General features: G+C 64.3%; 55 protein-coding genes and 1 pseudogene (1 of these 56 only partly in view). 28 read left to right on the plus strand and 28 right to left on the minus strand.

The genetic code is table 11. The features are described from left to right. Nucleotides 1–96 precede the first annotated feature (96 nt). The 3 genes from CT676_RS22065 to CT676_RS22075 form a co-directional block, all read right to left on the minus strand. Nucleotides 97–276 carry a hypothetical protein gene (locus CT676_RS22065; protein ID WP_085401708.1) on the minus strand — a complete coding sequence of 60 codons (180 nt, stop codon included), beginning with the start codon at nucleotides 274–276 and terminating at the stop codon, nucleotides 97–99. Between the two features lie 147 nt (nucleotides 277–423). Next, entirely contained in the window at nucleotides 424–729 is a 306-nt protein-coding gene (locus CT676_RS22070; protein WP_085401772.1) for a hypothetical protein, read from the minus strand. Between the two features lie 144 nt (nucleotides 730–873). Beyond that, the gene (locus tag CT676_RS22075) at nucleotides 874–1089 is read right to left on the minus strand and encodes a dodecin domain-containing protein (protein ID WP_063986511.1); all 216 of its coding nucleotides are present in this window, start codon (nucleotides 1087–1089) and stop codon (nucleotides 874–876) included. A 271-nt stretch (nucleotides 1090–1360) separates the two neighbouring features. Here CT676_RS22075 and CT676_RS22080 point away from each other — a divergent pair, with 271 nt between their 5' ends. Then, nucleotides 1361–1753 carry a hypothetical protein gene (locus CT676_RS22080; RefSeq protein WP_063984238.1) on the plus strand — a complete coding sequence of 131 codons (393 nt, stop codon included), beginning with the start codon at nucleotides 1361–1363 and terminating at the stop codon, nucleotides 1751–1753. Between the two features lie 886 nt (nucleotides 1754–2639). Here the strand turns inward: CT676_RS22080 and CT676_RS22085 are convergent. From CT676_RS22085 to CT676_RS22105, 5 genes are read right to left on the minus strand one after another with little or no spacing between them, the layout of a single operon-like run. After that, nucleotides 2640–3347, minus strand: coding sequence for a hypothetical protein (locus CT676_RS22085; protein ID WP_135215361.1), 708 nt, complete (start codon nucleotides 3345–3347; stop codon nucleotides 2640–2642). Then, nucleotides 3344–3781, minus strand: coding sequence for a thioesterase family protein (locus CT676_RS22090; protein ID WP_085401710.1), 438 nt, complete (start codon nucleotides 3779–3781; stop codon nucleotides 3344–3346). Before CT676_RS22090 ends, CT676_RS22085 begins: the two co-directional genes overlap by 4 nt. Next, complete coding sequence (locus CT676_RS22095) at nucleotides 3781–4689, minus strand: fumarylacetoacetate hydrolase family protein (RefSeq protein ID WP_085401711.1); 909 nt, start codon at nucleotides 4687–4689, stop codon at nucleotides 3781–3783. Before CT676_RS22095 ends, CT676_RS22090 begins: the two co-directional genes overlap by 1 nt. Nucleotides 4690–4732: 43 nt before the next feature. Beyond that, on the minus strand, nucleotides 4733–5839 hold the full coding sequence (locus CT676_RS22100) for a cupin domain-containing protein (RefSeq protein WP_085401712.1): 1107 nt from the start codon (nucleotides 5837–5839) through the stop codon (nucleotides 4733–4735). A 52-nt stretch (nucleotides 5840–5891) separates the two neighbouring features. Beyond that, nucleotides 5892–6908 (minus strand): carbon-nitrogen hydrolase family protein, encoded by a 1017-nt coding sequence (locus CT676_RS22105; protein WP_085401713.1) that lies wholly within the window; start codon nucleotides 6906–6908, stop codon nucleotides 5892–5894. 127 nt (nucleotides 6909–7035) lie between these two features. Between CT676_RS22105 and CT676_RS22110 the strand changes: the two genes are divergently transcribed. From CT676_RS22110 to CT676_RS22125, 4 genes are all read left to right on the plus strand, one after another. Then, complete coding sequence (locus tag CT676_RS22110; protein WP_135215362.1) at nucleotides 7036–9195, plus strand: indolepyruvate ferredoxin oxidoreductase subunit alpha; 2160 nt, start codon at nucleotides 7036–7038, stop codon at nucleotides 9193–9195. Further along, nucleotides 9192–10757, plus strand: coding sequence for an indolepyruvate oxidoreductase subunit beta family protein (locus CT676_RS22115; RefSeq protein WP_085401715.1), 1566 nt, complete (start codon nucleotides 9192–9194; stop codon nucleotides 10755–10757). The genes CT676_RS22110 and CT676_RS22115 overlap by 4 nt, the downstream gene beginning before the upstream one ends. A gap of 155 nt (nucleotides 10758–10912) precedes the next feature. Next, the gene (locus CT676_RS22120) at nucleotides 10913–11407 is read left to right on the plus strand and encodes a MarR family transcriptional regulator (RefSeq protein ID WP_085401716.1); all 495 of its coding nucleotides are present in this window, start codon (nucleotides 10913–10915) and stop codon (nucleotides 11405–11407) included. Further along, nucleotides 11407–11889 carry a MarR family winged helix-turn-helix transcriptional regulator gene (locus CT676_RS22125; protein WP_063984247.1) on the plus strand — a complete coding sequence of 161 codons (483 nt, stop codon included), beginning with the start codon at nucleotides 11407–11409 and terminating at the stop codon, nucleotides 11887–11889. The genes CT676_RS22120 and CT676_RS22125 overlap by 1 nt, the downstream gene beginning before the upstream one ends. A 79-nt stretch (nucleotides 11890–11968) precedes the next feature. On the opposite strand, the pseudogene CT676_RS22130 reads toward CT676_RS22125, so the two are convergent. From CT676_RS22130 to CT676_RS22150, 5 genes and pseudogenes are all read right to left on the minus strand, one after another. After that, nucleotides 11969–12697: pseudogene (locus tag CT676_RS22130) on the minus strand (SDR family oxidoreductase). Between the two features lie 2 nt (nucleotides 12698–12699). After that, the gene (locus tag CT676_RS22135) at nucleotides 12700–14316 is read right to left on the minus strand and encodes an ATP-dependent acyl-CoA ligase (RefSeq protein WP_167768111.1); all 1617 of its coding nucleotides are present in this window, start codon (nucleotides 14314–14316) and stop codon (nucleotides 12700–12702) included. A gap of 7 nt (nucleotides 14317–14323) precedes the next feature. Then, nucleotides 14324–14800, minus strand: coding sequence for an aromatic-ring-hydroxylating dioxygenase subunit beta (locus tag CT676_RS22140; protein WP_085401719.1), 477 nt, complete (start codon nucleotides 14798–14800; stop codon nucleotides 14324–14326). Further along, nucleotides 14797–16137, minus strand: coding sequence for a Rieske 2Fe-2S domain-containing protein (locus CT676_RS22145; protein ID WP_135215363.1), 1341 nt, complete (start codon nucleotides 16135–16137; stop codon nucleotides 14797–14799). The genes CT676_RS22140 and CT676_RS22145 overlap by 4 nt, the downstream gene beginning before the upstream one ends. Nucleotides 16138–16154: 17 nt before the next feature. Further along, nucleotides 16155–17105, minus strand: coding sequence for a PDR/VanB family oxidoreductase (locus CT676_RS22150; RefSeq protein WP_085401721.1), 951 nt, complete (start codon nucleotides 17103–17105; stop codon nucleotides 16155–16157). A gap of 445 nt (nucleotides 17106–17550) precedes the next feature. Between CT676_RS22150 and CT676_RS22155 the strand changes: the two genes are divergently transcribed. Continuing rightward, a complete protein-coding gene (locus CT676_RS22155) occupies nucleotides 17551–18474 on the plus strand; it encodes a catalase (RefSeq protein ID WP_085401722.1) in 924 nt (307 codons plus the stop codon). A gap of 8 nt (nucleotides 18475–18482) precedes the next feature. Here the strand turns inward: CT676_RS22155 and CT676_RS22160 are convergent, their stop codons facing one another. After that, the gene (locus CT676_RS22160) at nucleotides 18483–19412 is read right to left on the minus strand and encodes an AraC family transcriptional regulator (RefSeq protein WP_085401723.1); all 930 of its coding nucleotides are present in this window, start codon (nucleotides 19410–19412) and stop codon (nucleotides 18483–18485) included. A 449-nt stretch (nucleotides 19413–19861) separates the two neighbouring features. On the opposite strand from CT676_RS22160, the gene CT676_RS22165 reads away from it, so the two are divergent. The 10 genes from CT676_RS22165 (at nucleotide 19862) to CT676_RS22210 (ending at nucleotide 30103) form a co-directional block, all read left to right on the plus strand. Further along, on the plus strand, nucleotides 19862–20815 hold the full coding sequence (locus CT676_RS22165; RefSeq protein ID WP_085401724.1) for an AraC family transcriptional regulator: 954 nt from the start codon (nucleotides 19862–19864) through the stop codon (nucleotides 20813–20815). A 52-nt stretch (nucleotides 20816–20867) separates the two neighbouring features. Beyond that, entirely contained in the window at nucleotides 20868–21818 is a 951-nt protein-coding gene (locus CT676_RS22170; RefSeq protein WP_244623229.1) for an AraC family transcriptional regulator, read from the plus strand. Nucleotides 21819–21919: 101 nt separating this feature from the next. After that, on the plus strand, nucleotides 21920–22213 hold the full coding sequence (locus CT676_RS22175; protein ID WP_085401726.1) for a hypothetical protein: 294 nt from the start codon (nucleotides 21920–21922) through the stop codon (nucleotides 22211–22213). Nucleotides 22214–22329: 116 nt separating this feature from the next. Then, complete coding sequence (locus CT676_RS22180; RefSeq protein ID WP_085401727.1) at nucleotides 22330–23535, plus strand: NAD(P)/FAD-dependent oxidoreductase; 1206 nt, start codon at nucleotides 22330–22332, stop codon at nucleotides 23533–23535. A gap of 79 nt (nucleotides 23536–23614) precedes the next feature. Beyond that, on the plus strand, nucleotides 23615–24412 hold the full coding sequence (locus tag CT676_RS22185; RefSeq protein ID WP_085401773.1) for an acetoacetate decarboxylase: 798 nt from the start codon (nucleotides 23615–23617) through the stop codon (nucleotides 24410–24412). Nucleotides 24413–24445: 33 nt separating this feature from the next. Next, entirely contained in the window at nucleotides 24446–25621 is a 1176-nt protein-coding gene (locus CT676_RS22190; protein WP_193560900.1) for a patatin-like phospholipase family protein, read from the plus strand. A 32-nt stretch (nucleotides 25622–25653) separates the two neighbouring features. Continuing rightward, entirely contained in the window at nucleotides 25654–26802 is a 1149-nt protein-coding gene (locus tag CT676_RS22195) for an HlyD family secretion protein (protein WP_085401729.1), read from the plus strand. A gap of 83 nt (nucleotides 26803–26885) precedes the next feature. Further along, the gene (locus CT676_RS22200) at nucleotides 26886–28502 is read left to right on the plus strand and encodes an MDR family MFS transporter (RefSeq protein WP_135215364.1); all 1617 of its coding nucleotides are present in this window, start codon (nucleotides 26886–26888) and stop codon (nucleotides 28500–28502) included. A gap of 34 nt (nucleotides 28503–28536) precedes the next feature. Beyond that, complete coding sequence (locus CT676_RS22205; RefSeq protein WP_085401731.1) at nucleotides 28537–29319, plus strand: 3-hydroxybutyrate dehydrogenase; 783 nt, start codon at nucleotides 28537–28539, stop codon at nucleotides 29317–29319. Between the two features lie 52 nt (nucleotides 29320–29371). Next, the gene (locus tag CT676_RS22210; protein ID WP_085401732.1) at nucleotides 29372–30103 is read left to right on the plus strand and encodes a DUF1275 family protein; all 732 of its coding nucleotides are present in this window, start codon (nucleotides 29372–29374) and stop codon (nucleotides 30101–30103) included. A 63-nt stretch (nucleotides 30104–30166) separates the two neighbouring features. Here CT676_RS22210 and CT676_RS22215 read toward each other — a convergent pair whose 3' ends face one another. Genes CT676_RS22215 through CT676_RS22225 form a run of 3 tightly spaced genes read right to left on the minus strand, consistent with a single transcriptional unit; the run spans nucleotide 30167 to nucleotide 32062 of the window. Beyond that, nucleotides 30167–31072, minus strand: coding sequence for a PhzF family phenazine biosynthesis protein (locus CT676_RS22215; RefSeq protein ID WP_135215396.1), 906 nt, complete (start codon nucleotides 31070–31072; stop codon nucleotides 30167–30169). Further along, complete coding sequence (locus tag CT676_RS22220) at nucleotides 31017–31199, minus strand: hypothetical protein (RefSeq protein ID WP_244623230.1); 183 nt, start codon at nucleotides 31197–31199, stop codon at nucleotides 31017–31019. Before CT676_RS22220 ends, CT676_RS22215 begins: the two co-directional genes overlap by 56 nt. A gap of 23 nt (nucleotides 31200–31222) precedes the next feature. Next, complete coding sequence (locus tag CT676_RS22225) at nucleotides 31223–32062, minus strand: AraC family transcriptional regulator (protein WP_085401735.1); 840 nt, start codon at nucleotides 32060–32062, stop codon at nucleotides 31223–31225. Between the two features lie 452 nt (nucleotides 32063–32514). Between CT676_RS22225 and CT676_RS22230 the strand changes: the two genes are divergently transcribed. The 7 genes from CT676_RS22230 (at nucleotide 32515) to CT676_RS22260 (ending at nucleotide 40408) form a co-directional block, all read left to right on the plus strand. Beyond that, on the plus strand, nucleotides 32515–34392 hold the full coding sequence (locus CT676_RS22230; RefSeq protein WP_244623231.1) for a PAS domain-containing sensor histidine kinase: 1878 nt from the start codon (nucleotides 32515–32517) through the stop codon (nucleotides 34390–34392). Next, nucleotides 34389–35060 carry a response regulator transcription factor gene (locus tag CT676_RS22235; RefSeq protein ID WP_038944749.1) on the plus strand — a complete coding sequence of 224 codons (672 nt, stop codon included), beginning with the start codon at nucleotides 34389–34391 and terminating at the stop codon, nucleotides 35058–35060. Before CT676_RS22230 ends, CT676_RS22235 begins: the two co-directional genes overlap by 4 nt. Nucleotides 35061–35160: 100 nt before the next feature. After that, a complete protein-coding gene (locus CT676_RS22240) occupies nucleotides 35161–35541 on the plus strand; it encodes a response regulator (RefSeq protein ID WP_038955794.1) in 381 nt (126 codons plus the stop codon). Nucleotides 35542–35694: 153 nt separating this feature from the next. Further along, nucleotides 35695–37596: an FUSC family protein gene (locus CT676_RS22245; protein WP_135215366.1), complete on the plus strand. Its 1902-nt coding sequence runs from the start codon at nucleotides 35695–35697 to the stop codon at nucleotides 37594–37596. Continuing rightward, nucleotides 37593–37796: a DUF1656 domain-containing protein gene (locus CT676_RS22250; RefSeq protein WP_028155834.1), complete on the plus strand. Its 204-nt coding sequence runs from the start codon at nucleotides 37593–37595 to the stop codon at nucleotides 37794–37796. The genes CT676_RS22245 and CT676_RS22250 overlap by 4 nt, the downstream gene beginning before the upstream one ends. Nucleotides 37797–37806: 10 nt before the next feature. Next, on the plus strand, nucleotides 37807–39105 hold the full coding sequence (locus CT676_RS22255) for an HlyD family secretion protein (RefSeq protein ID WP_085401738.1): 1299 nt from the start codon (nucleotides 37807–37809) through the stop codon (nucleotides 39103–39105). A 256-nt stretch (nucleotides 39106–39361) separates the two neighbouring features. Then, nucleotides 39362–40408, plus strand: coding sequence for an AraC family transcriptional regulator (locus CT676_RS22260; RefSeq protein WP_063986513.1), 1047 nt, complete (start codon nucleotides 39362–39364; stop codon nucleotides 40406–40408). A gap of 195 nt (nucleotides 40409–40603) precedes the next feature. Here CT676_RS22260 and CT676_RS22265 read toward each other — a convergent pair whose 3' ends face one another. From CT676_RS22265 to CT676_RS22310, 10 genes are all read right to left on the minus strand, one after another. Beyond that, nucleotides 40604–41542 (minus strand): malonate decarboxylase subunit epsilon, encoded by a 939-nt coding sequence (locus tag CT676_RS22265; protein ID WP_085401739.1) that lies wholly within the window; start codon nucleotides 41540–41542, stop codon nucleotides 40604–40606. 9 nt (nucleotides 41543–41551) lie between these two features. Next, a complete protein-coding gene (locus CT676_RS22270) occupies nucleotides 41552–42502 on the minus strand; it encodes an AEC family transporter (RefSeq protein ID WP_135215367.1) in 951 nt (316 codons plus the stop codon). Further along, a complete protein-coding gene (mdcB, locus tag CT676_RS22275) occupies nucleotides 42499–43380 on the minus strand; it encodes a triphosphoribosyl-dephospho-CoA synthase MdcB (protein WP_085401740.1) in 882 nt (293 codons plus the stop codon). Before mdcB ends, CT676_RS22270 begins: the two co-directional genes overlap by 4 nt. Beyond that, nucleotides 43377–44057 (minus strand): malonate decarboxylase holo-[acyl-carrier-protein] synthase, encoded by a 681-nt coding sequence (gene mdcG, locus CT676_RS22280; protein ID WP_085401741.1) that lies wholly within the window; start codon nucleotides 44055–44057, stop codon nucleotides 43377–43379. Before mdcG ends, mdcB begins: the two co-directional genes overlap by 4 nt. Continuing rightward, nucleotides 44032–44754 carry a biotin-independent malonate decarboxylase subunit gamma gene (mdcE, locus tag CT676_RS22285; protein WP_085401742.1) on the minus strand — a complete coding sequence of 241 codons (723 nt, stop codon included), beginning with the start codon at nucleotides 44752–44754 and terminating at the stop codon, nucleotides 44032–44034. Before mdcE ends, mdcG begins: the two co-directional genes overlap by 26 nt. Beyond that, nucleotides 44741–45679, minus strand: a complete 939-nt coding sequence (locus CT676_RS22290) for a biotin-independent malonate decarboxylase subunit beta (RefSeq protein ID WP_085401743.1) — start codon at nucleotides 45677–45679, stop codon at nucleotides 44741–44743. Before CT676_RS22290 ends, mdcE begins: the two co-directional genes overlap by 14 nt. After that, the gene (gene mdcC / locus CT676_RS22295) at nucleotides 45676–45993 is read right to left on the minus strand and encodes a malonate decarboxylase acyl carrier protein (protein ID WP_085401744.1); all 318 of its coding nucleotides are present in this window, start codon (nucleotides 45991–45993) and stop codon (nucleotides 45676–45678) included. Before mdcC ends, CT676_RS22290 begins: the two co-directional genes overlap by 4 nt. A 9-nt stretch (nucleotides 45994–46002) precedes the next feature. Continuing rightward, a complete protein-coding gene (gene mdcA, locus CT676_RS22300) occupies nucleotides 46003–47649 on the minus strand; it encodes a malonate decarboxylase subunit alpha (RefSeq protein WP_085401745.1) in 1647 nt (548 codons plus the stop codon). Then, nucleotides 47646–48512, minus strand: a complete 867-nt coding sequence (locus tag CT676_RS22305; protein ID WP_135215368.1) for an MBL fold metallo-hydrolase — start codon at nucleotides 48510–48512, stop codon at nucleotides 47646–47648. The genes mdcA and CT676_RS22305 overlap by 4 nt, the downstream gene beginning before the upstream one ends. A 94-nt stretch (nucleotides 48513–48606) precedes the next feature. Continuing rightward, complete coding sequence (locus tag CT676_RS22310; protein ID WP_071915311.1) at nucleotides 48607–49392, minus strand: alpha/beta hydrolase; 786 nt, start codon at nucleotides 49390–49392, stop codon at nucleotides 48607–48609. Nucleotides 49393–49697: 305 nt separating this feature from the next. On the opposite strand from CT676_RS22310, the gene CT676_RS22320 reads away from it, so the two are divergent. Continuing rightward, on the plus strand, nucleotides 49698–50039 hold the full coding sequence (locus CT676_RS22320) for a hypothetical protein (RefSeq protein WP_085401747.1): 342 nt from the start codon (nucleotides 49698–49700) through the stop codon (nucleotides 50037–50039). A gap of 336 nt (nucleotides 50040–50375) precedes the next feature. Here the strand turns inward: CT676_RS22320 and CT676_RS22325 are convergent, their stop codons facing one another. Then, complete coding sequence (locus CT676_RS22325; RefSeq protein WP_085401748.1) at nucleotides 50376–50780, minus strand: hypothetical protein; 405 nt, start codon at nucleotides 50778–50780, stop codon at nucleotides 50376–50378. Between the two features lie 23 nt (nucleotides 50781–50803). Between CT676_RS22325 and CT676_RS22330 the strand changes: the two genes are divergently transcribed. The 4 genes from CT676_RS22330 to CT676_RS22345 all read left to right on the plus strand — a co-directional run. Beyond that, nucleotides 50804–51976, plus strand: coding sequence for an efflux RND transporter periplasmic adaptor subunit (locus tag CT676_RS22330; RefSeq protein ID WP_085401749.1), 1173 nt, complete (start codon nucleotides 50804–50806; stop codon nucleotides 51974–51976). Next, nucleotides 51973–55116, plus strand: a complete 3144-nt coding sequence (locus CT676_RS22335; protein ID WP_085401750.1) for an efflux RND transporter permease subunit — start codon at nucleotides 51973–51975, stop codon at nucleotides 55114–55116. Before CT676_RS22330 ends, CT676_RS22335 begins: the two co-directional genes overlap by 4 nt. Beyond that, nucleotides 55103–55519 (plus strand): hotdog domain-containing protein, encoded by a 417-nt coding sequence (locus CT676_RS22340; RefSeq protein WP_085401751.1) that lies wholly within the window; start codon nucleotides 55103–55105, stop codon nucleotides 55517–55519. The genes CT676_RS22335 and CT676_RS22340 overlap by 14 nt, the downstream gene beginning before the upstream one ends. A gap of 168 nt (nucleotides 55520–55687) precedes the next feature. Beyond that, a protein-coding gene (locus tag CT676_RS22345) for an ATP-binding protein (RefSeq protein ID WP_244623232.1) crosses the window boundary here: on the plus strand, nucleotides 55688–56406 show its start. 1237 nt of this gene lie beyond the right edge of the window; only the first 719 of its 1956 coding nucleotides appear in the window; its start codon is at nucleotides 55688–55690; the stop codon falls past the right edge of the window.

Consider the following 56406-nt stretch of genomic DNA (forward strand, 5'->3'; position numbering starts at 1 on the left):
CGATCTCATCCTTCGGCCGCCGTCTCAGCAGTGCCCATATTGCCGAAAGCAAATCCTTGAAAAACAGGGGCGCAAACACATTCTGCCAAAGTAGTGCTAGTCTTCATCCGGCTCGCGGACGACTGCCGGCTCGTCGGCTTCATCCTCGTCGTCGTCGCCCTCTTCGTCCTCCTCGTCTTCATCAGGATCTCGGGGCGGCATCGCGGTGCCCATAGCTACGAGCGGCGTCCAGACGGTCGCTGTGATGAAAAATGCTTCGAAATCGTGTTGCCTCATGTTGTTACTCCTCGAAAACCATGTCGAATATTCCTGACCGACGACATCCGGATGTCCAGGACGCGATCGCCCCTGCGCGACGGCGATCAGATCCACAGCAGTGGCAGGGGCCGGCACCCCACGCAACTGGCGACGTTTACGAGTACTTCATGCCGAGGACGCATCAGGTTCTATATTTACCAGCACTTCGCCGGCAGTGATTTCGGGATCCCCAAGATCGAGGTCATGCAGACTTGCTTGAATAAACTCCATTATCCTGGCGTTCGCTGCATTGGCGCTTTCGCGGTCCTCGAATATCATCACGGCGACACCAACGCCGTCGCCCCCATCCAGCACGTAGTAAGATCTGAATCCGGGCGATTGCTTCAGGATCTGACCGACGCCGCTCTTGGCGCGACGAGCAGCGTCCGCGACCGAACGAACCTTGGTGTACTTGCGAATGACGATGTACATGAGGTCACCGCGCGTTACAGTTCCCGCCCCACGCATCAAAGCATACCGGGTCCCGGTTGGACCAGAGCGCTGCTTCCCGAACGGCCGCGCGCCTTTCTCCAGCGAGCCAACCTCGCCCCGCAAGCGGGGGCGAGGTGCCGAGGCTCAGGACCCCTCGAACTTGAACGAGACGTTGAGCTTGGCGCGATAGGACTCGACGTTTCCCTTCTCATCCAGTTGCATATCGAGCTTGACGACCTCTGCAATGCGAAGATCACGGAGAGTTTTTGCAGCTTGCCCGACCGCATTGGCGGCCGCCTTCTCCCATGAGTCACTGCTGGTACCGATCAGTTCAATGACCTTGTAGACGCTATCAGGCATATCGTCCTCCTGTTCGGTCTGAAGCAGGAAGCAGCTGCTCCCCGCCGTTGTGAAATCTAGCATCAGGATGTCGGCGCTGATACGACGCGATACGGTCTCGGACGCCGCCCGGGGGCCCGATAAGGACAAACCGCATTTGGCGGGGATGGCGGCTTTTGGCCCGAAGCAGGCCGTCGCCCGTAGCGGACCATCCCATCAGAGCCGTGATCACCCTCGCCGCGGTCATGGTAGGGTGGTCTTGTTCTTGCTGGCGAGCCAAAGGTGACAGCCGATGAAGTGTCTTCGGATATACGCAACGCCGGACGGTGAATCTCACTTCGGTGAGGTGGAAATCCCCATGACGGCAAAGCTGACCGTCGCTCCCGGTGCCAAGCCGTTTCAGGTGTCCCAGCGCTACCCCGCGTCAAGCATGGAGGTTACTCAAATTCCTGCCGGTATGCGACAGGTCGATTGGCACACCGTTCCCGCGCGGGTATTGACTGTGAGACTGACTGGCGCGGTCGAATACGAGACGAGCGACGGCGAGGTGCGGCACGTCTCTGCGGGCGAGTTCGTGTTGGTGGAGGACACACACGGAAAGGGCCATCTGTCTCGTCATTCCCCAGACGAGCAAACCGTTCTTTGGATCAGGCTACCCAACGGCCTCGATTTGCCGTCCCCATAGTTCGCAGGGATCGCCATCGCCCACGACGCCGAAAATCTGCAAATGGGCTCATCGCCGACAAGGCGGGCCGCGGCTGTTGTCAGCATCTGCCCCAAAGCGGACGTCAACCGTCGATGCCGGCAAACCCGCTCGGTGACCACGGTCGCTATGCCTCTGTTGGTGACGGCTGCAATCCTAAGAGCTCGCGTGGCGCTGAGCGGGAGGCGATGGCAAGACTCGGAATCGCGCCCCATCGTGTCGAATAGAGGCCGTGCCGAAACCGGCGTCGCTTGCGCCAAGATGCAGGATGGGTAGAGCTCTTGCGAAACCCATCGCCCCCGGCACGCCGATGCAGCGCCCGTGTCATTCTTTAGCTCGATGCCGTTGCGAGGATCAGGTTTGATGGGTTTCGCTTCGCTCTACCCATCCTACGAACTACGTCAGTGTCAGCACGCCTTAAAGGTGGGACGGCACCCCTGCCGCCATGAATAGCGGCCGTCACAACGGTTGCACTTCCATAGAAAGCCGTTGTTACACTTGATCCTGGTGATGCAGTAGTTCTTGTATGCTGCAGGCGATTGCGCTGAGGCAGAGGCGATGCTGAGCGCAAGTGCTCCGACACTCATGGTCGCAACCAGGGCGACGAGAGCAAATGGTTTCGCTATCGTAGTCATGGTCGGTCCCTCCCTGGAGGCATGACAATCCCCGCATCAGAGTCGCCCCACGTTGCGATGATAGCAGAATTCACACGAACAGGCGCTAAGATTGCTGGGTAATTTCGTCGCAACCTTGGGGTGTTTACAAAGGCTACCGGCATAGCGAGTCCGGCGCGATCTGACGGCCAAAGCGGACATCTGGCGATCCATCTCAATTCACGGCTCACGCCATCGTTTTCACGCTCTCGGCTCTAGCGCTTCGGCCGCACCACCCGCGTCAGCATCGGAAAATGCTTGTTGCCGCCTGCGAATGGCGGGAACTGGACGAAGTCTGCGCGCATGCGCTGGATCACGTCGGAGCCGAGCGCGTGCGCGAGGGCTTGCGGGCTGTCGAACACTAGCTTGTTGCGCTGCATGTGCTCGACGCGCTGCGACGGCAGCCGGTCGACCCAATCGATCCGGGTGTAGATCTCGATCTGGCGAACATCAGGGAAGGTTCGCATGATCGATGGATGATGCTCGAGATAGTGCAGGTTCCAGGCGTTCATGTCCTCCGCCGGGCCGGGATAGTGCACGAGGTAGCTGCACGGAGTGGTCGTGCCTGCCAGATGTTCGGCGACATCGACGGGAAACGCGCGCGTCAGCATGACCTGATGCGTGACGTCCAAGCCGGTGAGGCTCGCCAGTCCGGCCCCCGTCGCGAGACCGGCAAGGATGCCACCGCGGTCCATTGCCGCCTCGCAGGCGAGCAGGTCCGGAAACCGGAGTTGAAGCGCAAACACCGGGCCGGAGCCATCGGCCTTGTAGGGATGATCGACCGACTGTTCGAGCGGCGTGAACAGCAAGCCCTCGGTCATATCGGGGATCGATCCGACCAGCTCCGCTGCGGCGACGACCTCGTCGGGATGAATTCGCCGTTCGCCTGCCGGATCGGAGAATGTCATGAACAGCGAGATCATGCGGGCGTTGCCTCAGCGCCCTCGCCCGCGCTCACATGCGCCATCAGCACGGCGCGAATGTCATCCGGCCACGGGATCGCATGGTGATCCACCAGCGACGTCGCGGCCAGGATCTGGCGGGCGCGCCAGCGCATGCCGTTCGCGCCGGAGACGACATGCTCCAAATGGAGCGACGATCCGCCGACCCGGCTGATATGCAAGTTGAACGTCAGGCGATCGCCGAACATCGACGGCCGGGAAAAGTCGCAGGACAGATGCACCGTGGGTGTCCCGATCTTCCGGACCGTGATCAGCTCCGGCCATGGAAATCCAATTCTCGCCCAGAAGTCTTCGACGACCCCATTGAGGATGTTCAGGTAAGACGGGAAGTACGCGATCCCAGAAGGATCGCAGTCTCCGAATCTGAGCTCGCGATCGAACGAGAACGTCGTCATCAGATCGCGACGACCGGATGCCTGATGACACCGACCCCGTCGACCCCCGCTTCCACCACGTCACCCGGCCACAGCCATTCCTGGGGAGTCCTGCCGGCGCCGACGCCTTCCGGCGTTCCGGTCGCGATGATGTCGCCCGGCTCGAGTGTCATGCCCGACGAAATGTCGGAAATTAAAACCGGGATGTCGAAGATCATGTATTTGGTATTGGAGTCCTGCTTCATGACCCCGTTCTTCGTCAGCCACAGCCGGAGGTCATGCGGGTCGGGGATCTCGTCCGCGGTCACGATGCAGGGGCCGAACGGCGCATAGGTGTCCATGCCCTTGGAGAAGATCCACTGGCCGGCGCGGCGATTGTCGCGCGCGGAGATGTCGATCATGACCGAATAGCCGAAGACGTGGTCCATCGCCTTGTCGGTCGCGATGCGGGTTGCGGTCTTGCCGATGATGACGGCGAGCTCGACTTCCCAGTCGAGCTGCTGCGTCATCTTCGCATTGTGCTGGATAGCGCCGCCCGGGCCGATCACCGACGTCGGCGGCTTGGAGAAGACGACCGGCTGCTTCGGCAGGTCCTTGTCGGTATCCAGGCTCTTGGCGGACTCCGCCACATGCGCACGGTAGTTCAGCCCGATGCCGAAAATGTTCTTGCGGGGCCGCGGGATGGGCGCCTGTAGCTTCACGTCCTCGAGCGGAACGGCGGAGCCGGCCGGCAAGCGTCCATCGGCATCGTCCAGACGCTCCTTCAGCGCCGGCAGCAGCGTCACGCTGTTGTCGATGAACGACAGCATGTCGCTCGGCCATCCAAAGCCATGCGACGCACCGAGGTGCTCGACGTCCACGACCAATCCGTCAACGAGGACCCCGAGGCGGGCACCGCTGGAGCCCAAGGTGTAGGTAACAAGGCGCATGAAGCTTTATCCGGCTCTTTCGGTTGAATTCTGTGCGGGGACGTCAGGCGGCGACCGGCTGGTGGCCGGCATTGTCGCCATAGGCCTCTTCCCGATAGAAGCCGAGGCTCTCGATGACGGGCAGATCGTTGAAGCAGAACAGGCAGGCGTCCTCGCTGCCCGAGGCATTGCCGTGCTCATGCCAGGCCCAGGAGGGAACGCAGAAGATGTCGCGCTCCTGCCACTCGAAGCGCTTGCCGGCGATGATCGAATAGCCGCGCCCCTTGGCGACCTGGTAAATGAAGCTGCCGGTGTGCCGGTGCGACTTCGTCTTCTCGCCCGGCCGCAGCAACTGCATGCTCGCGCCGATCGTCTGCATCACGTGCCCGCCGGTGATCGGATTGACGTAGTTCATGAGAATGCCGTCATAGGGCGAACCGTCGGTCGCGGCGGCATATTTGCGCAAGGACTCGTAGGTCGGCTCCCACTCGTACTTGAACATGGGGGAATAGTCCTTCGACCATTTCGAATCCGCCGGCCGAAGCCCGGGATTGCCCCAGGTCTTGGTCATGTCGTCCACGGGATAGCCGGACTCTTCCTGCTGCACCTTGGGATGGACCGCGAAAAAATTCGCCTCCAGCGCGTTGACCAGCGGGATGTCCAGGCCGTCCTGCCAGATGCACACCGAGCCGTTGGCTTCGACGCCATGCTCGTGCCAGGTGCCGTTCGGCGTGAGCACGAAATCCCGCGCCCCCAGCGTCATCTTGTGCCCGTCGACGATGGTGTAGGCGCCCGACCCCTCCATGATGAAGCGCAGGGCTGAAGCCGAGTGCGCGTGCGCTGTTGCGACCTCGCCGGGATGCATCACCTGCAATCCCGAATAGAGCCAACCGACCGCGGCCGACACGTCGCGGCGGCCTGGATTGTTGAGATAGATCACCCGCCGCCCCGCCTTCTCCGGCGAGACGAGTTCGACCGAGCGCAGCACGTGCTCGCGCAGATCGTCGTAGCGCCAGAGCACGGGAACCGACGCCGATTGCGGCGCCCATGGCTCGATCTTGTTGGCGACCGTCCACAGCGCGCCGGCTTCGTACTTTTCGAGGTCCTTGTAATAGGCCTTGAGCTCGGGGGTATCTTCGACATTGGCCCGGCCGACGACGTTCTCGCGCATCCTATCCTCCAAGTCCTGTCTCGTGGCGCCGCTTTATCGACGCGCCCAACCACTATTCCGATCTCAGCGGGATCGGCGTGAAGCCCTGCCCCGCGTCATCGCCCTCACTGTCTGCGAGGCCGAGCGGTGCCAGCGGACGTCGGTTGACGCGCAAATCGAAAATATCGAACCGGTTGTAGTGCCCGACGATGTCATGCATCTGCTTCGGCTGGATGCAGCGGTCGAGATCGATGTCGGCGTAGACGATGCCTTCATCGTCGATCAGGGGATCGCCGACCACGCGGCCGTCAGGTCCGATGATTCCGGAGAACGCGCTCGACTTCCGCTGCAGGCGCGCACGCGCGTCGGGGACGACCGTTTCCATCGCCGTGATGATCTCCTCCGACACGGTCGAGCAGGAGACGACCGTAAAAATCTTGCCTTCAAAGGAATGGGCGATCGCACGCAACTTGATCGCCTCCGCCATGTCGTAGTCGGGCGGCGCGACCGGAAGCGAGATGTAGCTGGCGACATGCACGAGCTCACCCTGACCCAACAGCGCAAAGCGCGCGAGCGTGTTGGTGTTCTCGCCGCAGGCGAGGCCGCCGAGACGCCCGATCTCGGTATCATAGACGCGCAGGCTCGATCCGTCACCGCCGGTCCAGGTCAGCTTCTCCGCCCAGGTCGGCACCAGCTTGCGGTGCTTGCCAAGCACCGCGCCGTCCGGCCCGATGAAAACCAAGGTATTGTAGATCGCACCCAGCGACACAGGGCTGCGCTCGTTCACGCCGAGCACGACGTAACAGCCGGTATCGCGCGCGGCTTTCCTGACGACATCGACCTCCGGACCCGGCACCAGCACCGATGCCTTGGCGAGCTTCTCGAACCATGCGCTGCCCGTGACGGGGTCGGTGATCCAGTTCCAGTAGGGATAGCCGGGAACGAACACTTCGGGGAACGCGACGAGCTTCGCGCCATTGGCTGCGGCTTCACGGACCAGTGAAGCTGCCTTGTCGGCTGTCGCGCCCGGGTTGAGATAGACAGGTGAAGCCTGGACGGCGGCGGCTCTAAAGCGAGGCAGCTTCAGCATTGGCCCTACCCTGTCGCTGGCTCATGATCGCCTTGCAGGAGCAGAGGTCCGCAAGCGTGATAGCATGGCGCGGCGTTGACTTACTTCACATGTAAACGTATGCTATCGCATATTTCTGGAGGGTGCAATGGCTGAACGGTCTTTTGCTCGCGAAGTCGAGGATCTCCGGCTCGGCGATGGCGATACGTTCCGCGGCGAAGGCATCCTCGCCATCACCAAGGCGCTGCTGCAATCGGGCGTCGCCTATGTCGGCGGCTACCAGGGCTCGCCGATCTCGCACCTGATGGACGTGCTCGCCGACGCCAAGGACGTGCTCGACGATCTCGGCGTCGTGTTCCAGAGCTCAGCCAACGAAGCGGCCGCGGCGGCGATGCTGTCGGCCTCGGTGATGTATCCCCTGCGCGGCGCGGTGGCGTGGAAGTCGACGGTCGGCACCAATGTCGCCTCCGACGCGCTCGCCAATCTCGCCTCGGGCGGCGTCACCGGCGGCACCATGATCATCGTCGGCGAGGACTATGGCGAAGGCTCCTCCATCATGCAGGAGCGGACCCACGCCTTCGCGATGAAATCGCAGATGTGGCTGCTCGATCCCCGCCCCGATCATGAATGCATCGTCAATCTGATCGAGAAGGGTTTTGAGCTCTCCGAATTCTCGAACACGCCCGTGATGCTCGAGGTTCGTGTCCGCGCCTGTCACATGCACGGCAGCTTCGCCTGCAAGGACAACGTCAAGCCCGCGCATACCATCAAGGATGCGCTCAACAACCCCAGGCGCGACGTCAACCGCATCGTGCTGCCGCCGGCGGCCTATGAGCACGAGCAGGAGAAGATCAAGACGCGGATGCCCGCGGCGATCGGCTTCATCCGGGACAACAAGCTGAATGAATGGATGGGGCCGAAGCAGGGCAAGGTCGGCATCATCATGCAGGGCGGCATGTACAACAACGTGATCCGCGCGCTGCAATATCTCGGGCTGTCGGATGCCTACGGCAACACGCAGGTTCCGCTCTACGTCATGAACGTCACCTACCCCGTGATCGACACCGAGGTCGCTGAGTTCTGCGTCGACAAGGACGCCGTCCTGATCGTCGAGGAGGGCCAGCCGGAATATCTGGAGCAGGCGATCAACACCGTGCTGCGCCGCAGGGACATCCAGGCGCGCATCCATGGCAAGGACGTGCTGCCGATGGGCGGCGACTACACCGCGCAGGTTCTGCTCGGCGGCGTCAGGGACTTCCTGGAGAAGACCGAGCCGCGGCTGCTCGGCAACCGGCCGCCGGCGCCGGACGCCGTTCCCGTGCTCAATCACCCCGCGGTCGAGAAGCTGAAGCAGGTTGTGCCGGCGCGCCCTCCCGGGCTCTGCACCGGCTGCCCGGAGCGGCCGATCTTCGCCGCCATGAAGCTCGTCGAGGAAGAGCTCGGCCAGCATCATGTCTCGGCCGACATCGGCTGCCATCTGTTCTCGATCCTGCCGCCCTTCAATATCGGCGCGACCACCATGGGCTTCGGCCTTGGCCCGGCCTCGACCTCGGCCTTCAACGTCAAGGCCGACAAGCGCTCGATCGCGGTGATGGGCGACGGCGGCTTCTGGCACAACGGACTGACCAGCGGCATCGGCAATGCCGTGTTCAACAAGCACGACGGCGTGTTTGTCATCGTCGACAATTTCTACACCTCGGCGACCGGCGGTCAGGACATCCTGTCGTCGCGCGCGACCAACAAGCGGCGCGACACCAACAATTCGATCGTCAAGGCCGTGAAGGGCATCGGCGGCCAGTGGGTGCGCCAGCTCGACCGCACCTATGACGTCGGCAAGATGCGCGACACGCTGAAGGAAGCGCTGACGACCAAGGAGGAAGGCCCCAAGGTCATCGTCGCGTCCTCCGAATGCATGCTGAACAAGCAGCGCCGCGTGAAGCCGCAGATCAACAAGGCCATCAAGGACGGGTTACGCACCGTCAAGGAGCGCTTCGGTGTCGACGAGGACGTCTGCACGGGCGACCACGCCTGCATCCGGCTCTCGGGTTGCCCGTCGCTGTCGGTGAAGCAGCTGGACGACCCCTTGCGCGACGATCCCGTTGCGGCGATCGACAATTCCTGCGTCGGCTGCGGCAATTGCGGCGAGGTCTCCGAGGCCGCCGTGCTCTGCCCCTCGTTCTATCGCGCGGACGTCATTCACAATCCGACCGGCTGGGACAGGTTCAAATCCAAGGTCGCGATGGCCGTGATCAGCTGGTTGCAACGGCGGCGTGATCGCCGGCGTCCGGCGCTCGAGGCGTTGGCATGAGAGACGAGACGGTCCGGCTGGCCCTCCCCGCCGCCGGCGAGGCGACCGAGCGGCCGATCTCCATCGCGATCGTCGCGATGGGTGGCCAGGGTGGCGGCGTGTTGACCGACTGGATCGTTCAGTTGGCCGAGAACCATGGCTGGGTCGCGCAATCGACCTCGGTACCCGGCGTCGCCCAGCGCACCGGCGCCACGATCTATTATATCGAGGCGATGCCGCCGCTCGACGGCCGCAAGCCGATCCTGTCGTTGATGCCGACGCCCGGCGACGTCGACGTGGTGATGGCGGCGGAGTTCATGGAGGCCGGCCGGTCGATCCTGCGCGGCCTCGTGACGCCGGATCGCACCACGTTGATCGCATCCAACCACCGGTCGTTTGCAATCGGCGAGAAGATCGCACCGGGCAACGGCATCGCCGACGGCGGCGCCGTCACCGGCGCCATCGGGGTTGCTGCCAAGACCGAGATCATCTTCGATCTGAACGCGCTGGCGATCGCGCATGGCAGCGTCATCTCGGCCGCGATGTTCGGTGCGCTCGCGGCGGCCGCTGTGCTGCCGTTCAGCCGTGACAGCTATCTCGACGTCATCCGTGCCGGCGGCAGAGGTGCGAAGGCCAGCGTCGAGACGTTTGAGGCCGCCTTTGACCGGGTCAAGACCGGCGCACCCGAGGTCGCGGCATCAGCGCCATCAAAGCAGGCCGATCACGTCCCCTCTCCCGCAACGCCCGATCCAGATCTTGCCGGGCTCATCGCAAGACTGAAGCAGGAGCTGCCCGAGCCCCCGCTCGCCATGGCTCGCGCCGGCCTGAAAAAGGTGGTCGACTTCCAGGACGTCGCCTATGGCGCCGAGTATCTCGACATTCTCAGGACGTTGCACACGGCCGACCGAAACGCTGGCGGTGGTGCGCGCGCCTATGCCTTCACTGAGGCCGCGGCAAAGTATCTCGCCAACGCCATGACCTATGACGACGTCATCCGCGTGGCCGACCTGAAGACGCGCGCCGGTCGCCGCGCGCGCATCGAGAGCGAGCTCGAGATGTCCGAGGGACAGGTGCTCCAGACCACCGAGTTCATGCATCCGCGCATGGAGGAGGTCATGGGCGTGCTGCCCGCGGGCTTCAGCCGCTGGCTCGGCGCGCGGCCGCGCCTGCTCGGCTGGCTCGATCGCCGCGTCAACCGGGGGCGCCGGGTGCGGACCTACTCGCTACCCTGGTTCCTGACCCTCTACGTCGTGGCCGGACTACGCGGCCTGCGACGCCGCTCGCTGCGTCACGCGGTCGAGACCGCGCATCGGGACGGATGGCTCAAGGCCGCAACCGATGCGGTCGCCGCCAACTACCAGCTCGGTGTCGAGATCCTGCAATGCCGACGCCTCGTGAAAGGCTATTCCGATACCCACAGCCGCGGGCTGTCGAAATTCGACAAGACGCTGGCGGCGATCAAGCTGGTCGAACGACGCGAGGATGCGGCCGATTGGGCGCGCCGCCTGCGCGAGGCCGCGCTGAAGGACAGCGCCGGCAAGGAGCTCGACGGCGTGATCCAGACCATCAAGACTTTTGCATGATTCCATCGGAGGGGAACGCGGGAGTGGATTGCCGTTCGCCCCCCAAGACGTCAGGATCAGGCGACTTGACTACGATTCTCAAATTGTTAATCGGAGCGAAAGACCCGCGATAATCCCTCCAATCGACGAGACATCTTGTACTCGATGGTCATGCAATGCCGGCAGCACTCAAAGAGAACATTGTTCCCGTCCCTGGGCAGATCGAAACCCGGCTCTGGCTTCAATTGCTGTCGCTGCATGGCGAGCTGTTCGCGTCGCTGAATTCGATGCTGAACTCCGAGTTCGGCCTGTCGCTCGCAAAATTCGACGTGCTGGCCCAGCTCGATCGCTACCGGGATGGCCTCGCGCTCGGGCAGTTGTCGCAAAATCTGAAAGTCACCGGCGGCAACGTCTCGGGGCTGGTGCAGCGTCTTCTCGCCGACGACCTCATCAGCAGGGAAATGTCGAGCGAGGACCGGCGCTCCTTCATCGTGCGCCTGACGCCAAAGGGCGAAGCGTTGTTCAGGAAGGCAGCCGACGTCCACAAGAAGCATCTCGGCAAACGGCTCGAGAATGTTTCGGCCCGGGAGCTGGACGGTGCGCTGTCCGTACTGAAATCCCTTTCTTCAAAACTTCATACCGAGAGCAAGAAGCAAAGTCGCAAGAGATAATGGCCAGAGAATCCAAGAGCAGATGGAAGTCGGGTCCGCCGAGGACGCGGGACCAGCTGCAAACCTACATCCCGTATCTGTTCAACCGGCTCGCCAATCGCTGGAATCTCGATCAGAACCGCGACCTGAGCGACCACGGCATCAACAATGTCGTGTTCCGGACGCTGTCGGTCCTGTTCATCTACAAGACCCTGACGGTCAACGAGGTCGCCGTTCTCGCGGTGACCGAGCAGTCGACGGCGAGCCGAATGGTCGAGTCCATGGTGTCATCGGGCCTCGTCAAGCGCGAGATCGCGGAGGAAGACCAGCGCCGCCGCGTCGTGGGTCTGACCCCGGACGGCGAAGCGCTGCTGCGCAAGATCTGGCCAATCATGGCGAGCAACTACGACAAGCTGATCGAAGGCATCGAGCCCGACGACATCGAGGTCTGTGCGCGCGTGCTGGCCAAGATGGTCGAGAATATCCGCCAGAACCAGATCTGATCTTGTTTATTGGAGCATGATCTTTTCGGAAAACCGCTTCACTTTGCGCTAACGCGGCCCTCCGGGTCCGGATCATGCTCTACGGGCCAAGGCCGACGAGGCTGGTGCCGCCGCAGACATAGAGCACCTGGCCAGTGACGAAGTCCGAACGTTCGTCGAGGAAGAAACTGATGGCGTGCGCGACATCCTCGCGCGAGCCGAGCCGCCCGACCGGCACGTTGCGCGCCATCCGCTCCTGCTGCTCGGAGCCCTTGGGAATGATGCCTCAGAAATTGTCGGTCAGGATCGGCCCTGGCGCCACGACGTTCACGGTGATGCCGCTCGCGGCGAGCTCCAGCGCCTAGGTCCGCGCCATGCCGTGCACGCCGGCCTTGGTCGCCGAATAGGCCGACCGCGTCGCCGCGCCCATCGCGGCTCGCGAGCTGACGAACACGATGCGGCCGAAGCGGCGCGCACGCATCCCCTCCAGCGCCGCCTGGGTCAGCAGCATCGGCGCGCCCAGGTGCAGCTGCGCCAGCATCAAAATGTCTTCCGGCTTCGCATCGGGCAGCAGGTTCGGCAGGATCACGCCCGCATTGTGCACGAGGCGATCAACGGCGTGATCGCGGCAGATCTCCTGCGCGATCGCGCGCGTCTCCTCGATATCGGAGAGATCAGCGCGATAGGCCGCGAGCAGATCATGCGTCCAGTCCGGCTTCTCCAGCCCGACCGAGATCACGCGCTGCCCGCTCTCGACGAGCCTTTTCGCCAGCGCCTCGCCGATCCCCGAATTGCCGCCGGTGATGAGTGTGGTGCGGATCTCGCTCATGATCAAACCTGCCGCCGCTTGAGGTCGCGAAGGTCGAAGAACGCACCGTCAGACATCAGCCTGGCGACGAAATCCTTCAGGCCGCCGCGCTGGATCTTCTCGGTCGCGGTCAACGGCAGGCTGTCGACGAAACAGATCCAGCCCGGCGCCTTGTAATAGGCCATCTGCTCCAGGCTCCAGCGCACGATCTCCTCGGCGCGCGCGCGGTCGGCACCGGCCTCCTCGGCGATGATGACCGCCGCAACCTCGTCGCCGCGCACCTGATCGGGCGTCGCGGCAACCGCGGCCTGCCTGATTGCGGGATGGCGGTTGAGGACGGACTCGACCTCGACTGCGGCAATGTTCTCGCCGGAACGCCGGATCACGTTCTTCTTGCGGTCGACGAAATGAAGGTCGCCGTCCGCATCGCGCGACACGATATCGCCGGTGTGCAGCCACCCGCCGGCCCACGCCTCGGCGGTGGCGGCCTCGTTCTTCAGGTACTCGCGGAAGAAACCGTAACGCGGGTCCGCACCCGCGCGCCGCACCAGGAGCTCGCCCGGCGTCCCGACCGGCGCGTCGTTGCCGCTGTCGTCGACGATACGAATGTCGACCTCGGGGCCCGGGCGTCCGAAACAGCTCGTGCCGATCTTGCGCGGCTCGATATTGGCGGCGATGACGCCGCCGCTTCCCGTCTCGGTCATCGCCCAGGCCTCCAGCAGCGGAAAGCCGAAGCGCTCCTCGAACGGCGCATGCAGGAGCTTGTCGACGCCGGCGCCGAAGCCGAAGCGCACGGTGTGGGCGCGGTCCTGCTCCGATTGCGGCGCGCTCATCAGCATCGAGGGCATCACGCCGAGATAATGCAGACAGGTCGCGCGGCTGTCGCGGACGGACGCCCACCAGGTACGCGGATGGAAGCGATCGAGCATGGTGAGGCTGCCGCCGACCGACAACATCGCCATCAGCGACACCGCCATCGCGTTCATGTGAAACAGCGGCAGCGGCGTGATCATGCGCTCACAGTCGGGCTTGAGATCGATCAGCCCGCCGACATCGCGATACCAGTTTCCGGAATGCAGGAAATATGTGTTGGTGAGCACGCAGCCCTTGGGCTGACCCGTGGTCCCAGACGTATAAAGCAGCGCGCATTCGCTCGCCTCGTTTCCGGCGGTCGAAGGCCGCGCACCTCCGAGGGGTACGGGAACGTCGTCCTGATCAGTCACGACCGGGATCGGCCGGCCGGCCTGGCGCGCCGCGGTCTCGACCTCGTCGCGCCGCTCGGCGAGGACGAACGCCGCATTCATCTCGGAATGCGCAATGATGTACTCGAGCTCGCTGAGCCGCAAATCGGGATTGATCGGCACGACGGACACGCCGAGCGCGTTGAGCGCGAACCACAGCTCGACGAACACCGGCCTGTTCTGGAGCAGCAGCCCGACCCTGTGGCTTTCGCCATAGCCCCGGCTTGCAAAAGCCGAGCGCCAGCGCTCGACCCGGTCGAGCATGGCGCGGTAGGAAATCTCGCCTGCCGCGATGCCATAGATATCGGCGGTCTCCGGCAGCACGTTGAGGAAGCCCGCCTCCTCCCGGCGAAGGGCGGTCTCGCGAAAGCGGGCGTAGACTGTGGTCGCAGCGGTCAAGGCGTACTCACATGAAAAGCTGGATGTTGCCGAACGGCGCGTCGAAATTGACGAGATCGACTCGCTTGAGCTTGATCTTCAGGGCATCGCCGACCTCTACGAATTCGTGCGACGCCCATCCCGAATACCGCTCCAGCAGATCACCGCGGGTCTCGGTGTAGATATAGGACGTCCGCGCCTTGTAGACGCCCGCAGCCGGGTCGCACGCCACGATCCGCGGTGCCTGGAGAAGATGATGGCAACGGCTCTTCGGCTTCTGGCTGAAGGTCCGCTCGCCGGAGAGCCGCTCGACGCGGACCTTCAGAAGCAGCAGATCCTCGTACATCAACGAGGGCTGGAGCACCGGATCCTGCTGCTGCCATTCGAGCGGCATCCAGTAGCGCCCTTCGGGGTGAAACAGATCGAGCCAGGCCTGCCATTGCATCGTGTCGAGCAGCTCGGCTTCCAGATAGATGAAGTCCGTGATGGCCTTCTCGTCGATCATTCCGCGGCCTCGGCACGCTTGTCCATGTCCATGGTCATGAATTTCGACCAGGCATGGAACTGGTTTCGCATCTGTCGCTCCGACGTGCCGTTGATCACGGCCGTGACGTCCTGCTCTTCATGGCTCTCGTAGAGGCGCCGCAGATTGACCCATTGGTTGCCGTTCGACTTCAGTCCTTCCTGCGCCCGCTCGTACATTTCGAGATCGTCGTGCCCGACGATCGAGGTCGGCGCGTTGATGAAGCGGTTGTACATCAGAGCCCGCTCGTAGAGCTTGTCCGGCGCGCCGACCAGGCGATAGACCCAGCTCTCAACCAGCGTCCTGTCGACCGCGATCGGGATGAAATTGCGCAGGATCTGCACGGCGCCCTTGACCATGATGTTCGGGAAATACACGGTGTTGTGCCTGACCTCGCCGAGGATCTCGTGCGCCCGCTCCTCGCCATAGGCCGCGACCATCTGGCCGACATAGCCTTCGATGTCCGAATAGTTGGAATGGATGGAGTTGGCGACGCCGGTATGGCCGTGGCCGTTCGGCCAGATCCTGATGCCGCTCTGCTCGTAGAACTCGTACGGGCTCATGAAGGGACCGTAGAGCTGCACCGCCATCGGCGTCTCCGTGGAATCGCCCTGCTCGCGCTTCCAGACCTTGACCGCGGTACCGGCCGAGCTCTCATGCGCCACCATCGGATGGCAGGTGTCGGTCTGGTTCTCGACCAGCATCTTCCAATTGCAGGTGTGCATGTAGCGGATCGGCGTCGCCTGGACAGCGAGCTTCCCCTCCGGCGAGCGGTCGACCATGTTGTCGATGGTCGAAAGGCTTTCGCCGAAATAATCCTCGAAGGACACGCCGTCGTCGCTCAGGCGGGCGAAGATGAAATCGCGATAGATCACGACGTTCCTGACCTTCGACAATCCCTCATTCGCTTGCGTGTCGCCAAAGCCGGTGCCCTCGTAGCCCTTTTTCAGAGGGATCGCGAGCAGCGAGCCGTCGGTCTTGAAAGACCAGGCGTGATAGGGGCAGCGGAAGAACTTTCCGGTGTTGCCGCAGGGCTCGGAGGCGATCTTCACGCCCTTGTGCGGACAGCGGTTGTAGAAGACGTGAATGGAGCCGTCGGTGTGGCGGCTCGCCAGCACCGGCTGACGGCCGATATTGGCTGTGATGAAATCGCCGGGCTTTCCCAACTGGCTCGCGTGCCCGACATAGATCCAGCTGTTCGGGAACAGGTGCTCCATCTCGAGCTCGAAGATCTCGGGGTCGACATAGACGTCGCGATGCACCTCGGCCTCGCGCACCAGCGCCGCGATCGCGTCGGCATTCTGTCCGTATTTCGCCATGACGTCCCTCGCCTCCCCTAGAGATCCAGCACCAGACGTTCCGACTTCGCGCGTGATACGCAGATCTGCATGACCTTGTTGGACGCCTTCTCGTCGTCGCTGAGGATGACGTCGCGATGGTCGGGCACCCCTTCGATCACGCCGCACTGGCAGATGCCGCAATCGCCGCGCTGGCAGTCGTAGAGCACGTCGAGACCCGCGGCCTCCAGCGCCTGGATGATGGTCTGACCGGCCGCCACGCTGACGACCTGCCCGGTCGATTTGAGCTCGACCTCGAACGGCAAGTCGGCCGAGGACGATTGCTCGGCCTTGAAGAGCTCGTAGTGGATACGGTCTGCCGGAATGTCCCTGCCGAGCGCAACCGCCTTCACCGCTTCGATCATGCCGGCCGGACCGCAGGCGTAAATGTGGGCGTTTGCAGCGGCATCGCCGAGCGCCGCTGCGATGTCCAGGCGGGACTCGTCGCTGTCGTAGTGGATGGACAGGCCCTTGGCGCATATCTCCTGCAGGTGCGGCAGGAACGCGAGCAGGCCTTGCGTGCGGCCCGCATAGTGCAAGCGATACGGGCTTCCTCGGGCCGCGAGTTTCGCCGCCATCGACAGGATCGGCGTGACACCGATGCCGCCGGCGAACAGCAGCGCGGGCGCCGCTCCCTCATGCAGATGAAAATTGTTGACCGGCGCCGTTGCCTTCACGACATCGCCGATCTTCAGCGCGTGCATGAACTGCGAGCCGCCGGTCGATGCCTCCTCGCGCAGCACCCCAAGCGCCAGCATACCTTCGGGAAGGCCCGGCAAAGCCATCAGCGAGTACGGCCGGTCGCCTCCATTCGGGAGCGCCACGCGGATATGTGCACCCGCCTGCCATCGCGGCGCGACGCCGTCCTCCACGCCAAACACAAGGCTCCGTATGAACGGCGTCTCCGCGGCATACGATCTGACCTTGAGCTTGAGCGGATGCGTGTCCATTCAGGCATCTCACGAATTATATGAATTTGCATATTTTTAGACATGTAATAATTAGCTGTCAATCGCCGGCGCGGGCTCAGGCTCGGATTGCAGTCCCAGGCACGTCTCGTTGGTGCAGGACGGTTGGCACGGCCCCTCCGAGGTTGCCCACGCCTCAGCAGATCACTCCGAAGAACGGCCGGCCGTGCTTTCAATGGACTTTGCTGCCCGTGCACACGCCGCCTTTGAGCGCCCGCCCCGATCCATCATGGGCCGTGGGAAGATTTCAACTCAAGCCATTCATTTTGCTGAGATATTCCATCGCCGACGACCTGCCGACGCCGCGTTCAGTGCCCTGGTGACCGCGCAAGAAGACAGCAATCGCGCTGCAAGCACAGCAATCGCTCTGGAGCGGGGAAGCATCCACGCCGCTAACGGTTGAGGGGAGCAAATCCAAGACCAAGCCATGTCCCTGTCCCCGAGCGGCACCGCCACACCCGCCTCCATTGTCGAGGCTCAGAAAGCCGTTCTGGGCAATCCACCCAAGGCACGCGCGAGCTTTGCCAAAGGCCGCTGCGTCAGGGGGACCTACATCCCTTCGGATCGGGCCGACGAGGTCACGAAGTCGCGGAGCTTCACAACACCATCGCGCGTGCTGGCGCGCTTCTCGGTGGACGGCGGTCCCCGCGAATCCGAGACCAGGGATCTCACGCTGCGCGGCTTCAGCTTCAGGCTCGGCAACGACGAGCATCGCTCCGACATCCTCACACAGAGCGCTCCGGTTCATTATGCGAGGACGCTCGATCAAATGCTGGCATTCCTCACCTCGCGCATGCCCGGTCGCGACGGAAGGCCGGACCTGGAGAAGATCAAGGCCTTCTCCACCGCCAATCCCGAAACGCTGCGTCAGGCGAACTACATCGCCGCGCATCCGCCTCCCCCGAGCTTTGCCGGCACGACCTACTGGGCCGTCCACGCCTTCCCCGCAACGAATTCGAAGGGCGAGACGCAGTTCATCAAATTCAAGGTCGTCCCGGTCGGTGGCGAACTTGCGATGATCGAGGGCAAGGCCAGGACGACGTCCGCCGACGTCCTGCACAACGATCTCAAAGGAAGGATCGCGACACGCGATATCCGGTTCAGCCTGATGGCGCTGCTCGGCCGTCCCGATGACCCGACGCAGGATGTCACGATCCGGTGGCCGGATGAGGACAGCCGGGAAGCCGTACGGCTCGGAACGATCGTGATCACCGCGATCGAAGCGGACGAGACGTGCGATACTTCCGGCTTCGATCCGGCAAATCTTGCGGAGGGCATCGGTTATCCGCCGGACGAGATCTTCGCGGCGCGCCGCGCCGCCTACGCCGGTTCACTGGCGCAGCGCCGCTGATCGGACGATCACGTCTCGCTGTCCCTGATGCCAAGCGCTTCGCGGCGCCATGCCGCCGGGCTGACGCCCACCTGCGCCGAGAACACCTTCGTCAAATGGCTTTGATTGGCGAACCCGACCGAGATCGCAATCTCGGACAGCGGCAGGTCGCGCAGGGTCATCAACTGCTTTGCCGCCTTTACACGCTGGCGGAGCAGCCACTGGTGAGGCGGAAGGCCGGTCGAGATTCGAAACGCGCGGGAAAAATGGCTAACCGAGAGACCAAACTCGGCCGCGATCTGTTGCAGTGAAAGCGTCCCGCCGAGATCCGAGTCGAGCCTTTCGCAGGCTCGCCTCACCTGCCATGGGGAAAGACCGCCCCGGGCCGCATCCGCGACGCGCTGCCATCCGCCATAGGTCTGGGCAATGTGGGCCGTGAACGCGAGCATCATGTGGTCGATGAAGAGCTGGTTGGCCTCTGCCGGACGACGCAGTCCTTCCAACATCAAGGCGCCGATATGGCGCATGATCTCGTCGTCATGGCCGAAACCATACCGGCACGCGAGGTCGCCAATGGGCGGCGTGCGGGCTTCTCGCGCGATTCCGTCGAGCGTCAGACGAGGAAGATAGAAATGGACGGAATGGAACGGCTTGTCGATGACGAAGCGCGGATCGTGCCGGAGATCGTACAGATAGGTCGTACCGGCTCTGACATTCGTCTTCGCAAAGCACTTGCCGTGCTCCCAGAGCTCGCAGTCAGGATAATCCTGCAGCTTCAGGCTGACGAGATAGGCGTCGTCGGCAAGCGAGCCGGAAAGACCCTCGACCGGCTCACTGTTCAGGGTTTCGGTGACCGCAACGTCGACGCCTCGCCGCGACCGCGTGATCAGCGAAGGCGGCGCATCCGCCAGGCTCAACTGCCGCTTGACCCTCTGTCCGAAGGTGCCCGCCAGTGCCATTCGATCGACCCATCCGTGGAATTCTGACCAGGCAACCCATCTGACTGCCGTCGCCCTGGAGGTCGGTAGCATTATCCGCTTCGGAGTACGGGGGTCCAGTCGCGTCGCGGCGTGATTTGCGATTGCGACGGGGCGCCGCGGCCGATTGTGGCAAAGCCATTTTCAGAAGCGATTTCAACATCTAATGCGTAAATCGTGAGCTTGATTCTCCGCAGTCGTCCAGGGATCGCCGATCACAAGATCTCGCGTCCGAGCGCTTTGAGCAGAATCAGGACAAGCACCGCGGTTTCAGGAAAGACCCCGTAGTCCCACGTGCCTAGAAAACCACACCGAGCGCTCGCGGCGCGCTGCGGCACCCGTACGGGCGCAAAAGAAGCGATGGCTTCACGCCGGGCGCGCAAATCGCGCTCAGCGCCGCGAGTGCAAGGCCCCTGAGACGAGCACGTCCAATGAGCAAACCGATCTCGCACAATTCTGCGCGTGAAAATCCTCCGGCCGCATCCGAGCCAAGCCAAGGCCAGTCGTCGGCGACCGGGCGGCGTGCCGCTGACGCCGAGATGGCGCGTGTGCTCCACACCGAACCATTTCGCGTGGCATTGGACTCCTCCGGTGCCGGGATCGCCCACTGGAAACACGAACCCTTGCACGACGTCGTCGAGCCCATGAGCCATCACGTCATCATGGCCTATAACGGAGCGGTGCAGCACATGGAGCGGCGCTCAGGACGGTCCGTTGCGATTGGAACGTTTCGTCGCGGGGCTGTGATCATCATTCCCGAAGGATCGAGCTCCCGATGGGATATTCCGAAGCCTGTCGACGTCGTTCAGCTCTATCTCCCCCACGCAACGCTGAAACGCGTCGCCGACGAAGCCGCGAGCGGCACATCGAGCGAACTCCTGGAGCGAACGGCGCATCCTGATCCCATTACGTCCCGATTGATCCTGAGCGCGGTCAACACGCTGGAGAGCAATGCGGCCCTGGACACGCTGTTCAGGCATCAGTTGATCGACCTCCTGGCGATGCGTCTCCTGGTTGCCCATACCGGCTCGCAAGCCCCATTCCAGCCGACCATCGGTGGGCTTTCGCCCAAGGTCCTGGCCCGTGCCATCGAACGCTTGCGCTCGGACAGCGATACCGACGTCTCCCTCGATGCCCTCGCCTCCGATGCCGGTCTGTCGCGCTTCCACTTCTGCCGCGCATTCAAGGAAAGCACCGGGCTCTCGCCTCACGCCTGGCTGCGCCAATACCGGCTCGAGCAAGCCATGAACCTGCTCCGCGATACCGACACATCGATCGCCCTGGTTGCGGCAGAGCTTGGTTATGCCTCGCAAACGGCCTTCGCCGCGGCGTTCAAGCGATTGAACGGCGAAACGCCGAGCGATTGGCGACGACGCGTGCGTTAGCAGCAATCGCTCCGCGGGTCCCGAAGTGCCTTCCGAACGCGAGACTAACTCCATGGACAAGCCAATCCTGCACGATCCTTTGGGGGCTCTGCTTGCCGCACCCGTTGCGCGCCACAGCGACTCGCCGAACGTCGAGCGGCGGCGTGCCGATGTGGAGATGGCGCGCATCCTGAAGACCGCGCCGCTCCAGATGGCCTCGGACCCCTCCAATGGCGGCATCGCGCATTGGAAGCACGGCGCTCTGCACGACGTCGTCGAGCCCATGACCGACCACGTCATCATGACGTACCCCACAGGCGTTCAGCGCCTGGAGCGACGCGCCGGAAAATCGGTTGCGATTGGAACGGCCCGTTCCGGAGTCGTGACGATCATCCCGGCTGGTTCGAGCGCCAGATGGGATATTCCCGGTCCTGTCGATGTCGTCCAGCTGTATCTTCCGCACGCAACGCTCGAACGCGTCGCCCGCGAAGCCGACGCGCCCATTCCCGGTGATCTTCTGGAGCGAACCGGGCATCTCGACCCTGTCACATCCGGACTGCTGATGAGCGGGGCGGATGTGTTGGAGGGCAACGCGGTTCTGGATGCACTCTTCAGGCAGCGACTGACCGATATCATCGCCACGCGCATCCTGGCCGCGCACATCGGCGAGCCGACCGCCATCGAGCCGATCATAGGCGGGCTGGCTCCCCAAGCTCTGCGACGCGCGATCGAACGCTTGCGTTCGGACAGCGATTCCGACGTCTCTCTTGCGGCGCTCGCTTCGGACGCCGGCCTGTCGCGCTTCCACTTCTGTCGTGCTTTCAAGGAAAGCACCGGTCTTTCGCCGCATAGCTGGCTGCGCCAGCACCGGCTCGAGCAGGCCATGAACACGCTGCGCGACACCGAAATCCCGATCGCCACGGTGGCGGCTGAGCTTGGCTATGCCTCTCAAACCGCCTTTGCCGCCGCGTTCAGAAGATTGACGGGAGAAACGCCGAGCGATTGGCGACGTCGCATGCGCTAAGCAGCAATCACTCTGCAGGCAGAGCAATCGCTCTGGCGCAACTGCAGGTCCGCTCCGCTAAATGATCAGGGTGCCCTCGATCCAATAGACGGAGACGAACAATGACCTGGAAGAACTTCGTTAGTCCGGTCAAACTCGTGCCGCGACGAAGGATGGCCGCAAGCGCCATCATGTACGGACTTTCATTGGCCGTTCGCTTCACCTCGGCAACCGGCGAGGAAGTGGAAATACCGGCGCAGTCCGTACACGACGCAAGTCCGGTGATGCCCATCATCGACAGGGATGGCGGCCAGCTCCCGTACGCCGATTGGCGTCCGAACGCCATCGAGCCAATTTTCTTTCGGCACCGCTGGCCGCCGCCGATGGCTTCGATGCCAGGCTGCCCCTCTCCCTGAGAATTCGCGATCTCGCGTCACGTCTTCGCGTCATCGGTCTCGACGATCCGCCACGAGAGTGGCGGCGGCGATGACGCGCCCATGCCCGGAAAGCTCAATCCACAGGAGATCATCAAATGCGACTCGTCATTATCGGCGCCGGCTTTGCCGGCATGTACGCCGCACTTTCCGCCGCGCGCCTGCGGGACATTCAGGGCGCTTCGCCCGAACAACTCGAGATCGCGCTTGTTGCACCGGAGCCGACGCTCGTGGTTCGGCCCCGCCTCTACGAAAGCAAGCCCGAGACCCTGACGGCACCTCTGCAAGACGTGTTGAAGGCCATCGACGTCGTCTACGTGCAAGGCAGCGCCGGGACCATCGATACCAAGTCTCGTGCGATCGAGCTCGTCACGGCCGAAGGCACGAAGCAGACTCTCTCCTACGATCGGCTGGTCGTTGCCACCGGCAGCCGGCTTTTCCGACCGAACATCCCCGGCATCGCCGAGCACGCCTTCAGCGTCGACAAGCTCGACGATGCGATTGCGCTCGAGCGGCATCTCCATGATCTGGCCGATCGGCCTGCAAGGAACGGACGCGATACGGTCGTCGTGGCCGGCGGCGGGTTCACCGGTATCGAGACGGCGACGGAGATGCCGGCGCGGCTGCGTGCGGTCCTCGGCAAGAACTCCAAGGCACGCGTCGTCATCGTCGATCGCAACAGTACGATCGCTCACGATATGGGCACAGATTCCCGCCCCGTCATTGAGGATGCGCTGCGCAAGCTTGGCGTGGAGACCCGTCTCGGCACCGGTGTCGCGTCGCTCGACAAGTCTGGCGTCACGCTTTCCAGCGGCGAACACATCGAGGCGGAGACCGTGATCTGGGCCGCGGGCATGCGCGCCGCTCCTTTGACCGCGCAGATCCCGGCCGAGCGCGACAATCTGGGCCGCCTCCTTGTCGACCGCGACTTGCGAGTGCCGGGCGTGGCCGGCGTCTTTGCCACCGGCGATGCCGCCAAAGCAGCGTGTGACGACGTCGGCAACCACGCGCTGATGTCGTGCCAGCATGCCACGCGAATGGGCGCGTTTGCCGGCAACAATGCCGCTGCCGAACTTTTGGGTGTCGCGACCAGGCCTTATCACCAGAAGGCCTACGCCACCTGCCTCGATCTGGGAGAAGCCGGCGCGATCTTCACGCGAGGCTGGGATCGGAAGCTCGAGCTCGTCGGCGACGAGGCGAAGCGGACCAAGCAGCAGATCAATACTGTCTGGATCTATCCGCCCCGACCGGAACGTGCGGCCGCGCTGGCCTCGGCCGATCCGGAGCACGTCGGCGAGGTGTAGCTGCCTCGCGCGAAACCGGGCCGCGTCGACCGTGCGCGAGCCCGGCCCGATCACCCCATACCAACCGGAGCCGACCATGATGAAACACGAAACCGTGCGCGCGAGCGCGTTCGCCATGCCACTGACCAGCCCGGCTTTCCCGCCCGGCCCCTATCGCTTCATCAATCGCGAATACTTCATCATCCAGTACCGGACAGATCCCGAGGCACTGCGCCGGATCGTGCCCGCACCACTCGAAATCACCGAACCGGTGGTGAACTATGAGTTCATCCGAATGCCGGACTCGACCGGATTTGGCGACTACACCGAAAGTGGGCAGGTCGTTCCGGTGTCCTATCAGGGCAAGGCCGGCAGCTTCGTCCACCAGATGTTCCTCAACGATCATCCGCCAATTGCGGGCGGGCGCGAGCTCTGGGGCTTTCCCAAGAAGCTGGCGCAGCCGAAGCTTGAGGTCGAGACCGACACCCTGGTCGGCACCTTGAACTACGGCTCGGTCCGCATCGCGACCGGCACGATGGGCTACAAGCACCGGGCCCTGGACGCCGCGGCCGAAGCAAAAAAGCTCGCCGCACCGAATTTCCTGCTCAAGATCATTCCGCATGTCGACGGCACGCCGCGCATCTGCGAGCTGGTGCGCTTCCATCTCGAAGACATCACCGTGAAGGGCGCCTGGACTGGGCCGGCAGCGCTCGACCTGTACTCGCACGCCCTTGCCCCCGTCGCCGAACTGCCGGTGCTCCAGGTGCTCTCGGCCAAGCATATCGTCGCCGACCTGACGCTCGGGCTCGGCACCGTGGTCCACGACTATCTGGCCTCGAGCGAAATCGTGCGGCGGCGCGGATCCTCCGAAACCCTGGTCGACGCGAATGCCGGCTGATCGACATCATCCGTACCATCGGGAGTCCTCAAAATGCTGAACGTGATGCGCGAGCAAACCAATCCTGTGCCGCAGCGGAGCAATTCGCTGCCCTACGATGTCGTCGCCCTGGTGTTGCAAGGCGGCGGCGCACTCGGCGCCTATCAGGCCGGAGTCTATGAAGGCCTGCACGAGGCCGGCATCCGGCCGAACTGGCTGGCCGGCATCTCGATCGGCGCGCTCAACGCCGCGATCATCGCGGGCTCGCCCGAAGGCGAGCGTGTTGCACGGTTGCGCGAGTTCTGGGAAACCATCTGCGCGTTTTCGATCGAGTGGCCCGCCGGCGAAGGGCTCGCCAACGCCCTGCCGTTTGCGTTCGACATCAACTCGGTACGCAACGCGATGGCGGCGGCGCGGGCCTTGATCCATGGCCAGCCTGGCTTCTTCAAGCCACGCTTCCCCTCGCCGCTCTGGTCACCGTTCTCGGGCGACGCCGCGACCAGCTTTTACGATACGGCCCCCCTGCACCGGACGCTGGAAAGGCTCGTCGACTTCGACCGGCTGAACTCGGGCGACGTGCGCGTCAGCGTCGGCGCGGTCAACGTCCGCACCGGCAACCTGACCTATTTCGACACCGCCGAGCGCCGGCTGGGACCGAAGCATTTCATGGCATCGGGCGCGCTGCCGCCGGGCTTCCCCGCCGTCGAGATCGAAGGCGAGCACTATTGGGATGGCGGCGTGGTTTCGAACACGCCTTTATCCCGCGTGCTGTCCGGCGAGCCGTGTGACACGCTGACGTTCCAGATCGATCTCTGGTCGGCCAAGGGCCACGTTCCCCACGACATGATGGAAGTGTCGAGCCGGCAGAAGGACATCCAGTATTCGAGCCGCACACGCGCCGTGACCGACCAGGTGCTGCGGATGCAGAAGATGCGTCAGGCCTTGCAGCGCACGATCGCGAAATTGCCGGACGCCGCCAGGCACGATCCCGAGATCCGCGCGATTGCGGAGATGGCGCGCCATCGTTGCTACAACATCGTGCACCTGATCTATCAGACCAAGATCCACGAGGGCCATTCGAGGGATTACGAGTTCGGGTTGAGCGCGATGCGCGCTCACTGGCAGAGCGGACTGGACGATATCCGCCGCACGCTGGCCGATCCGCGACGCCTGGCCCCGCCGGCTCCCGAGCTCGGCATCGTCACCCACGACGTCCATCGCCGCGACTGAATCTCACCGCCCACCTCGTTTCGGAGAATACCATGTCTTCCATTCCCTATGCTCCCGAGCAGGACGCCAAAGCCAGCCTTCGGCCGTCCGGGCAGGCGATCAGGCGGGCCGCCCTCGCCTTGGCACTGGCCCTGGGCGTCGTCGCCGCAGCCGAGTTCGGCCACCACTATCTCACCATCGGCCGCTATCTGGAGACCACGGACGACGCCTACGTGAAGGCGGATTCCACGATCATCTCGCCGAAAGTGTCGGGCTATATCGCGCAGGTCCTGGTCGGCGACAACGAAATGGTGAAGGCCGGCCAGTTGCTGGCAAAGATCGACGATCGCGATTTCCGCGCCGCGCTCGATCAGGCCGGCGCTGACGTCGCCGCATCCGACGCCGCTGTCCGCAATCTCGATGCACAGCTTGCCCTGCAGCAGCCGATCATCGAGCAAGGCACGGCCGATGTCGCGGCCGCCACGGCCAATCTGAACTTCGCGCAGGAAGAGCAGGCCCGATACGACGGGCTGATGAAGACGGGCTCCGGTACGGTGCAGCGCGCGCAGCAGACCGACGCGGCACTGCGCGCCGCCGCCGCGCAATTGCAGCACGCCAAGTCGGGCCTGCTCGCGGCCGAGCGCAAGGTCGACGTGCTCTCCACCGAACGCGCCAGGGCAGTCGCGCAGCGCGACCGCGCCCGCGCGGTCGAGCAGCAGGCGGCATTGAACCTCTCCTACACCGGCATCATCGCGCCGGTCGACGGCACCGTCGGTGCGCGCTCGCTCCGGGTCGGGCAATTCGTCCAGGCCGGTACGCAGTTGATGGCCGTCGTCCCGCTCGATGCCGTGTACATCGTCGCCAATTTCAAGGAAACCCAGCTCACCCATGTGCGCGGTGGCCAGCCCGTCGAGCTGACCATCGACAGCTTCCGCGGCACCAGACTGCAGGGCCATGTCGACAGCCTGTCCCCGGCAAGCGGCCTGGAGTTCGCGCTGCTGCCGCCCGACAACGCGACCGGCAACTTCACCAAGATCGTCCAGCGCATGCCGGTGAAAATCGTCCTCGACGACCGCAGCCTGACCGGCCTGCTCCGTCCCGGCATGTCGGCCGAGCCGACCATCAACACCAGATCGGCGGCGATCGCCGAACGCGAAAGCAAAAAGCGTCTCGCATCGCAGCGCCCCGAGCCTCGCAGTTGAATGAACACGCGTCCCTGGCGGTTGTCTCCTCCCGGACAGTCCGCTCAGGCAATGCTTCTCTCGCAAGCGACGAGCAGACAACCATGACCACACTGCAACCGGCCATCGATGCCGTGCCCGCCGGCGAAGACGAGCGGTCCGTCATCACACCGACTCCGGCGGTCTCCGCCAAGACCTGGATCGCCATCGCCGGCGCCACGCTCGGCGCCTTCATGGCGGTGCTCAACATCCAGATCGTCAACGCTTCGCTGGCTGACATCCAGGGCGCGATCGGAGCCGGTATCGATGATGGCGGCTGGATCTCGACCTCCTACCTGATCGCCGAGATTGTGGTGATCCCGCTGTCCGGCTGGCTCGCGCAGGCGTTCTCGATCCGCATCTATCTCCTGACCAATGCGACGTTGTTCCTGGTGTTCTCGGCGGCCTGCGCGCTGGCGCAAAACCTGTCGCAGATGATCGTGTTGCGCGCCGTTCAGGGCTTTACCGGTGGCGTGCTGATCCCGATGGCGTTCACGCTCATCATCACGCTGCTGCCAAAGGCGAAGCAGCCGATCGGGCTGGCGCTGTTTGCGATCTCCGCGACCTTTGCGCCCGCGATTGGGCCGACCATCGGCGGCTATCTCACCGAGAACTGGGGCTGGCAGTACATCTTCTACGTCAACCTGGTGCCGGGCGCGGTCATGATCGGCTTGCTGTTCGTCTCGCTCGAGTCGCAACCGATGAAGCTGTCGCTGCTGCGCGAGGGCGATTGGGCCGGGATCGCCACCATGGCGATCGGTCTCGCCGCGCTGCAGACCGTGCTCGAGGAAGGCAACAAGGACGACTGGTTCGGCTCGCCGTTCATCGTCAAGCTGTCGATTGTCGCGGCGATCGCGCTGTCGGCCTTCCTGTGGATCGAGCTGGCGGCCAGGAAGCCGCTGCTGAACCTCCGCCTCCTGGCGCGTCGCAATTTCGGCTTCGGTATCCTCGCCAATTTCCTGCTCGGCATCGCGCTCTACGGCTCGGTCTTCATCCTGCCGGTCTATCTATCGCGCATCCAGGGCTACAACGCCGAGCAGATCGGCATGGTGCTGGCGTGGACCGGGCTGCCGCAGCTGTTGCTGATCCCGCTGGTGCCGCAACTGTTACGGCGCTTCGACGCGCGGCTCATCATCGGTGTCGGCTTTGCGCTGTTCGCAGCCTCCAACTTCATGAACATCTCGATGACCAACGACTACGCCACCGACCAGCTCTTCTGGCCGAACGTCGTCCGCGCCTTCGGTCAGGCACTGGTGTTCGCCCCGCTGTCCGCTGTCGCGACATCGGGCATCGAGGCGGAGAACGCGGGTTCGGCCTCGGGCCTGTTCAACATGATGCGTAACCTCGGCGGCGCCGTCGGCATCGCGCTGCTGCAGACGCTGCTCACCAAGCGCGAGCAATATCACTCCAACGTGCTGACGCAGTCGGTCTCGCTGCTGGAGCAGGCCACACAAGCCAGGCTCGAGAAGCTGACGCAGTATTTCATGAACCACGGCGTGACCGATCGCATCGACGCCGCTCACCGCGCCTATGTCGCGATCGGCAAGATCGTGCAGAAGCAGGCTTTCATCCTGGCTTTCGGCGACATGTTCTACCTGCTCGGTGTCGCGCTGATCGTCGCACTCGCCGCCTCCATGATGCTGAAGAAGCCCGGCCAGATCGAGGCCGGCGGGACCCACTAGTCCCCCACCCCACCTGACGTCGAAAGGAACTCCCATGTTGAAGGATAAGGTCGCTATCGTCACCGGATCGACCAGCGGTATCGGGCTCGGAATCGCCAGAGAGTTGGCTAGGCTCCGCGTCAACCTCGTGTTGAACGGCTTCGGCGACCCCGGCGAGATCGAAGCCATCCGCAGCGGGATCGAGCGCGAGCACGGCGTGCGCGTAGTCTACGATGGCGCTGATATGTCGAAGGGCGATGCCGTGCGCCGATTGATCGCCGCGACAATCGAGACGTTCGGACGCCTCGACATCCTCGTGAACAATGCCGGCATCCAGTTCACCGCGCCGGTGGAAGAATTTCCGTCGGCCAAGTGGCATGCGATCCTGGACATCAACCTGTCGGCCGCGTTTCACGGCATCGCGGCGGCAGTGCCCCAGATGAAGAAGCAGCACTGGGGCCGGATCGTCAACATCGCCTCAACCCACGGCCTCGTCGCTTCGACGCACAAGGCGGCCTACGTCGCCGCCAAGCACGGGTTGATCGGCCTGACCAAGGTGGTTGGCCTGGAGACCGCCGGCAGCGGCGTGACCTGCAACGCAGTCTGTCCCGGCTGGGTGCGGACGCCCTTGGTCGAAAAGCAGATCAGCGACATCGCCGCAGAGAAAAACATCAGTCAAAAGGACGCCGCCAAGGCACTCCTGGGCGAGAAACAACCGTCATCCGAGTTCGTCTCTCCGGAGCAGCTTGGAGGCACCGTGGCCTTCCTGTGCTCGCCTGCGGCGGACCAGATCACGGGCACCGCGATCGCGGTCGATGGCGGATGGACGGCACAGTAGCCGGCGGTCAGTGAGCGGCCCATGCGAACGGCCAGCATCGGAGTAGCCAAAGATGTCCCTGCTCGCCAGAGACCTCATCGTGCTGCAAAGGTCCGCGGATTCAGCGGATGACGCAGCGGAGCTGTCGCGCCTGGAGGCGCGGCTGCCACCGCTGCTCAGCATCATCGCCGGAATGGTCGACTTCACCGGCTTCTTCACGCTGGGTCATATCTTCACGGCTCACGTGACCGGCAATATCGTGCTGGCCGCCGTCGTTGCCATCGATGGCGGCTCGTTTCATTGGGCACAGTTGTTGGCGATTCCCGTCTTCATGCTGACCCTGGCGACCGTCTGGCTGATCGCCCAAGCTTCCGGCCGGCACGGTTCGAGCCTGGCGCGACTGTTGCTTCGGGTTCAGTTCCTCGTGCTGGCCGCGTTGTTGATCTTCAGCGTCATCACAAGGCCGTCTGCCGATGCGGCTGGATCCCGGGCCGGCGCGGCCGCGATGATCGCCGTGTCGGCCATGGCCTGCCAGTACGCGCTCCTTCGCCTCGCTCTGCCGGGCGCGATCTCGACGGCGGTGATGACCGGCAATCTGGCCAATGCCGTCTTGTCGGCGATGGACCTGCTCGCTCCACGCACCCCTCTGCTGCCGCATGATTCAACGCCGCTGGGTCGCTCGCTCCATCGCTTGCTCGGCTTCATCTTCGGCTGTGTCGCCGCCGCGGCGGCTGTTTCAGTACTGGGAGACTGGGCCTGGTCCCTTCCGGCAGCCTTGTCTGCCGTCGCGGTCGCGGTGCGTTAGCGGGTCTGACTCAATATGCATACCGCAGCCGAAGCGCGGCATGATCGACCATCGACCTGTGGCTTAATCGGCAATCCTGCCATCCACGCACGTAACGCAAGCGCCGCCAACGCTGATCTCGCCGTCCGCTTCGATCGCCAAGGCGATGCGGCCATCGCGCCCGACGCAGCGCCCCTGCGCCGCCGTGTAGCTCGTCCCGGCCTTGAGGAGACCGCGGTCGCGATGGAACACGGCGATGGCGCCGTTTCCACTGCCGCATACCGGGTCCTCCTCGACGCCGCATGATGGTGCAAAAGAACGCACCTCGATAGCCGCCTCGCCATCAGCGTGACGGCCAAAAAGCGAGAGCCCGGTCACACCGAGCCGCTTCTCGAAGGCAGCCGAGCGCCGGAAGTCTGGGGTCAGCGCGAGCACACTGTCCGCGTCGGCAAGTTGCGCGACGACCCAGACGGCCCCGACATCCACGATCGCTGGAGCCACCTCGCGAACGATCCGATGCCCGATGACTGCCTCCAATTCGTCGACGTCTTCGGCTGAAAGAGCCGTGACCTTCGCCGGCGGCAACGCAAGCGTCAGACGCCTCTCCGCGCCGTCGCCCTCCACGGCAATCCGCACCAGCCCGACACCGCATTCCTGGACGAGACGACCGCCCCGGGGCATCACGCGGCCTGCCTCCAACACGGCATGGGCGCTGCCGAGCGTCGGATGCCCGGCAAACGGCAGTTCGCTGCGGGGGGTAAAAATGCGCAGGCGGTAGTCCGCCTCGGAACTCGTGGGCGGCAAGAGAAATGTCGTTTCCGACAGGTTCGTCCAGCGGGCAATTGCCTGCATTTCGGCCGTCGCCAGCCCCTCGGCATCACTTTGCCATCGCAGTGTTAACGCTTGACCTGCCCCGCTTGTAAAGGGCTCGAGGCTATCGCGCGAGCACCGTGACGATGGTTCGGCAGAAATCGAAAATGAACCGGCCATAGAGAGCGCCGGATCCCGGATCTGAAGATGCCAGGCGATAGGAGTTACCGAGAGCACGGGCGATCTCCAGCACGCCCGTGACTTCATGGTGCGTCATAGCCAGGTGAATGCCGGCCAGCGGCAGCATCAGGGCCTCAATGCCAACACTGCTCATGACGGCCCAACTTCGGCGCGAGGCAGCGGCAGGAATTGCGCAAGGTAGGCGCTCCTCCATTGATAAGGCGTATCGCCGGCGAAACGCTTGAATACCGTCGTGAAATGCGCCTGGGTCTGGAATCCGACGGTCAAGGCAACGTCGACCAGCGAGACGTCGGCGCGCCTCAGCAGTTCCTGGGCGCGTTCGATCCGCCGCTTCAGCAGAAAGTCGTGAGGCCGCATGCCGACGGCCGCGCGGAACTGCGCGGCAAAGTGCATGCGGCTGAGGCCGGCGACCGCCGCCAGATGCTGCAAGGTGATCTTGCCAGCCAAATTCTCGTCGACATATTGCAGCACGCGCTTCAGGCGCCATTTTTGCAATGACCGCACAGACCGGCACCGCTCGTCGGCCTGATGGGTCTCGTTGCGCGCGACGGCCGTCGGCCGGCTGGCTCTGCGGGTCAGGATGGCAAGACGCAAGGCGTCCGCAAGGATGGCGGAGTGAGGATGATGGGCCGCTTCGGTTGCCGCGAGCGCATCGGAGAGGCTTCGCATCACCGGGTCCGGGAACTCGCCTGCACCGGCCTCCCGATCGGTCTCGACGGAAATGCGCGCGAGGCGTTTCGCCGATACCCTGAAGCTGGGCCCGTCGCCGGCGCATCTCCGCACGCCCGGCGGGGGCGTCTCGATGGCCAGGGCCACATCGAGGTGAACGAGGGACAGCGTCATCGCCTTTTCGCCGGCGCGATCGGGACGTTCCGCAAGCCCGGACTGGCAACCATCGATGGCCGAGACGCCGATCGAGCCGACGACATGATCCTTCGCGCCTAGCGGGTGTGACATCTGTAGCGACATCGTCGAACTCCTTGTCCCATTTTCGATCCGGCGAGACCCAATGGCTCGTCCGAATGTGGGAGCAGAGTAGTTCGGCGGTCCCCGCGCTCCATTCTACGCGCGGGTGCACCGGATAGGTTCTCGGGTTGATCGCGTCATACCTAGGTATGACCGTGGCGTCGCCGGCCGCGCGGACGTCCCGTTCGCCGCGATGGCGGAACTGGTCTCGCCCTGCGGTATGTTGACGCGCTCGCCAATGGTCGGAAACTCACGCAAAACCCCGTTTTTGCCGGGGAATGTGCCTCATCGGCACGCGCGCGGGATCGAACCGCGGCAACGTCTTTCAAGAGAGCACGAAAATCATGTTGCCGCATGTTGTCGGCCCGATCAAATCGCGGCATCAACGTGACCGAAAATGAGCAGAGCGACCACCAGCGACGATGACCAGTCTTGATCGGGCCACGGGTTCATCGATGAGCCGCGCCGGCTTGCGGTTCTGGTCTGCCGTCCTCGCTTTCGCGGTTTTCCTGGTCGATGTGCTGACGCCGCTCGAGGGCGCGGTCGCAGTTCTCTACGTCGTTGCGATCCTGCTCGCGGCGAGGACGCACCGGCGTAACGACATCATCGCCGCCGCTGTCGGCTGCAGCGTCCTGACCATAACCGCCTATCTACTGTCGCACGATCTGGAGGCGATCGCCTCGCCTGCCCTTCGTGCGCTGGTGAGCCTCGCAGCCATCGGAATCACGACCTTGCTGGCGCTCCAGAATCAGGCGGCGACGAAGCGCCTCGCGGCGCAGGCGCGCCTGCTCAATCTCTCGCATGACATGATCTTCGTCAGGGATCGCGGCGGCGTGATCAGTTTCTGGAACAGGGCCGCGGAACACGCCTACGGCTGGTCGGCCGACGAGGCGGTCGGGCAACTCGCCGACGCGCTGCTGAGAACCAAATATCCCGACCGGCGAGAGGCCATCGAGGCCGGCCTGCTCGACATCGGCCGATGGGAAGGCAGGCTGGAGCAGCGGACGAAGGCCGGCGGCGCACTCACCGTCGATGCAAGATGGGCGCTCCAGCACGACCATCTCGGCAAACCCGTTGGAGTCCTTGAAACCCACACCGACGTCACGGACCGCGTCGCGGCACATAACGCGCTGGTGCAGAGCGAGCAGCGATACCGCCGGATGTTCGACGCAAGCCGGGTCGGCATCGTCGAGGAGGATTGGAGCGCAGTGCGGACCGCGCTGAATTCGCTGGAGACCGGAGGCGCCACGTTGCGGGACTACCTTGCACGAAATCCTGAATTCGTGCGGCATGTCCGCCGCCTCGCCAGAATTACCGACGTCAATCCGGCCCTCCAGAAGATGGCGGGAGCAAGCGACTCTGCGGCCTTCATCGCGAACGTGGACAGGCTTCTGGACGAGAACCACCGCCGTTTCCTCGGCGCGCTGATCGCATTCGCGGAAGGAGAGCGGTTCCACGAAGGCGAGACCGATTTCGTGAGTCTCGACGGACGCAAGGTTCCCGTCATGTTTACGATCACCTTTCCGGCCGAGCCCGACGGAGATCGCAACGTGCTCGCCTTCGTCATCGACATCACCGAGCGCAAGCAGGCACAGGATGCGCTGCTCGCGGCGCAGGCGGAGCTGGCGCATGCCGCGCGCGTCGCCACCCTCGGCGAGCTCAGCGCGTCCATTGCCCACGAGGTGAATCAGCCTCTGGCAGCGATCGTCACCAGCGGCGAGGCTGGCTTGCGGTGGCTGCGCCGCGACGTGCCCGATCTCAAGGAGGTTGCGGCGACGATCGGTCACGTCGTTGCTCAGGGCCGCCGCGCCAGCGAGATCGTGACCCGCATCCGGACTTTCCTGAAGAAGGCCCCTACCCAGCAGGATCTGCTGCAGATCGACGAGATCATCGAGGAAGCGACCCTCCTGGTCGCGCGCGAGCTCGTCAAGGACGACGTCACCCTCATCGTCGAGACGGAGCATGGCCTGCCGCCGGTTCGCGGCGACCGGATCCAGCTTCAGCAGGTCCTGGTCAATCTTCTGATCAATGCCGGCCAGGCCATGTCAGGCCGGCCTGGTTCCCGCACCGTTACGCTGCGCGCCGGAACCGTGGACGGCGAAAACCTCGCCATCACGGTCGAGGACAGCGGCCCGGGCATCCAGCCGGACGACCTGCCGCGCCTGTTTGATCCGTTCTTCACCACCAAGGGCGGCGGCATGGGCATGGGACTTGCGATCTGCCGAACGACGGTGGAAGCTCACGGCGGCCGATTGTCCGTGGAGAGCTCTCCGGGCTCGGGCGCGACATTCCACCTGACACTGCCATTTAGCCAAGAACACGCCTTGCCATGACACGACCAAACCAAGTGCAACCGCCGGCCCAATCCTCCAGTTCAGTCGTCATCATCGTTGATGACGACGCGAGCATTCGTGCCTCGCTCGACAGCCTGTTCCGATCCGTCGGCCTCGAGACACGCCTGTTCGGCTCACCGGCCGAGCTGCTTGGCGGCGTCATGCCCGACAAACCGGCCTGCATCGTGCTGGACGTCCGGCTCCCGGGCGTGAGCGGCCTCGATCTCCAGGGGCAACTGACCCGCCAGGGCATCAGATATCCAATCATCTTCATGACCGGTCATGGGGACATTCCAATGTCGGTGCGCGCCATGAAGGCTGGCGCCGTGGATTTCCTGTCCAAGCCGTTTCGCGATCAGGACATGCTCGATGCAGTGACGGCAGCGCTCGAGCGCGATGCGCAGCGCCGTGCGGAAGCCGCGACGAAGGAGGATATCCGGATCCAGTATGAGAGCCTGACGGCGCGCGAGCGCGAGGTGATGGGCCATGTGACCGCCGGCTTGATGAACAAGCAGGTGGCAGGCCTGATCGGCCTCAGCGAGATCACCGTCAAGATCCACCGCGGCAACGTCATGCGCAAGATGGAGGTCCGGTCGCTGGCCGACCTCGTTCGCAAGGCCGAAGCGCTCGGGATTTCCCAGAACCGAAAGACTACGGACCAAACCTGAGTATAATTCCGGCGGGACTGCCGCACGGTGCATAAGGCCCCATCGGCCGCCCAATGGGAGATATCCTCCCTGCGGAACACAGCGGTCAGGATGTGTGCCAATGGCCAAAACCCCGGTGATTGCGATCGTGGACGACGACGAAGGCGTGCGCGCGTCGCTGGCGAGCCTCGTGCGTTCGCTCGGCTATGAAGCCCACGCCTACGAGTCCGGCGTCGCCTTCCTGCGGGAACCGGCGGGAGAAGATCCGGCCTGCATGATCGCCGACGTTCAGATGCCGGTCATTACCGGCGATGAATTGCAGGCTCGCCTGGTTGCCTCCGGCCGCCATTTCCCGATCATTTTCATGACCGCTTTCCCGAGCGAACCCGTGCGCCAGCGCGTCATGGCGGCTGGCGCGCATTGCTATCTCGGCAAGCCATCCAGCGGCGACGAGATCATCCGCCGCCTCGAAGAGGCCCTGGCGGGCCACGCGCCGCAATAGTCGGGCCCCGGCTCGGGCAAACTGCGCCTTCCCGGCGTGCGTTCCCGAAAGCAGGTTGATGGACCGAAAATACCGGCCGGCACAGCTCATGCTCCCCTTTGATTTCGCGACGCCGGCAGGCCGCATGCTTTGCCGCGCATGGAGGGAGCATAATTGCCAGGTGACGCCACCAGCGCTGCCGATGACATCCGCCCGCGGGTCTTCGCCGGCTTCCCGGTGAGTTCCTGGGCGTTCGCGCTGCGCGTCCTGCTGGCAATGCTCCTCGCACTCTATGTGAGCTTCTGGCTCGAACTCGAATCCCCCTCGTCGGCAGCCGTCACCGTGGCAATCCTGGCGCTGCCCACGCGCGCGCAGGGCATGGAAAAGGCGGGCTATCGGCTGCTCGCAACCGCCATCGGCGTGATCGCATCGATCGCCATCGCCGGCACCTTTTCCCAAACCGGCGCGCTGCTGCCCGCAGTGTTGGGGATCTGGGTCGGACTTTGCGTCTACGTCGCCGGGATGCTGGACGGCAATCGCGCTTATGCGGCGGCTCTCAGCTGCATCACCGTTGCCCTGATTGCCATCCAACAGATCGACAGCCCGTTGCAAGTGTTTCCGACCGGCGTCGCCCGGGGCGCCGCCATCGCCATCGGCGTCCTCGCGGTCGCTCTGGTCAACGAGGTGCTCGCCGCGCCGGACTATCATCCGGTTCTGGCGAACCGCCTCGAAACACTGCATCACCGGGTCACGGAGTTCGCGCAACGCGCCGTCCGCGGTGAAGCCTCATCCGCGACGGCTGCTGCGGACATGTTGCGCGATGTCGCGGCCCTGCATCCGGAGATCGCGAGCCTCGTCACGGAGTCGATCAGCGGCCCGGCCAGAACCGCAGCCGCACGCTCCGCGATGGTGGGCCTCGTGAGCGAGCTCGCGCTCGCCCGCACGCTTGCCGCGCTGCCGGCCGCATCCGCGACGTCCCGGGACGACCGAGACCCCGGCGCCTCCGGCCTGATCGCGATCTGCCGGACCAATCTGCGCGACGAGATCATCCGCAGGAATGCAGACGTGCGCGAAAGTCTCGAGGCACTGCGGGCCGGGAACTATCCACTCCGGCAATGGCGCGCGCCGCTTTACCGCTCGCCTCGCATTGCGGCGGAAGCCGGCGTCAGGGCCGCGATCCACTTCATCCTCATTGCAATCATCTTCGTGATGGCGGGATGGCCGACCACCGCGCTCTGCCTCTCGCTTGCCGCAGTGATCATCGGCCTGAGTGCGACGGCTCCGGATCCGCGCGCCTTCACGACACTGGCGGTCTTTGCCATGCCGATCGCATGCCTGCTCGCCGGCATCCTGAAATACCTCGTCTTCAACGGCGTATCCGAGTTTCAACTGCTGGCGATCGGCCTTGCGCCTCTCGTGATCGGCGCAGCGCTGCTGATCACGCTGCCGAGCGGCATCCTGCCGCCGCTCGGCCGGCTCTCCCTCGTATTCACGCTTGTCATTCTCGCACCGAGCAATCCGCAGAGCTACGACCCCGACGTATTCCTTGTGACGTGTCTATTTGCCCAGCTTTCCTCGGTTCTGGTCTTCGCAGCGCAGCTCCTGCTGCCGTCCTTGTCCGGCGAACGGAGGATCCGGCTGCTGCTGGACGAGGCCCATCGCGAGCTGAGCCGCCTCGATTCCGGGCGAGCCCGGCATCTCGCGCCGGAGGAAGCCGCGTTTCGCGATGCCGCCCGGATCGAGCAGATCCTGACGACGAACGGCGCCACGGCACCTCCCCCGCGGGTCGTCGCGGAAGCGCTGCGCTGCTTCGACGAGGCCGTGGTGCTGCGACGGTGCCATGCCGAACTGGACCGCCTGGCCGAGACCTCACTCGGCGACGCGGCGCGCGCCGCGCGAGCCGCGCTCACCCTACGCGATGGAGGCGCAATCCTGACTGCCGCCGAGGCGCTGCGCCAGACGGCTGCCCGAAGCAACCTGTCTGTCGATCCGGTGCTCGCCGCGCTCGTTCCGGCCAGCATCGTCCTCGAACCATGGCAGGGTTTCGCCGGTTCCGGCCAGGGGACGCATCCGTGACGAATACTTATCGTGAACTCGTCGTGGGCGGCGTGCTGATCGCCCCGATCGTGTCCTATGCGGCCACGGCGCTGCTCGCATTCCTGCTGCTCCGCCCGGTGCTGCGCTTCGTGGGATTTACAAGAATCTTCAGCAACCCGTCGCTGGCCGAGCTCTGCCTCTACGTGTCGATCTTCGGCCTGCTCGCGCTCTTTTGCTAGGGAGAAAGTCATGGACGCGGCTCTGCCTCGAGATGCGGCCTTTCCGCCCCACCCCGAATCTTCAGCCGAAGCACGGGCGGACGCAGCCGACGCCGTCGCGTGTTCCAGCCCGACGGAGGCCGCGGCGCGCGCGACCAGCGACCGCGCCGCGAACGATGGCGAAGCTTCCCGGCAGGCGACGTCATTGACGCGGTCGCTGCGCAAGGCCGCCGGGCGTTTCATGGCTGGCGTCGGCAAGCATTTTGCCACCCTTGCCATCGCCCTGGTCGCTATTCTGATATCGGTTGCAACCTGGCAGCACTATGTCACCGCGCCCTGGACGCGCAATGGCAGCGTGCGCGTGCAGGTCGCCAATGTCGCGCCGCAGATCGCAGGCAAAATCGTGGAGCTGCGGGTGGCCGACAACCAGTTCGTCCACAAGGGTGACGTGCTCTACGTCATCGATCCCTTCGACTTCGACGTAGCCGTCCGCATCGGCAAGGCCCTCGTCGACCAGCGAGCGGCGGACCTCGAGGTGAAGCAGGCCGAGTCCGACCGGCGCCGGCGTCTGTCCGACCTCGCGACGACGCCAGAGGAGCAGCAGATCTTCGCCGGCAATGCCTCGCAGGCGAAGGCCGCCTACGCAGCGGCCGCTCACCAGCTTGCACAGGCGGAATTGAACTTGAAGCGCACCAATGTGCTCAGCCCCGTCGACGGCTATGTCACCAATCTCCTGCTACGTGTCGGCGACTATGCGCTGACCGGCGTCACCAACGTCTCCATCATCGATTCCAACAGCTTCTGGATCGACGGTTATTTCGAGGAAACCAAGATGGCGCATGTCTGCGTCGGCGATCGCGTCGAGGCACAGCTCATCGGTTACTCCAAGCCGATCCTGGGACATGTGAAAACCGTGACCCGCGGCATCAGCCCGTCAAACGCCGCGGCGGGCACGCAAGGTCTGCCCAACGTGGACCCGATCTACACCTGGGTGCGGCTTGCACAGCGCATACCGGTTCGTGTCGCCATCGACACGGTGCCGCCGGGCGTGCCGTTGGTCTCCGGCATGACGGCCACGGTGACGATCCGGCAGCCCGATGCGGTCGATCGCCAGACCTGGCCTCATCGGCTCCGCACGACCTTCGTGGACCCAATGTTCGATGTGTTCGGCGCAGGAGATCCGCCGCGACCCAACTGCCTCCAATCCCCATCCCAGCAGCCTCCCGAGGTGACGGCGCTTCCCTACGCGCGGGTGCCCGCAATTCCGCCGGCGGAGAAGATCGCGCCCGGACTCACCCCCGGCATCGATGCCTCGCCACGCCTTCCCTGAATCCGGTCAGATCGCCCGACCTGAAGAGAGCTGCATCGCGCCGCAACATCGGAGCTCACAGCGCAGGCCTTTGATTCTTCTTGCTTAATTCGGAGTTTCGCGACGTTCCGACGCACCTGCAGCTTTCGCAAAATCTAACACGATTTCAGCAACGCTAACGGGCCTTGTGGCGGCATCAGACATATCGTTCGAGCGTCAACCAATGGCATTCAGCAGCCGTCACCGCGGCAGCGGAATCCAAAAGACGGGACGAACGATGCTCACCGATATGCAAGCGGCCGGCGCCCGATTGACACATCAACCCGGCGCCCGCGAACCGGATTTCTCTCAGGGGGCACGCGCATTCCCCCACGAACGAAAATGGCGCCAGCCCGAGCAACGCGCGGGCGTCGCGCGCGAGGACATCACGATCTCGCGCTTTACCTATGCGCAGACGGCCGTCAGGCGCGAGGATGCAACGACGCCTCCCGACCGGTACTTCTTCTCGATCGCCCTGAAGAGCACACGTCTCAAGCTGACCAGAGGCAGTCAGACCATTTTCGACGGCGCCATGCCGGCAGGCACACTCTATGTCGGCGCGCCGTCGAAGCCGCTCCGCGCGCAGTTTCTTGCGCCGTGCGATTTCCTGCACTTCCACATCTCGGCCAATTGCTTTCCATCTCCACAGCAGGGAACGGAGCCGCTCGCGCCCGAATGCCTGAACGATCTCCTTCTGTTGCGCGACCCGTTCGCCGAGCAGCTCGCAAAGGCGCTGACCGAACAAGGCCATTCGGCCGATCGCGAATTTGCGTGCTGCATCGCCCAGACGCTGGTGATGCACGTCGCTCGGCGCGAGCCCCCGCGTACGAAAGTCAACGCCTTGCCGAAATGGCGGCTCCGACGCGTCGAGGAGTATGTCAGGGCGCGCTTCGACCACTCCATCAGCCTGTCCGACCTCGCCGGCGTCGCGGGATTGTCCCGGATGCACTTCGCAGCGCAGTTTCGCGCCGCGACTGGATACCGGCCGCGCGAGTATCTCCTGCAACAGCGCATCGAGCATGCAAAATCTCTCCTGTCGAATACCGAGACGCCGCTGGTCGAGGCGGCGCTGGCCGTCGGTTTCTGCACGCAGGCGCATTTCTCGACCGTCTTCAAACGTCTGACAGGCGACACGCCGGCACGTTGGCGGTGCACCAGCCGGAACGCATTGGCGTCACCCAGGCTCGCTGAATGCGACCCGGTTCCGTCACGCGAGCCGGTGTCTCATGTCCTGCCGGCGGACCTCCGTGAATCATGCGAAATGAGAAACAGCGTGGGGACGTGAAATACTTTGCACGCGGGATCGGCGATGTTGGCAATGTTAGTGACTGAGACCCCCAAGTCACGGCTCGAGCCTTCTCCTCCCAGGCATGCGAGCATTGGGCCGTCCTCCCCACAAGGACGGCCCCTTTTTTTGCCGCGCCGCACGTCGATCCGGAGCGCGCCGTCCGTCCGATTCCGGAACGAAGCTGTTGCCATTTCAGTCGCTGAGATGCCGCGCAAGCCAGTTGCGCACGCCCTGAAGACTCCTGAAATCATCCAGCGACCGCACCGGAAGGCCGGGCTCGATGCTCGCAACCATCCGGCTCAGTGCATGTCCAGGTCCAAATTCGAGAAATGCCGTGGCACCCGCTTCGAGACAGCTTTGCAGGCAATTTCCCCACTGCACGGTTTGCGAGATCTGCGCGGCGAGCTTGTCGTGGCCCGTCTCGGCGGAGACGACCGAACCGCCATCGATGCCGCTCAGGATGCGCGCACCGGCGGCCGACGGGAACGCCACCGGCGCCGACCGCAAGACTTCGCGAAACACGACCGACGCCTCGGCGAGCCGTCCGGTGTGGGAGGCAACCCGAACCGGCAGATCGACGATCCTTGTGGCGCGCATCGCCCTCGCCTCTCCGGCAATCCCGTTCAATGCCTCCCGGCCACCGCCGACCACGAAGGCATCGCCTGGATTGACGATGGCGATCGCCGCGCCGTGGCGCTCGCAAAGGCGGGTCATATCGTCATGTGAAAGACCACGGACAAAGATCAGCCCGTCACCGGCGCAGGTGGCGGCGTCCATCGCTTCCGCGCGGCGCACCGCGAGGTCAAGCGTGAGGACCGGTTCGAACAAATCTCCCACGCCCCATGCCGCCACCTCACCGACGCTGTAGCCTGCGATGATGGCGCCATGTGGAATGATGTCCCTGAGCCCGGCAGCGGCGGCCAGTGCCTGCAACGTGCATAGAATCTGGCCGGACCGGTTGCGATGCAGAGCCTCGTCAGATTCGCTGCGCACGAAATCGCGCGGATCCCTGCCGCCCAGCAACGTTGCCGCGTGTGCAAACAGGTGCGTCGCTTCCGGCGCATCGCCCGTCAGGGCGAACATGTCCCGATGCTGTCCGCCTTGTCCCGAGCACAGGATCGCAAGTGTCATGATCGCCGCCTAGTGCGGAAAGAGCACGGCGATCGCAACCGCCATGGTCGCGACGCTGAATCCGGTGCTCGAAATGACCATCGATCCGACCGCTGCCGAGTCCAGCCGGTAGTTGACCGCAAACAGGATGCCGAAAAAGCCGGAAGGCGCCGCGGCGAGCAGAATGGCCGTCCTCGCTGTGTCGGGAGCGATTGGAAAGACGTGAGTGATTGCAACGGCTGCGAGCGGCCGAACCACGTCCGCGGCCACGGTTGCGGCCGCGATCTTCCAGTTCAGGCGGAACGACTGTGCCGACAGGATGGCTCCGGTGAGAAACAGCGCGACGCCGGCGGCCGAACTCCCGATCAGCGCGAGGCACGCATGAGCGAGCGCGTTGAGGCTCAGATCCGACACCGAAAACAGGATGCCGAACACGGGCGCGAGCACGACCGGCTTGGTGATCGCACGCCCCACTGCCGTCAGCATCTGCCGCGCCGCCATTTCCTCGCCACGGGACCTGGCGGCGTCCATTTCCGCCATGATCAGGGTCACCGGGCTGATGAGGACCGAACCGGTTGCCAATGCGACGGCGACCGGAACGGCGCCCGCCTGTCCCGCGACGGATGTCAGGATTGGAAGACCGACGCCGGCAAGATTTGGAAAGCCGACCGTGAGTGCCTGAATCGACGCATCGGGCCGCGACACCTTGAACAACCTGCGCGCGGCAAGATACCAGGCGGCATAGAGCAACGACATCGTTATGCCGAGCACCAGAAACAGCGGAACCTGCTCGATCATCTCACTGCGCGACGCTGAGGCGGTCGCGGCGAACAGGGACGCCGGCACGGCGAAATCCATCACGAGTGCGTTGAGAGCATCGACATGAAGATTGTCGACGACATGAAACCTTCCGGCGGCGTATCCAAGCAGCAAGACAAAGAACACCGGCACCAGCGCCATCAGGATTGCATTGGACATCATGGCCCCGGCGCGTCGTGGGCATCGACGAAGAGCGACATCGCAAGCAGGTCAGCCGAGCCACCGGGACTGAGACGACGGGCGACGAAGCTCTCATGGATCCATTGCGCGCTGACGCGCCAGCCGGGAGCGCGCACGCCGCCGGCGTCGATGAAGCGACGTGCCGCGCGACGCGCAAAACGAAGCCCCTCGAGCCCGCCACGATGCAGCAGATTCGTGTCTTCCACCGACGCAATCAGGGCAAAGCACGCTTCGACCCGAGCCGCTTCCGCATCCTCGGGCGTGGCAGGCATTGTTCTCCGCAGGGCCGGCAAGCCGATCCGGTAGACGCTGGGAAACCCGCTCGCCGCCTCGATACGGGCTCCGCCTGCGCGAAAGCGGCGGCGAGCAGCGCTGCCATGGCTGTGCAGCAACACCGGACCGTCGAGTATGCTGGCGCCCCAGAGGCGTGCCACGACGTCGCCGAGCGGACGTGCCGGATCGACCAGCCCGCCGGCCCTCGCACCGGCCGCCGCGCACAACAGGCCAAGACCGAAGATCGCGCCGCGATGCGTATTGACGCCCGCGGTCGCCTCGAGCATCGCCCGTTCGGCCTCCAGGCCGATGACCCGCAGCACTCCCATGCCGCAACCGAGCGCGCCCGCTTCGGCAAGACTTTGAAGGTAAGGCCTGATGGCCGCAGCGCTGCGACGAAACGTGCCGGCATCCATGTCGACGTGACTACCATTGTCGACATGGCTCACGAGCCCCGGCTTGGGCCAGGTTTCCAGCTCCATGGCAAGGCAATCGGCAGCGAAGCCGCCGATGGCCCAGATACCGGACGGCATCTGCCTCCGGCTGGAAACAAGCGGTTCGATGCTTCGTGCGGCCGCTGTGGTCATGATCCCATCGCTCCCGAAATGAATCGATCCCTGTCGAGCAGGGCTACGCACCCGATGGTCTTGACCAGAAGCTGGTCCGTGCCGGCATGGAATTCGCGCCAGTTCACCGCTGCACCATCCGCGCGCATCAATTCGCCATCGAGCCGCATCGGCGCATCGGTCTCGATCGCAGCCACGTCGGCGGCGAGACGATCCAGATCGGCTTCGCGGGGGAACGCGAACAGGACATCGAGGTCGGAACGAGCGGTCACGTAATCGAGCCCGGTCAGCGATTGCCATGCGAGGCTGCCGAACACGCGCACGTCCACCGAATGACGAAGCGCGAGCCCGTCGAGCCGATCGAGCGTCGGCCACCAGTTGCGCGGCGCCGAGGCGCGCACCTGCCGCAGCGCGGGCGGCCTCGCGACCGATGTGACGTGGTCGATATCCGCGAGAAACGACAGCCGCTTCTTGCCGGCGGAGGGCGGCAACGGCAGGCCGAGTGCAAGGCCGGTCGCTTCGCTAGGTAGAGCGCGCCGCCTGATGGTCGGCCATCCCATTTCGGACCAACGCGAAACCAGCGGGTCGGCTGCGAGATCGCCGCGCATCCCGATCATCGCGCGCCAACCCTGCGGGCTGACAAAGACGAGGTCGTGGCGACCGGCCGGCGGTTCACCGGATTTGCAGGGCAAGGTCACGAACGCGCTCCGCGATATCGGCGGCCTTCGGCCGGCCACCGCGCTCCTTGCCGAGCGCATCTCTTCGATCCCGCGCAGCCGGCATGTCGGCGAGCAGCGCCTCCAGCTGGTCTGCGAGCGAGGTGGCGTCGCTCCATGTCATATGAACGGCACCCATCTGCTCGAGATTGGAGAGCCCCGGCGCAAAAACCGGCGTCGATTTGGCTTTCTCCTCAAGAGCGGCCATCGACAATTTGGTGACCTTCGCCATCGACGGCAGATCCATCACCGCGGGAGAGGCGCCGGGCAATCCGACCAGCACGCGCGTCGCAAGGCCCGTCGCAAGCAGGGCCCCCGCAGCCGAGTGGCCGTAAAGAAGACCGATGGTCGGGCGACCGTGCATATCCGCGTGGATCAGCACTTTCGCCAGATGCGCGAGGAATTCGTTGAGCCCGAGCAGCTCGTCACGCTTGCTCATGCGCTGGCTGTCGCTGTCGACGAGCACCAGGATCGGTCCGCTCCCCCGGTCGATCGACTCCAGGACATGCGCGGAAAGTCTGATCGCCTCGTCGACGCCGAGCGCAGTCCGATCCGCAACACCAATCACGAGTATCCTGCCACCGGATCGCAGCGTCGCGGCGCCAGCAATGACGCCATTGTCGTTCCTGACCTCATGGCCATCGGGAAACAGCGAGGCGAGAATGTCATCGAGCGTCACGGCTGCTCCTCCCGATCCTGCTAGCAAGCGCAATGAACTGGTCGGCCGGCAATTCCGGAACTGTTTCCGCATGCGCAACACCTTCCGCGGTCCAGATATCGACGGCGTCCTGGCAAGCGCCGAAGCGGCGCAACCTGTCGGCCAGACGCCCCTGCTCCGCCCTGAGCCGGTCGAGGCCGAAGGGGCCAATCAACCCGATCAGCTCGAGTGCGGCCTCGCGAAAATCCTGCACAGTGTCACCGGCGAAGACGTCGGCTGCGCCGAGCAGCCGCCGGTGCTTGCCGCCCATGGTGCGCCAGACCAGGGCACGGTCACGGGAGTCGAATTCCTCGACGCCGCGGTTGGTCTCGATCACCTCGGGGCCCGACACCGCGATGCGTCCCGCCTCCGAAACGGCGAGCGCGGAGCAACAGCCCGCGATCAGACCGCCGCCGCCATAGCAGCCGGAGCGCCCGCCGATCAGGCCGATGACCTTCACGCCGGCACTGCGCGCCTCAATCACCGCGCGCATGATCTCGGCGATGGCGAGTTCACCGGCATTGGCCTCCTGCAGACGGACGCCGCCGGTATCGAGCAGGATCAGAACGGGGATCGATCCGATCTCGCGCGCCGCGCGGAGCAGACCCAGCAGTTTGGCGCCGTGCACCTCGCCGAAGGCGCCGCCCATGAAACGTCCTTCCTGTGCGGCGACGAATACCGGCGCGCCGCCGAGCCGGCCATGGCCGACGACGATGCCGTCATCGAACTGCTCGGGAAGGCCGAATATCTCCAGATGCGGACTGACCTCGCGCTGTTCCGGCCCGATGAACTCGACCAGGCTGCCGGCATCAAGCAGCAGATCAAGCCTCGTCCGCGCCGATGCCTCGTTGAAGCTTGTGCTGCGGGCCCGTTCGGCCGGGGCGATGTGCGGGAGCGGCGCAGTCATTGCTCGCTCCCCTCGATCAATCGCACCGCCTGCGCCAGCCGAAGCGATACCGTGTCGGGCCGCGCGCCGCCGTCATTGATGGAAAATTTCAGCCCGCCGGGCGAATAGCGCTCGACGAAATCGCCAATGACGGCGCTCCAGACTTCGCCGAAGCCCATCGCCGCGGTTTTGATCTCGACCGCGCATTCGGCATCCGGCAGGACGCGCTCGACCAGGACTTCCAGATTGCCCGAGGCGACCACGCCCACGATCGCGCTCCGCCTGATGCCGCCCGCGCGCTCGCGAACCGGGTGATGAAAGCTGAGATCTTCCATGGCCTGTCCTCACCAGTTCCTGAATTTCGACGGCGGTGCGTAGAGCCCGCCCGACCAGCGCACGAGATCCTTGATCGAGCGCGCCGCCAGCATGTTGCGATCCGCATCGAGCGGGTTGATGCCGATATCTTCGGGCCGCCGGATCACGCCGCGCTCGCGCAGCTGCGCGACCATGCTGCGATCCCGCCCGCGACCGACATCGGTGTATCCGGCGACGCCGCGGATCGCCTGCTCGCGCTCTTGCGCCGTACGGCACAACAGGAGGTTCGCCACGCCCTCCTCGGTGACGATGTGCGTGACGTCGTCGCCGTAGATCATCACCGGCGCGAGTTCGAGGTTCAGCTTCTCGGCGAGCTCGATCGCATCGAGCTTCTCGACGAACAGCGGGACATTCTTGTCGCCGAAGGTCTCGCCAATCTGCACCACCAGCTTGCGGCCCCGGCGCAACGGAGCCGGGCTGTCCGGATCGGCCTCCGCGCCGGCCTTCAGCCAGGGCTCGCTCGGATGCCTGCGCCCGCGTGCGTCCGCGCCCATGTTCGGCGCGCCGCCGAACCCGGCGATGCGCGAGGTGGTGATGGTCGAAGAATTTCCCTGGAGATCGATCTGCAGCGTGGAGCCGATGAACATGTCGCAGGCATAGAGCCCGGCGGTCTGGCAAAAGGCGCGGTTGGAACGCAGCGAACCGTCGGGGCCGGTGAAATAGATGTCGGATCGCGCCCGGATGTACTCGTCCATCCCGACCTCCGAGCCGAACGAGTGGATTTGCCGGACCCAACCAGATTCGATCGCGGGAATGAGCGCGGGATGCGGATTCAAGGCGAAGTGGGTTGCGATCCTGCCCTTCAGGCCCAGCCTCTCGCCGAACGTCGGCAGCAGGAGCTCGATCGCGGCCGTGCTGAAGCCGATCCCGTGATTGATCCGCTGCACGCCATAGGGCGCGTAGATGCCCTTGATCGCGAGCATCGCGGTCAGGATCTGCCCCTCGGTGATCGCCGCCGGATCGCGCGTGAACAGTGGCTCGACGAAGAACGGCTTGTCGGACTTGACGACGAAATGGACGCGGTCCGCCGGGATATCGACCCGCGGAACCGTCTCGACGATCTCGTTGACCTGGGCGATCACGACGCCGTCCTTGAACGCCGTTGCCTCCACCACGGTGGGCGTGTCCTCGGTGTTCGGGCCGGTGTAGAGGTTGCCGTCACGGTCGGCGCTGACGGCGGCGATCAGGGCGACGTGCGGGGTGAGATCGATGAAGTAGCGCGCGAACAGTTCGAGATAGGTGTGAATTGCTCCCAGCTCGATCTTGCCGCCGAACAGCATGCGCGCGATGCGCGCCGATTGCGGCCCGGAATAGGCATAGTCGAGCCGCTTCGCGACCCCGCGGTCGAACAGGTCCAGATGTTCGGGCAGAACGACGCCCGACTGCACCATGTGCAGATCGTTGACCTTGGACAGATCGACCGCCAGCAGCGCGCGGCTCAAGAGATCCGCCTGCTTCTGGTTATCGCCTTCGAGGCAAACCCGGTCGCCCGGCCGGATCACGGCCTCCAGCAGACGCGTAGCGTCGGACGCTTCCACGACCTTGCCGTGGGCAAGTCCGGCACCGGCCGCGATGCGGGCATCGCGCGCGGCGCGGTTGTTCTGCCAGCTCGTCATGACCTTGGCCCCTTTGCGGCGTTGGCTCCGCTCCAGAGCGATCCCGGATTGGCACGGTCGGGATGAAGCGCAAGCATCGCGTCGTAGAGCTCGCGCGGAGAAATCGTCGCCTGGTCGAGGCGGTTGAAATCGAGCAGATATTGCCGGGTGTCCGCGATGCTGCGCGGATTGTCATCGTTCTCCGGCTTCTTGTGTCCGGCCACCACGAAGCGCGGCTTCAACGCTTCGAGCCGATCGAGCGCGGCGATCCATTCCAGCCGGCTCTGCGTGTCGGTTTCGGCGAGATAAGGATGAATGCCGTTGTATGTGGTGTCGCCGGCGACGATCAGATCGAGAGACGGGACATGAACGGCGGTGGAGCGCGCCGTGTCGGTTCGTCCCATGTCGATGACGACGAGCTTGTGTCCCTCGAGCGCGAGCTCGCCTTCGAGAGGCTCTGCAGCGACCAGGCGCTGCGCGATCTCGCCCGGAAAGCGCTTGCGCCAGAAACCGTCGAGCGATGCCGGCGAAAGCTGCGTCTTCATCTCGTCGACAACCTCGGGAACGGCCACGGCCCGTGCCCGCGGAAAGCGATCGAGCAGCGGCGCGAGACCGAAGAAATGATCACCGTGGCCATGCGTGACGTAGATCGTGGTCAGATTTCGCTCCCGCGACACGACCCAATCCAGCAACGTCTTCGACTGCCCGGCGGTGAGGAACGTGTCGACGAGGATGGCATCCCGCTCGCCGTAGATCAAAGTCGACGAATTCGCGACCCACATCAGGTCCGGATTGCCGGACGGCAGATCGCGGCTCAGTCCAGCCCGCTTCACCGTCGTCACGACCCAGTCCAGGATCGTGCCGGTCGTCTCGATCATGCTCATGGAATTCTCCGGAGGGGCAGTCGGGCCGGCGGGAGTGCTGTCTCTCCCGCCGTCCTTCCTTCTGCCGGCCGTGCGTCAGGACCGGCAAAACGCGTCAGCGGGTGGCCGGTTGATCGATGCTGCGAGCGGCACGGGTGATGATCTCCGCCACTTCCTTCGGATGCGACTCGTAGACCGAGTGGCTTGCACCCGGGATCACGGTGGTGTGGCTCTTGGCGCGCTCGTAATACCAGCGCTCGAGATCCGGATTGATGATCTGGTCGTTGCCGGCAACGATGCCCCAGCTCGGCTTGGTCTTCCACGCAGCCGCCGTCAGCGGCGTGCTGAACACCTGCGTCGCGGCCAGAACCTGGGAGCGTGATTCGAACTCCGCCTGCTCGCGCGGCAGATCGGGGGCGAACAGCTTGGGGAATTGCACGGGATCGAGATAGGTGAATTTGTCGGGCGTGACCTTGATGGCGCCTTCGGTCTTTCCAAGTACGCTCGGCGTCTTCTTGCCCAGCGCCGCTTCGTCCTCTCCGACGTCGGGCGCATGCGCAGCGACGTAGACCAGGCCGACGACATTGGGATGAACACCCGCCTCGGTGATGATCGAGCCGCCATAGCTGTGGCCGACCAGAAGCGTCGGGCCATTCTGGAGATCGAGCAGCCGCTTCGCCGCCGTGACATCATCGCCAAACGACGTCTCGGGCTCCTGCAGCATGCTGACGCGGAAGCCTTCCTTGACCAGGATCTCGTAGACCGGCTTCCAGCCGGACGCATCGACCCAGGCGCCGTGCACCAGGACGATGTTCTTCGGGGGTTCAGCGCGCGCCGGGGCGACGGTCGCGAACAGGGAGAGAGCGGCAGCGAAGGCGAGGCCAGCGTTGAGGTGTTTCATGTCGGGATCACTCCAGGTTGGAATGGTGCGACAGTAGTGTCGACACTCGCCGGCGTATTTCGGCAAACAACGGCCCTTGCCACTTCGCACGTCGGGACATGCCGATCGCGACAACGGCTGCTCGTGCATCCTCGGGACACTGCCTAGCTAGGGCGCGCACTTCAAAGCGCAGCGCATATGTCAGGCGTACAGACCTCTCATTACTGTGAACGGCCGGCGTTCATACGCGAAAGACGAACGATCCGCTTTGGCATTCAAGAGGTCGCATCTGATGCTGATTAAACTCCATGCATGGGATCGGACACATGACATCCACAGCAAATCTCCAGATCGCGCTTCTCATCCTGTTGTGCGCAGCTTCGCCCGCGCGTGCAGGCACTTGTGCGGACGACATCGCGAAAACCCAGATCCAGCTGGATCAGGCCATAGAAAAAGACGCGGGCGCCCACGGCTGGCAGCGGGAGAGCCTCAGCGCGCTGCGCAGTCATCAACCGACGCCTCGCTCGATTGCAGAGGCCGAAGGCGGCCGCGGAGCGGTTTTCGCGGATGCGCTGGATTCGCTTGATCGCGCACGTACCGCCGAACAAAACGGCGACACAAGCACATGCAGCCGGGAACTCGCGCATGTGCGGGCCATTCTGAAATAGCGAAAGCGAGCCGAAGCCAAAGCCGGCCAACGGCGCTGTCATCGGCGAGGCAACTCGGCGACGCGGCCGAACGAAGACGAATGCCCGCTTACGATGCGTCGAATGCCCGTTGTCGTCGTGCTGCCGGGTAGCGGGACGTGCGTTCTGGAAATACCCCACCGTTCCGCACCTCTCTAGTGCTCGACAGCATTCAGCCGGAGCATTTTTCATGCGAGAGCAGCACCCATCGAACGACGTCGGCTCGGGAAGATCCAGCTCGCACCGGTTCACCCTGATACCGCTCGCCGCGGCACTCACGGCCGGCATGCTGTGGCTCGTCCCGGCTGCGACGTCCGCTCAAACGACCATGCCGGGAATGCAGCCTTCCACCGGCATGCTGGCGACGTCGCCGCTCAACCCGCAATCCACGCGGCCCGTCGGCGTTCCGCTGGGATCGACCGAGATCGCAACACCCGGCATTTCGCCGCTCAATCCGGCGCAAAGCACGGCGGGTTGTGCCGGATCCGGCAATACCGCCTCGTCCGGAGCCTTGTTCGACGGCGGCGGACTGTCCGGGGGCTCATCCGTCACCTGCAACGGCAGCATCACGGCGGCGCCTCCGCTGCCTTCAGCATCGACGGTCGGACGCGTCGGGATACCGCTCGGAGCCACCGAGCTCGGCGGCGCCGGAATCAGTCCGTCCGTCCCGGTGCAAGGCCCTGCCGCAACGGGCAGCACGACTTCGATCAGCGGCTCAAGCAATCCCTGACATCCAGGACGGTCTCATGAAACGAAATCTCGCCATCGCGCTTGTCGCTCTCGCCGCGATTCTCGTCGGAGCCGGCCTCTGGTTCTTCGCCGCGGACCGGAAGCCGGTCGTCGCCGCCGCGCCGGTGCCCGCGGCCGTACCGGTGGTCACCGCCGCGGTCACCGGCAAGGACGTTCCGATCTATCTGCGCGGCATCGGCACCGTGATCGCCTACAACACCGATGTCGTGCGCAGCCAGATTCAGGGACAGATCGTCAAGATCGCCTTCACCGAGGGACAGACCGTCAAGGCCGGAGATCTGCTCGCCCAGATCGACCCGCGTCCCTACGAGGCCCAGATCGAGCAGCTGACGGCCAATCGCGACCGAGATCAGGCCCAACTCACCAATGCCGAAGCCAATCTCTCCCGATACAGTAAACTCGGTGACAAGGGTTATGCGACCCCGCAGCTGATCGAGACGCAGACCGCGCAGGTGGCCCAACTCAAGGCCGCCGTGAAAGCTGACCAGGCGCAGATCGACGAGGCCAACGTCCAGCTCAGCTACACACGCCTGACATCGGCCATTCCCGGCATCACCGGCGTCCGCCAGATCGATGTCGGCAACGTGATTCATCCGACCGACCCGAACGGTCTCGTCGTCGTCACCCAGATCGAGCCGATTTCGCTGCTGTTCACCCTTCCGCAGACGGATCTGCCCGTGATCCAGGAACACGAAGCAAAAGGCCAGTTGAAGGTCATCGCCTACAGCCAGGACAACAAGATTAAGCTCGGCGAAGGCACGCTGCTGCTCGTCAACAACGAGATCGCAGGGACGACCGGCACCGTCCAGCTCAAGGCCACATTCGCCAATCACGAGCACCGGCTGTGGCCGGGACAGCTGGTGAATGCCCGGCTGCTGCTGAAGATTCAGAAGGATGCGCTGACGGTCGCCGGCTCCGCAGTCCAGCAGGGCCCGAACGGCAGCTATGTCTATGTCGTCTCTCCGAACCAGACCGCTTCCTTGCGTCCTGTTCACGTCGCGCAGATCAGCGAGGGGCAGGCCCTGATCGACCAGGGACTGAAATCAGGCGATACCGTCGTCGTCGACGGTCAGTATCGGCTGACGGAAGGAAGCCAGGTTCGGGAACTGCACGGCAAGGCCGCGCGCGAAGCCGACCTGCAAAGCTCCGTGCAGGACGCGCTCCCATGAACCTGTCCGCGCCCTTCATCCTGCGGCCGATTGCAACCGCTCTGCTGATGGCGGGCCTGCTGCTGTGCGGCCTCGCGGCCTATCCCCTGCTGCCGGTCGGCGCGCTGCCGAACGTCAACTACCCGACGATCCAGATTTCGGCGCAACTGCCCGGCGCCGACCCCGGAACCATCGCCTCGTCGGTCGCGACGCCACTCGAACAGCAGCTCAGCCAGATCCCCGGCGTCACGCAGCTCACCTCGTCCAGCGCACTCGGCGTCGCCCAGCTCACGGTGCAGTTCGAGCTGTCGCGCACGGTGGACAGCGCGGCGGTCGACGTGCTCTCCGCGATCAATGCCGCGAGCCCGTTCCTGCCGCAGAACATCCCCTACCCGCCGACGATCAGGAAGGTGAATCCGGCGGAAACGCCGATCATGCTGATCGCGCTGACGTCGGACTCGCTGCCGATGACCACGGTGGATGCCTACGCGGAAAACATCCTGCTGCCCAAGATTTCCCAAGTGCCAGGCGTCGGCCTGGTCGGAATCGGCGGCCAGCAGAAGCCCGCGATCCGCATCCGCGTCAATCCGCAGGCGCTGGCCGCCCGCGGCATCGGCCTCGAAGACGTCCGCACCGTGATCGCCGGCGCCAATGTCGACCTGCCCAAGGGCACGCTCAACAGCCCGCGCGTCACTTATACGCTCAATACCAACGACCAGTTGCTGAAGCCCGCCGCCTATGAAGCCCTCATCATCGCCTATCGCAACGGCTCGCCGGTGCGGCTGCGCGACATCGGCTCGGCGATCGAGGCGCCCGAAAACGACCTGCTGGCCGGCTGGTACGGCAAGGACCCCGCCGTCATCCTCGCCGTCCAGCGCGTCCCCGGCGCCAACGTCATCGAAACCGTCGATCGCATCAAGAAACTGCTGCCGCAGCTGCAGGCCTCCGTTCCGCCGGCGATCAAGGTGACGATCGCCGCCGACCGCACCGCCACGATTCGCGCCGCGGTTACCGATGTGCAATTCACGCTACTGCTGACGGTCGCATTGGTGGTGATGGTCATATTCCTGTTCCTGAGGAATTTCTGGGCCACCATCATCCCGGCGATCACGGTTCCGCTGGCGCTGATCGGCACCTTCGCAGTCCTCTACGTGCTCGGCTACAGTCTCGACAACCTCTCGCTGATGGCGCTGTCGATCGCGGTCGGATTCGTGGTCGACGATGCCGTGGTGGTGATCGAGAACATCGTGCGCCATCTCGAGCAGGGCATGACGCCCATGGAGGCTGCGCTCAAAGGCTCCAGCGAAATCGGCTTCACGATCGTCTCCATCACCCTGTCGCTGATCGCGGTGTTCATCCCGCTGTTCCTGATGGGCGGCTACGTCGGAAAGCTGTTCCAGGAGTTCGCCGTCACGATCACCGCCTCGCTGCTGCTGTCGCTGGTGATCTCGCTCACTTTGACCCCGATGATGTGCGCGCGCCTCCTGAAGGATGAATCGCGGAGAAAGCACGGCCGGCTCTATCTCCTGTTCGAGCGCGGCTTCGATGGCCTGCTTGCGCTGTACGCGCGCGGCCTGCGAATCGTGCTGCGCCATCGTTTCGTGACGCTGCTCGTGATGCTCTCGACGATCGCGCTGACCGGCTATCTCTATGTGATCATCCCGAAAGGCTTCTTCCCGCAACAGGATACCGGACAGATCGTCGGCATCACCGAGGCTGCCCAGGACATCTCCTTCCCCGCCATGTCCGAACGCCAGCAGGCGGTCGTCGACATCCTGTCAAAGGATCCGGCGATCCAATCGGTGGCCAGCTATATCGGTCCAGGCGGGCCGACGGCGACCCTCAACCAGGGACGCATCTTCATCGTCCTGAAGCCGAAGCCCGAACGCAAGGCCAGCGCCGACCAGGTGATCGCGCGGCTAGAACCCCGGCTCGCCCATATCCAGGGCATCAAGCTTTACATGCAGTCGGCCCAGGACATCACGATCGGCGCGCGCCTGTCGAAGACGCAGTATCAGTTCACGCTGACGGACGCCGATTCCAACGAACTCAACCACTGGTCGGCGATCTTCCTGGAGAAGATCCGCGCGCTCGACCTCGTCACCGACGTCGCGAGCGACCAGGCCAATGCCGGCCCGAGGCTTCAGGTCACCGTCAATCGCGAAGTCGCCTCGAGCTTCGGCATCCTGCCCACGACGATCGACAACACCCTCGACGACGCGTACGGTCAGCGCATCGTCTCCACCATGTTCACCTCGCTGAACCAATACCACGTGGTCATGGAGGTCGATCCAGCCTTCCAGTATGGGCCCGACGCGCTCAAGGACATCTATCTCAACTCGGCGACCGGCCAACAGGTCCCCTTAAGCACGCTGGTCCACAGCGTGATCATGCCGGCGCCGATTCTGATCAATCACCAGGGCCTGTTTCCCTCGGTGACGATCTCGTTCAACCTGCGGCCCGGCGTAGCGCTGGGCGATGCGGTGACGGCGATCCAGAAGATCGAGAAGGACACCGGCAAGCCCGCCTCGCTGTCGACCTCGTTCCAGGGCAACGCGCAAGCCTTCCAGTCTTCGCTGTCCGGCACACCGTTGCTGATCGGGGCGGCGCTGATCGTGATCTACATCATCCTCGGCGTCCTCTATGAGAGCCTGATCCATCCGATCACGATCCTGTCGACGCTGCCTTCCGCCGGCATCGGCGCGCTGCTGTTGCTGCTGGCAGTCCACATGGATCTCAGCGTCATCGCCATCATCGGCATCATCCTGCTGATCGGCATCGTCAAGAAGAATGGCATCATGCTGGTCGACTTCGCCCTCGAGGTGGAGCGCAATCAAGGGCTGAGTCCTGAGGAAGCGATCTACCAGGCCTGCACGCTCCGCTTTCGCCCGATCCTGATGACGACCATGGCCGCGCTGCTCGGCGGTGTGCCTCTGATGCTCGGCAACGGCACCGGCGCCGAACTGCGCCAGCCGCTCGGCTACACGATCGTCGGCGGCTTGATGCTCTCGCAGATCCTGACGCTCTACACCACGCCCGTGGTCTATCTCTATCTCGACCGGCTCGGCAATTGGTTCACCAACCGCAAGCCGCATGCGGTCGAGACACCCGCCCCCTCCACGAGCGAAGCAGATGCGGGATTGGGCCATGAGTCCGCTTGATCAGGTGAGCGTCGGCATGACGGCGGAAAAGCTGGTGACCGTCACGGCCGAGATGACGGTCGGCCACGTGGTGCCGGGAATGCCTGAAGTCTACGGCACGCCGATGATGATCCTGCACATGGAGATGGCGGCGGGATCGGCGATCCAGCCGTCCCTGCCGACCGGCTATGTCAGCGTCGGGATGATGGTCAACGTCCGTCATCTGGCGGCGACGCCGGTCGGCCGCACCGTGCGCGCGGTCGCACGGGTCGTCGCCGTCGAAGCCAGGAGCGTCCTGTTCGAAGTCGAGGCCTGGGACGGCGGCCGCAAGATCGGTGACGGGACCCATCGGCGCGGCGTCGTCGATGTCGCCGAGTTCGAAAGGCGTTTCGGCGTGACGAGGCCCACCGCGGCGTTGGCCTAAGGTCGCGGAATCCTTCCCGCGGCAACATCCCGGATCTGGGCGCAGGCTCGCATGGTGCCGCCGTGCGTTTTGACAAAGGGTCCGCGAAAAAGCAAAAGACCGGTTTTCCACGCTGCGGTACATCGCTTGCATCCCGCGTCCGGACATCCGGGCTCGGGAATTGGTCTCATGCCCGGCGAGTATCTCTTGGACCTCTTCAATCTGCTGGCCCAGTCCGGACTCGCTCACGAAGGCAAGGAACCCGCGACGGTCCGTCACACGGGGATGGTCTGTCGCGCATCGTGGCCCGACCATTCGCGCTACGCCCATCCCGCCCTTTGGGTCCTGGGAGGCGTCGCGCTCGGCGTGTTGTCATTCACTTGCTTCCTGCTCGGGATCGACCTCACCACCAGCGCCCTCGCCCTGCTGGCCGTCATTCTCGTGTTGTCGTTGCTTGCGATCGCCGGCTTGGTCAGGCGGCAGCACCGGCTCGAGCGAGAGGACGTCTTGCGGCGGCGTCAGGTCGCCTATCTCGCCGAGGCCCAGAAGCTCAGCCACACCGGCAGCTTTGTCTGGAACGTCGCCGGCGGCGAGCTGTTCTGGTCCGAAGAGACGTTCAGGATCTTCGATCTCGAGCCGACCTTGCCGCCGTCGCTCGACACCATCCTGAAGCGTACGCATCCCGACGATCTCAATGCCGTACGCGAGGCGCTCGATCGCGCCGCGAACGACAGGAACGACTTTTCCCTGGAACATCGGCTGATCCTGAACAATGGCTCGATCAGGCACATTCGCGTGGTCGCCCGTGGAACGTCAGAAGATCGCGGACAATTTCGGTTCATCGGCGCGGTCATGGATATCACCGCCCAGAAGAAGGACCACACCGAGCTGGAGCGGAGCGAGCAGCG

The sequence above is a fragment of the Bradyrhizobium sp. MOS001 genome (assembly GCF_004634465.1).
In the GTDB taxonomy this organism is placed as follows: domain Bacteria; phylum Pseudomonadota; class Alphaproteobacteria; order Rhizobiales; family Xanthobacteraceae; genus Bradyrhizobium; species Bradyrhizobium barranii.

Excerpts from the sequence above, each read along its gene's own strand:
- CT676_RS22170 (WP_244623229.1), top strand. The coding sequence starts at position 20,868 with ATGGACAAGCCAATCCTGCACGATCCTTTGGGGGCTCTGCTTGCCGCA.
- CT676_RS22240 (WP_038955794.1), top strand. The coding sequence starts at position 35,161 with ATGGCCAAAACCCCGGTGATTGCGATCGTGGACGACGACGAAGGCGTG.
- CT676_RS22340 (WP_085401751.1), top strand. The coding sequence starts at position 55,103 with ATGAGTCCGCTTGATCAGGTGAGCGTCGGCATGACGGCGGAAAAGCTG.
- CT676_RS22290 (WP_085401743.1), bottom strand. The coding sequence starts at position 45,679 with ATGACTGCGCCGCTCCCGCACATCGCCCCGGCCGAACGGGCCCGCAGC.
- CT676_RS22225 (WP_085401735.1), bottom strand. The coding sequence starts at position 32,062 with ATGTCGCTACAGATGTCACACCCGCTAGGCGCGAAGGATCATGTCGTC.
- CT676_RS22270 (WP_135215367.1), bottom strand. The coding sequence starts at position 42,502 with ATGATGTCCAATGCAATCCTGATGGCGCTGGTGCCGGTGTTCTTTGTC.
- CT676_RS22150 (WP_085401721.1), bottom strand. The coding sequence starts at position 17,105 with ATGGACACGCATCCGCTCAAGCTCAAGGTCAGATCGTATGCCGCGGAG.
- CT676_RS22215 (WP_135215396.1), bottom strand. The coding sequence starts at position 31,072 with ATGGCCGGTTCATTTTCGATTTCTGCCGAACCATCGTCACGGTGCTCG.
- CT676_RS22190 (WP_193560900.1), top strand. The coding sequence starts at position 24,446 with ATGCTGAACGTGATGCGCGAGCAAACCAATCCTGTGCCGCAGCGGAGC.
- CT676_RS22230 (WP_244623231.1), top strand. The coding sequence starts at position 32,515 with ATGAGCCGCGCCGGCTTGCGGTTCTGGTCTGCCGTCCTCGCTTTCGCG.
- CT676_RS22125 (WP_063984247.1), top strand. The coding sequence starts at position 11,407 with ATGGCCAGAGAATCCAAGAGCAGATGGAAGTCGGGTCCGCCGAGGACG.
- CT676_RS22160 (WP_085401723.1), bottom strand. The coding sequence starts at position 19,412 with ATGGCACTGGCGGGCACCTTCGGACAGAGGGTCAAGCGGCAGTTGAGC.
- CT676_RS22265 (WP_085401739.1), bottom strand. The coding sequence starts at position 41,542 with ATGACACTTGCGATCCTGTGCTCGGGACAAGGCGGACAGCATCGGGAC.
- CT676_RS22255 (WP_085401738.1), top strand. The coding sequence starts at position 37,807 with ATGGACGCGGCTCTGCCTCGAGATGCGGCCTTTCCGCCCCACCCCGAA.
- CT676_RS22310 (WP_071915311.1), bottom strand. The coding sequence starts at position 49,392 with ATGAAACACCTCAACGCTGGCCTCGCCTTCGCTGCCGCTCTCTCCCTG.
- CT676_RS22305 (WP_135215368.1), bottom strand. The coding sequence starts at position 48,512 with ATGAGCATGATCGAGACGACCGGCACGATCCTGGACTGGGTCGTGACG.
- CT676_RS22145 (WP_135215363.1), bottom strand. The coding sequence starts at position 16,137 with ATGGCGAAATACGGACAGAATGCCGACGCGATCGCGGCGCTGGTGCGC.
- CT676_RS22100 (WP_085401712.1), bottom strand. The coding sequence starts at position 5,839 with ATGCGCGAGAACGTCGTCGGCCGGGCCAATGTCGAAGATACCCCCGAG.
- CT676_RS22200 (WP_135215364.1), top strand. The coding sequence starts at position 26,886 with ATGACCACACTGCAACCGGCCATCGATGCCGTGCCCGCCGGCGAAGAC.
- CT676_RS22140 (WP_085401719.1), bottom strand. The coding sequence starts at position 14,800 with ATGATCGACGAGAAGGCCATCACGGACTTCATCTATCTGGAAGCCGAG.
- CT676_RS22080 (WP_063984238.1), top strand. The coding sequence starts at position 1,361 with ATGAAGTGTCTTCGGATATACGCAACGCCGGACGGTGAATCTCACTTC.
- CT676_RS22210 (WP_085401732.1), top strand. The coding sequence starts at position 29,372 with ATGTCCCTGCTCGCCAGAGACCTCATCGTGCTGCAAAGGTCCGCGGAT.
- CT676_RS22070 (WP_085401772.1), bottom strand. The coding sequence starts at position 729 with ATGTACATCGTCATTCGCAAGTACACCAAGGTTCGTTCGGTCGCGGAC.
- CT676_RS22110 (WP_135215362.1), top strand. The coding sequence starts at position 7,036 with ATGGCTGAACGGTCTTTTGCTCGCGAAGTCGAGGATCTCCGGCTCGGC.
- CT676_RS22085 (WP_135215361.1), bottom strand. The coding sequence starts at position 3,347 with ATGATCTCGCTGTTCATGACATTCTCCGATCCGGCAGGCGAACGGCGA.
- CT676_RS22120 (WP_085401716.1), top strand. The coding sequence starts at position 10,913 with ATGCCGGCAGCACTCAAAGAGAACATTGTTCCCGTCCCTGGGCAGATC.
- CT676_RS22335 (WP_085401750.1), top strand. The coding sequence starts at position 51,973 with ATGAACCTGTCCGCGCCCTTCATCCTGCGGCCGATTGCAACCGCTCTG.
- mdcB (WP_085401740.1), bottom strand. The coding sequence starts at position 43,380 with ATGACCACAGCGGCCGCACGAAGCATCGAACCGCTTGTTTCCAGCCGG.
- CT676_RS22220 (WP_244623230.1), bottom strand. The coding sequence starts at position 31,199 with ATGCTGCCGCTGGCCGGCATTCACCTGGCTATGACGCACCATGAAGTC.
- CT676_RS22165 (WP_085401724.1), top strand. The coding sequence starts at position 19,862 with ATGAGCAAACCGATCTCGCACAATTCTGCGCGTGAAAATCCTCCGGCC.
- CT676_RS22180 (WP_085401727.1), top strand. The coding sequence starts at position 22,330 with ATGCGACTCGTCATTATCGGCGCCGGCTTTGCCGGCATGTACGCCGCA.
- CT676_RS22320 (WP_085401747.1), top strand. The coding sequence starts at position 49,698 with ATGACATCCACAGCAAATCTCCAGATCGCGCTTCTCATCCTGTTGTGC.
- CT676_RS22115 (WP_085401715.1), top strand. The coding sequence starts at position 9,192 with ATGAGAGACGAGACGGTCCGGCTGGCCCTCCCCGCCGCCGGCGAGGCG.
- CT676_RS22330 (WP_085401749.1), top strand. The coding sequence starts at position 50,804 with ATGAAACGAAATCTCGCCATCGCGCTTGTCGCTCTCGCCGCGATTCTC.
- mdcA (WP_085401745.1), bottom strand. The coding sequence starts at position 47,649 with ATGACGAGCTGGCAGAACAACCGCGCCGCGCGCGATGCCCGCATCGCG.
- CT676_RS22095 (WP_085401711.1), bottom strand. The coding sequence starts at position 4,689 with ATGCGCCTTGTTACCTACACCTTGGGCTCCAGCGGTGCCCGCCTCGGG.
- CT676_RS22195 (WP_085401729.1), top strand. The coding sequence starts at position 25,654 with ATGTCTTCCATTCCCTATGCTCCCGAGCAGGACGCCAAAGCCAGCCTT.
- CT676_RS22075 (WP_063986511.1), bottom strand. The coding sequence starts at position 1,089 with ATGCCTGATAGCGTCTACAAGGTCATTGAACTGATCGGTACCAGCAGT.
- CT676_RS22155 (WP_085401722.1), top strand. The coding sequence starts at position 17,551 with ATGTCCCTGTCCCCGAGCGGCACCGCCACACCCGCCTCCATTGTCGAG.
- CT676_RS22185 (WP_085401773.1), top strand. The coding sequence starts at position 23,615 with ATGAAACACGAAACCGTGCGCGCGAGCGCGTTCGCCATGCCACTGACC.
- CT676_RS22090 (WP_085401710.1), bottom strand. The coding sequence starts at position 3,781 with ATGACGACGTTCTCGTTCGATCGCGAGCTCAGATTCGGAGACTGCGAT.
- mdcC (WP_085401744.1), bottom strand. The coding sequence starts at position 45,993 with ATGGAAGATCTCAGCTTTCATCACCCGGTTCGCGAGCGCGCGGGCGGC.
- CT676_RS22105 (WP_085401713.1), bottom strand. The coding sequence starts at position 6,908 with ATGCTGAAGCTGCCTCGCTTTAGAGCCGCCGCCGTCCAGGCTTCACCT.
- CT676_RS22175 (WP_085401726.1), top strand. The coding sequence starts at position 21,920 with ATGACCTGGAAGAACTTCGTTAGTCCGGTCAAACTCGTGCCGCGACGA.
- CT676_RS22235 (WP_038944749.1), top strand. The coding sequence starts at position 34,389 with ATGACACGACCAAACCAAGTGCAACCGCCGGCCCAATCCTCCAGTTCA.
- CT676_RS22205 (WP_085401731.1), top strand. The coding sequence starts at position 28,537 with ATGTTGAAGGATAAGGTCGCTATCGTCACCGGATCGACCAGCGGTATC.
- CT676_RS22260 (WP_063986513.1), top strand. The coding sequence starts at position 39,362 with ATGCTCACCGATATGCAAGCGGCCGGCGCCCGATTGACACATCAACCC.
- CT676_RS22065 (WP_085401708.1), bottom strand. The coding sequence starts at position 276 with ATGAGGCAACACGATTTCGAAGCATTTTTCATCACAGCGACCGTCTGG.